The 55,542-nt window shown below is 63.3% G+C and carries 60 protein-coding genes and 2 pseudogenes; 23 read left to right on the forward strand and 39 right to left on the reverse strand.

Annotated features, from left to right (window positions below; genetic code table 11):
* Positions 1–37: 37 nt before the first annotated feature.
* The 3 genes from LB519_RS09675 to aroC form a co-directional block, all read right to left on the reverse strand.
* The gene (locus LB519_RS09675; protein WP_224619694.1) at positions 38–580 is read right to left on the reverse strand and encodes a GNAT family N-acetyltransferase; all 543 of its coding nucleotides are present in this window, start codon (positions 578–580) and stop codon (positions 38–40) included.
* Positions 581–613: 33 nt separating this feature from the next.
* Complete coding sequence (gene ribB, locus LB519_RS09680; protein WP_013532799.1) at positions 614–1,714, reverse strand: 3,4-dihydroxy-2-butanone-4-phosphate synthase; 1,101 nt, start codon at positions 1,712–1,714, stop codon at positions 614–616.
* Between the two features lie 111 nt (positions 1,715–1,825).
* Positions 1,826–2,935, reverse strand: a complete 1,110-nt coding sequence (gene aroC, locus LB519_RS09685; protein ID WP_013532800.1) for a chorismate synthase — start codon at positions 2,933–2,935, stop codon at positions 1,826–1,828.
* 179 nt (positions 2,936–3,114) lie between these two features.
* Between aroC and LB519_RS09690 the strand changes: the two genes are divergently transcribed.
* Complete coding sequence (locus tag LB519_RS09690) at positions 3,115–3,375, forward strand: DUF1344 domain-containing protein (RefSeq protein WP_013532801.1); 261 nt, start codon at positions 3,115–3,117, stop codon at positions 3,373–3,375.
* Positions 3,376–3,544: 169 nt separating this feature from the next.
* On the opposite strand, the gene LB519_RS09695 is transcribed toward LB519_RS09690, so the two are convergent.
* The 4 genes from LB519_RS09695 to LB519_RS09710 form a co-directional block, all read right to left on the reverse strand.
* Positions 3,545–4,132: a histidine phosphatase family protein gene (locus LB519_RS09695; protein ID WP_013532802.1), complete on the reverse strand. Its 588-nt coding sequence runs from the start codon at positions 4,130–4,132 to the stop codon at positions 3,545–3,547.
* Between the two features lie 43 nt (positions 4,133–4,175).
* Entirely contained in the window at positions 4,176–4,994 is an 819-nt protein-coding gene (gene fabI, locus LB519_RS09700) for an enoyl-ACP reductase FabI (RefSeq protein ID WP_013532803.1), read from the reverse strand.
* A 106-nt stretch (positions 4,995–5,100) separates the two neighbouring features.
* Positions 5,101–6,030, reverse strand: coding sequence for a DnaJ C-terminal domain-containing protein (locus LB519_RS09705; RefSeq protein WP_024503598.1), 930 nt, complete (start codon positions 6,028–6,030; stop codon positions 5,101–5,103).
* Positions 6,031–6,130: 100 nt separating this feature from the next.
* Positions 6,131–6,592: an RT0821/Lpp0805 family surface protein gene (locus LB519_RS09710; RefSeq protein ID WP_013532805.1), complete on the reverse strand. Its 462-nt coding sequence runs from the start codon at positions 6,590–6,592 to the stop codon at positions 6,131–6,133.
* A 72-nt stretch (positions 6,593–6,664) separates the two neighbouring features.
* Here LB519_RS09710 and pdxH point away from each other — a divergent pair, with 72 nt between their 5' ends.
* Positions 6,665–7,282: a pyridoxamine 5'-phosphate oxidase gene (pdxH, locus tag LB519_RS09715; RefSeq protein ID WP_013532806.1), complete on the forward strand. Its 618-nt coding sequence runs from the start codon at positions 6,665–6,667 to the stop codon at positions 7,280–7,282.
* Between the two features lie 9 nt (positions 7,283–7,291).
* On the opposite strand, the gene LB519_RS09720 is transcribed toward pdxH, so the two are convergent.
* The gene (locus LB519_RS09720; protein ID WP_224619696.1) at positions 7,292–8,044 is read right to left on the reverse strand and encodes a crotonase/enoyl-CoA hydratase family protein; all 753 of its coding nucleotides are present in this window, start codon (positions 8,042–8,044) and stop codon (positions 7,292–7,294) included.
* A gap of 19 nt (positions 8,045–8,063) precedes the next feature.
* The gene (locus tag LB519_RS09725) at positions 8,064–9,833 is read right to left on the reverse strand and encodes an acyl-CoA dehydrogenase (RefSeq protein WP_064995128.1); all 1,770 of its coding nucleotides are present in this window, start codon (positions 9,831–9,833) and stop codon (positions 8,064–8,066) included.
* Between the two features lie 248 nt (positions 9,834–10,081).
* Between LB519_RS09725 and LB519_RS09730 the strand changes: the two genes are divergently transcribed.
* Both LB519_RS09730 and LB519_RS09735 read left to right on the forward strand, forming a co-directional pair.
* Complete coding sequence (locus LB519_RS09730; protein ID WP_013532811.1) at positions 10,082–10,300, forward strand: hypothetical protein; 219 nt, start codon at positions 10,082–10,084, stop codon at positions 10,298–10,300.
* Between the two features lie 243 nt (positions 10,301–10,543).
* Positions 10,544–11,653 (forward strand): glycoside hydrolase family 25 protein, encoded by a 1,110-nt coding sequence (locus LB519_RS09735; protein WP_032809930.1) that lies wholly within the window; start codon positions 10,544–10,546, stop codon positions 11,651–11,653.
* Positions 11,654–11,666: 13 nt separating this feature from the next.
* Here LB519_RS09735 and purD read toward each other — a convergent pair whose 3' ends face one another.
* Positions 11,667–12,944: a phosphoribosylamine--glycine ligase gene (gene purD / locus LB519_RS09740; RefSeq protein ID WP_224619697.1), complete on the reverse strand. Its 1,278-nt coding sequence runs from the start codon at positions 12,942–12,944 to the stop codon at positions 11,667–11,669.
* 277 nt (positions 12,945–13,221) lie between these two features.
* On the reverse strand, positions 13,222–14,037 hold the full coding sequence (locus tag LB519_RS09745; RefSeq protein WP_224619700.1) for a phytanoyl-CoA dioxygenase family protein: 816 nt from the start codon (positions 14,035–14,037) through the stop codon (positions 13,222–13,224).
* An 89-nt stretch (positions 14,038–14,126) separates the two neighbouring features.
* Between LB519_RS09745 and LB519_RS09750 the strand changes: the two genes are divergently transcribed.
* On the forward strand, positions 14,127–15,038 hold the full coding sequence (locus LB519_RS09750; RefSeq protein ID WP_013532815.1) for a LysR family transcriptional regulator: 912 nt from the start codon (positions 14,127–14,129) through the stop codon (positions 15,036–15,038).
* Between the two features lie 68 nt (positions 15,039–15,106).
* Complete coding sequence (ubiA, locus tag LB519_RS09755) at positions 15,107–16,090, forward strand: 4-hydroxybenzoate octaprenyltransferase (protein ID WP_224620037.1); 984 nt, start codon at positions 15,107–15,109, stop codon at positions 16,088–16,090.
* 165 nt (positions 16,091–16,255) lie between these two features.
* On the opposite strand, the gene LB519_RS09760 is transcribed toward ubiA, so the two are convergent.
* From LB519_RS09760 to LB519_RS09770, 3 genes are all read right to left on the reverse strand, one after another.
* A complete protein-coding gene (locus LB519_RS09760) occupies positions 16,256–16,822 on the reverse strand; it encodes a DUF6101 family protein (protein ID WP_024502652.1) in 567 nt (188 codons plus the stop codon).
* Positions 16,823–17,008: 186 nt separating this feature from the next.
* Positions 17,009–18,439, reverse strand: a complete 1,431-nt coding sequence (locus LB519_RS09765; protein WP_224619701.1) for an FAD-binding oxidoreductase — start codon at positions 18,437–18,439, stop codon at positions 17,009–17,011.
* A gap of 8 nt (positions 18,440–18,447) precedes the next feature.
* The gene (locus tag LB519_RS09770; protein ID WP_063167659.1) at positions 18,448–19,422 is read right to left on the reverse strand and encodes an L-threonylcarbamoyladenylate synthase; all 975 of its coding nucleotides are present in this window, start codon (positions 19,420–19,422) and stop codon (positions 18,448–18,450) included.
* 192 nt (positions 19,423–19,614) lie between these two features.
* Between LB519_RS09770 and LB519_RS09775 the strand changes: the two genes are divergently transcribed.
* Entirely contained in the window at positions 19,615–20,100 is a 486-nt protein-coding gene (locus LB519_RS09775) for a hypothetical protein (protein ID WP_224619703.1), read from the forward strand.
* A gap of 135 nt (positions 20,101–20,235) precedes the next feature.
* Positions 20,236–20,625 (forward strand): hypothetical protein, encoded by a 390-nt coding sequence (locus tag LB519_RS09780; protein ID WP_024502648.1) that lies wholly within the window; start codon positions 20,236–20,238, stop codon positions 20,623–20,625.
* Between the two features lie 105 nt (positions 20,626–20,730).
* On the opposite strand, the gene LB519_RS09785 is transcribed toward LB519_RS09780, so the two are convergent.
* Both LB519_RS09785 and glyS read right to left on the reverse strand, forming a co-directional pair.
* A complete protein-coding gene (locus LB519_RS09785) occupies positions 20,731–20,976 on the reverse strand; it encodes an ATPase (RefSeq protein ID WP_224619705.1) in 246 nt (81 codons plus the stop codon).
* A 109-nt stretch (positions 20,977–21,085) separates the two neighbouring features.
* Positions 21,086–23,206, reverse strand: a complete 2,121-nt coding sequence (gene glyS / locus LB519_RS09790; RefSeq protein ID WP_224619707.1) for a glycine--tRNA ligase subunit beta — start codon at positions 23,204–23,206, stop codon at positions 21,086–21,088.
* Positions 23,207–23,294: 88 nt separating this feature from the next.
* Here glyS and LB519_RS09795 point away from each other — a divergent pair, with 88 nt between their 5' ends.
* Positions 23,295–23,609, forward strand: coding sequence for a hypothetical protein (locus tag LB519_RS09795; RefSeq protein WP_127224221.1), 315 nt, complete (start codon positions 23,295–23,297; stop codon positions 23,607–23,609).
* A 3-nt stretch (positions 23,610–23,612) separates the two neighbouring features.
* On the opposite strand, the gene LB519_RS09800 is transcribed toward LB519_RS09795, so the two are convergent.
* A complete protein-coding gene (locus LB519_RS09800) occupies positions 23,613–24,533 on the reverse strand; it encodes a glycine--tRNA ligase subunit alpha (RefSeq protein ID WP_224620039.1) in 921 nt (306 codons plus the stop codon).
* Positions 24,534–24,751: 218 nt separating this feature from the next.
* Here LB519_RS09800 and LB519_RS09805 point away from each other — a divergent pair, with 218 nt between their 5' ends.
* A complete protein-coding gene (locus LB519_RS09805; RefSeq protein ID WP_024502644.1) occupies positions 24,752–25,213 on the forward strand; it encodes a GNAT family N-acetyltransferase in 462 nt (153 codons plus the stop codon).
* Between the two features lie 82 nt (positions 25,214–25,295).
* On the opposite strand, the gene LB519_RS09810 is transcribed toward LB519_RS09805, so the two are convergent.
* The 5 genes from LB519_RS09810 to LB519_RS09830 all read right to left on the reverse strand — a co-directional run bounded on the left by LB519_RS09810 (position 25,296) and on the right by LB519_RS09830 (position 30,260).
* Complete coding sequence (locus LB519_RS09810; RefSeq protein WP_013532826.1) at positions 25,296–27,071, reverse strand: tetratricopeptide repeat protein; 1,776 nt, start codon at positions 27,069–27,071, stop codon at positions 25,296–25,298.
* Positions 27,072–27,328: 257 nt separating this feature from the next.
* Complete coding sequence (locus LB519_RS09815; RefSeq protein WP_063167655.1) at positions 27,329–27,772, reverse strand: DUF1284 domain-containing protein; 444 nt, start codon at positions 27,770–27,772, stop codon at positions 27,329–27,331.
* Positions 27,769–28,362 (reverse strand): biotin transporter BioY, encoded by a 594-nt coding sequence (locus LB519_RS09820; protein WP_063167654.1) that lies wholly within the window; start codon positions 28,360–28,362, stop codon positions 27,769–27,771. Before LB519_RS09820 ends, LB519_RS09815 begins: the two co-directional genes overlap by 4 nt.
* A 107-nt stretch (positions 28,363–28,469) precedes the next feature.
* Complete coding sequence (locus LB519_RS09825; RefSeq protein WP_224619709.1) at positions 28,470–29,138, reverse strand: GntR family transcriptional regulator; 669 nt, start codon at positions 29,136–29,138, stop codon at positions 28,470–28,472.
* Positions 29,139–29,243: 105 nt separating this feature from the next.
* Positions 29,244–30,260, reverse strand: a complete 1,017-nt coding sequence (locus LB519_RS09830) for a polyprenyl synthetase family protein (protein ID WP_013532830.1) — start codon at positions 30,258–30,260, stop codon at positions 29,244–29,246.
* Between the two features lie 200 nt (positions 30,261–30,460).
* Between LB519_RS09830 and LB519_RS09835 the strand changes: the two genes are divergently transcribed.
* The 6 genes from LB519_RS09835 (at position 30,461) to moaB (ending at position 34,158) form a co-directional block, all read left to right on the forward strand.
* Positions 30,461–30,685, forward strand: coding sequence for a DUF2007 domain-containing protein (locus LB519_RS09835; protein WP_063167652.1), 225 nt, complete (start codon positions 30,461–30,463; stop codon positions 30,683–30,685).
* Positions 30,685–31,485 (forward strand): tRNA1(Val) (adenine(37)-N6)-methyltransferase, encoded by an 801-nt coding sequence (locus tag LB519_RS09840; protein WP_224619711.1) that lies wholly within the window; start codon positions 30,685–30,687, stop codon positions 31,483–31,485. The genes LB519_RS09835 and LB519_RS09840 overlap by 1 nt, the downstream gene beginning before the upstream one ends.
* A gap of 79 nt (positions 31,486–31,564) precedes the next feature.
* Positions 31,565–32,428: a S49 family peptidase gene (locus LB519_RS09845; RefSeq protein ID WP_027164178.1), complete on the forward strand. Its 864-nt coding sequence runs from the start codon at positions 31,565–31,567 to the stop codon at positions 32,426–32,428.
* Positions 32,429–32,511: 83 nt separating this feature from the next.
* Positions 32,512–32,697, forward strand: coding sequence for a membrane protein (locus LB519_RS09850; RefSeq protein ID WP_027164179.1), 186 nt, complete (start codon positions 32,512–32,514; stop codon positions 32,695–32,697).
* A gap of 20 nt (positions 32,698–32,717) precedes the next feature.
* Positions 32,718–33,617 (forward strand): 4-(cytidine 5'-diphospho)-2-C-methyl-D-erythritol kinase, encoded by a 900-nt coding sequence (locus LB519_RS09855; RefSeq protein WP_224619713.1) that lies wholly within the window; start codon positions 32,718–32,720, stop codon positions 33,615–33,617.
* A complete protein-coding gene (gene moaB, locus LB519_RS09860; RefSeq protein ID WP_013532836.1) occupies positions 33,604–34,158 on the forward strand; it encodes a molybdenum cofactor biosynthesis protein B in 555 nt (184 codons plus the stop codon). The genes LB519_RS09855 and moaB overlap by 14 nt, the downstream gene beginning before the upstream one ends.
* A 20-nt stretch (positions 34,159–34,178) precedes the next feature.
* Here moaB and LB519_RS09865 read toward each other — a convergent pair.
* Together LB519_RS09865 and LB519_RS09870 are read right to left on the reverse strand one after the other, a co-directional pair.
* A pseudogene (locus tag LB519_RS09865) lies at positions 34,179–35,153 on the reverse strand (hypothetical protein).
* Between the two features lie 143 nt (positions 35,154–35,296).
* Entirely contained in the window at positions 35,297–35,821 is a 525-nt protein-coding gene (locus tag LB519_RS09870) for a glycosyltransferase (RefSeq protein WP_024502635.1), read from the reverse strand.
* 149 nt (positions 35,822–35,970) lie between these two features.
* Between LB519_RS09870 and LB519_RS09875 the strand changes: the two genes are divergently transcribed.
* Both LB519_RS09875 and LB519_RS09880 read left to right on the forward strand, forming a co-directional pair.
* Positions 35,971–37,125, forward strand: a complete 1,155-nt coding sequence (locus tag LB519_RS09875; RefSeq protein WP_023808673.1) for a PA0069 family radical SAM protein — start codon at positions 35,971–35,973, stop codon at positions 37,123–37,125.
* Positions 37,126–37,277: 152 nt separating this feature from the next.
* Positions 37,278–37,979 carry a ribonuclease HII gene (locus LB519_RS09880; RefSeq protein WP_013532840.1) on the forward strand — a complete coding sequence of 234 codons (702 nt, stop codon included), beginning with the start codon at positions 37,278–37,280 and terminating at the stop codon, positions 37,977–37,979.
* Between the two features lie 274 nt (positions 37,980–38,253).
* On the opposite strand, the gene LB519_RS09885 is transcribed toward LB519_RS09880, so the two are convergent.
* From LB519_RS09885 to LB519_RS09915, 7 genes are all read right to left on the reverse strand, one after another.
* Positions 38,254–38,745: a F0F1 ATP synthase subunit B gene (locus tag LB519_RS09885; protein ID WP_013532841.1), complete on the reverse strand. Its 492-nt coding sequence runs from the start codon at positions 38,743–38,745 to the stop codon at positions 38,254–38,256.
* 10 nt (positions 38,746–38,755) lie between these two features.
* On the reverse strand, positions 38,756–39,355 hold the full coding sequence (locus tag LB519_RS09890) for a F0F1 ATP synthase subunit B (protein WP_224619715.1): 600 nt from the start codon (positions 39,353–39,355) through the stop codon (positions 38,756–38,758).
* A 63-nt stretch (positions 39,356–39,418) separates the two neighbouring features.
* Complete coding sequence (locus LB519_RS09895) at positions 39,419–39,643, reverse strand: F0F1 ATP synthase subunit C (protein ID WP_006206606.1); 225 nt, start codon at positions 39,641–39,643, stop codon at positions 39,419–39,421.
* Positions 39,644–39,728: 85 nt separating this feature from the next.
* A complete protein-coding gene (locus LB519_RS09900; RefSeq protein WP_013532843.1) occupies positions 39,729–40,487 on the reverse strand; it encodes a F0F1 ATP synthase subunit A in 759 nt (252 codons plus the stop codon).
* A 59-nt stretch (positions 40,488–40,546) separates the two neighbouring features.
* Complete coding sequence (locus LB519_RS09905; RefSeq protein WP_224619717.1) at positions 40,547–40,954, reverse strand: AtpZ/AtpI family protein; 408 nt, start codon at positions 40,952–40,954, stop codon at positions 40,547–40,549.
* Between the two features lie 254 nt (positions 40,955–41,208).
* Entirely contained in the window at positions 41,209–42,393 is a 1,185-nt protein-coding gene (locus tag LB519_RS09910; protein ID WP_013532845.1) for a cell wall hydrolase, read from the reverse strand.
* 144 nt (positions 42,394–42,537) lie between these two features.
* Positions 42,538–43,827 (reverse strand): MFS transporter, encoded by a 1,290-nt coding sequence (locus LB519_RS09915; protein ID WP_224619719.1) that lies wholly within the window; start codon positions 43,825–43,827, stop codon positions 42,538–42,540.
* A 119-nt stretch (positions 43,828–43,946) separates the two neighbouring features.
* Here LB519_RS09915 and LB519_RS09920 point away from each other — a divergent pair, with 119 nt between their 5' ends.
* The gene (locus tag LB519_RS09920) at positions 43,947–44,855 is read left to right on the forward strand and encodes a LysR substrate-binding domain-containing protein (protein ID WP_013532847.1); all 909 of its coding nucleotides are present in this window, start codon (positions 43,947–43,949) and stop codon (positions 44,853–44,855) included.
* Positions 44,856–44,887: 32 nt separating this feature from the next.
* On the opposite strand, the gene der is transcribed toward LB519_RS09920, so the two are convergent.
* Entirely contained in the window at positions 44,888–46,321 is a 1,434-nt protein-coding gene (der, locus tag LB519_RS09925) for a ribosome biogenesis GTPase Der (protein ID WP_224619721.1), read from the reverse strand.
* Positions 46,318–46,983, reverse strand: a complete 666-nt coding sequence (locus tag LB519_RS09930; RefSeq protein WP_013532849.1) for a tetratricopeptide repeat protein — start codon at positions 46,981–46,983, stop codon at positions 46,318–46,320. The genes der and LB519_RS09930 overlap by 4 nt, the downstream gene beginning before the upstream one ends.
* 213 nt (positions 46,984–47,196) lie before the next feature.
* On the opposite strand from LB519_RS09930, the gene LB519_RS09935 reads away from it, so the two are divergent.
* Complete coding sequence (locus LB519_RS09935) at positions 47,197–48,204, forward strand: polysaccharide deacetylase family protein (protein ID WP_224619723.1); 1,008 nt, start codon at positions 47,197–47,199, stop codon at positions 48,202–48,204.
* A gap of 33 nt (positions 48,205–48,237) precedes the next feature.
* Here LB519_RS09935 and sbmA read toward each other — a convergent pair whose 3' ends face one another.
* The 3 genes from sbmA to LB519_RS09950 all read right to left on the reverse strand — a co-directional run bounded on the left by sbmA (position 48,238) and on the right by LB519_RS09950 (position 51,109).
* Positions 48,238–49,497: a peptide antibiotic transporter SbmA gene (gene sbmA, locus LB519_RS09940; protein ID WP_013532851.1), complete on the reverse strand. Its 1,260-nt coding sequence runs from the start codon at positions 49,495–49,497 to the stop codon at positions 48,238–48,240.
* 113 nt (positions 49,498–49,610) lie between these two features.
* Positions 49,611–50,771 (reverse strand): YbfB/YjiJ family MFS transporter, encoded by a 1,161-nt coding sequence (locus LB519_RS09945; RefSeq protein ID WP_224619725.1) that lies wholly within the window; start codon positions 50,769–50,771, stop codon positions 49,611–49,613.
* Positions 50,772–50,887: 116 nt separating this feature from the next.
* Positions 50,888–51,109 (reverse strand): hypothetical protein, encoded by a 222-nt coding sequence (locus LB519_RS09950; RefSeq protein ID WP_024502627.1) that lies wholly within the window; start codon positions 51,107–51,109, stop codon positions 50,888–50,890.
* A gap of 94 nt (positions 51,110–51,203) precedes the next feature.
* Between LB519_RS09950 and LB519_RS09955 the strand changes: the two genes are divergently transcribed.
* The 3 genes and pseudogenes from LB519_RS09955 (at position 51,204) to LB519_RS09965 (ending at position 53,813) form a co-directional block, all read left to right on the forward strand.
* Complete coding sequence (locus LB519_RS09955; protein WP_013532854.1) at positions 51,204–52,196, forward strand: LysR substrate-binding domain-containing protein; 993 nt, start codon at positions 51,204–51,206, stop codon at positions 52,194–52,196.
* Positions 52,193–53,449 (forward strand): aminopeptidase, encoded by a 1,257-nt coding sequence (locus LB519_RS09960; RefSeq protein WP_224619726.1) that lies wholly within the window; start codon positions 52,193–52,195, stop codon positions 53,447–53,449. The genes LB519_RS09955 and LB519_RS09960 overlap by 4 nt, the downstream gene beginning before the upstream one ends.
* A gap of 21 nt (positions 53,450–53,470) precedes the next feature.
* A pseudogene (locus tag LB519_RS09965) lies at positions 53,471–53,813 on the forward strand (DUF488 domain-containing protein).
* 60 nt (positions 53,814–53,873) lie between these two features.
* On the opposite strand, the gene LB519_RS09970 reads toward LB519_RS09965, so the two are convergent.
* The 3 genes from LB519_RS09970 to LB519_RS09980 all read right to left on the reverse strand — a co-directional run bounded on the left by LB519_RS09970 (position 53,874) and on the right by LB519_RS09980 (position 55,486).
* Positions 53,874–54,224 carry an ArsC family reductase gene (locus tag LB519_RS09970; RefSeq protein WP_013532857.1) on the reverse strand — a complete coding sequence of 117 codons (351 nt, stop codon included), beginning with the start codon at positions 54,222–54,224 and terminating at the stop codon, positions 53,874–53,876.
* 168 nt (positions 54,225–54,392) lie between these two features.
* Positions 54,393–54,746 (reverse strand): nuclear transport factor 2 family protein, encoded by a 354-nt coding sequence (locus LB519_RS09975; protein WP_013532858.1) that lies wholly within the window; start codon positions 54,744–54,746, stop codon positions 54,393–54,395.
* A gap of 134 nt (positions 54,747–54,880) precedes the next feature.
* Positions 54,881–55,486: a 2'-5' RNA ligase family protein gene (locus LB519_RS09980; RefSeq protein ID WP_027164192.1), complete on the reverse strand. Its 606-nt coding sequence runs from the start codon at positions 55,484–55,486 to the stop codon at positions 54,881–54,883.
* Positions 55,487–55,542 lie beyond the last annotated feature (56 nt).

Genomic DNA, 55,542 nt, shown 5'->3' on the forward strand with positions numbered 1-55,542 from the left:
CCCCCCCCCCCCCCCCCCCCCCCCCCCCCCCGCCGCTCTAGGCGGCCGGGCCTGAAATATTGACTCTTCTTGGGTGCGCCAATGCCAAAACTATCGTTGGCGCCCCGTGCAGCATCACCTCTTTTTCGAAGACGAAGCCACATTTCTCCAGCACCCGTCGCGAAGCCGGATTGGAGGGGCGGACGAGGCCGACAACCCGATCGGCACGCAAGGGGCCGAACGCGGTGCGCAGTGCTTCCGTCACCAATTCCGTGGCATAGCCATGTCCCCAGCTCGCCGGATGAAGATGATAGGACAGGTTCAGACCGTCGAAATCCGCCGATACCGTGACGCCGCCGAAGCCGACCAGCTTTTCATCCGCCTCGACCGCCCAGCGGCCAAAGCCGTGCTTGTCCCAATGACCGATGTCGCGCGTCAGCCGCGCGGCGCTCTGCTGGGCTGTATCCGGGACAGGGTCCGGACGATGCGCAACAAGCTCCCGGCGCGAAAAGAGGTCGATCAGGAAATCCAGATCAGCCTCTTCTGGGCGGCGCAGCAAAAGCCGCTCGCTGCGTTGGCTGGAAGGCAGAGACGCATTCATCCGTCTTCTCCGGCAACCGGATCGGCGGGAGGCTCAGAGGATCTCCGTCTTGGCGATGTGGATGCCAAAACCTTCGAGGCCGACATAGTGGCGTTCGCGCGAGGCGATCAGGTTGATCGAGGAGATGCCGAGATCCTTGAGTATCTGGGCGCCTAGCCCGATCTCGCGCCACTCGTTTTCGCGGCGGCGCGCCTCTTCGTGATCCTCGCGGTCGCCGCTTGCCGGCCGCTTGCGCTCCTGATGCGCAACGCCGACGGAGCCTTCTCTGAGATAGACGATGACACCGCGCCTGCGCTCGCCCATTGTCTTCATGATGGCGTCGAGCCGGTGGCTGGTGCCGAAGACATCGGTCACCACATCCTCGGAATGCAGACGCACCGGCACGTCCTCGCCGTCACGAATGTCGCCGAAGACGATGGCGACGTGATGCATGGAGTCCCACGGCAGCGTGTAGGTGAAGACCTGTGCCTTGCCGCCGAGCGTGTCGATTTCCGAGCAGGCGACGCGTTCGACCAGCGTTTCCTTGCGCTGCCGGTAGGCGATGAGGTCGGCGACCGAAACCTGCTTGAGGCCATGCTCCTCGGCGAAAGCCTGCACCTGCGGACCGCGCTTGACGGTGCCGTCATCATTGACCAGCTCGGAAATGACACCGACCGGCGGCAGGCCGGCGAGCTTGCACAGATCGACCGCTGCTTCGGTATGGCCTGAGCGCATCAGCACGCCGCCTTCGCGCGCAATCAGCGGAAAGATGTGGCCGGGCCGGACGAAATCCGAGCCACCGACATTGCCGTTGGCAAGATTGCGAACGGTCAAAGTGCGATCTTCGGCCGAGATGCCGGTCGTGGTGCCATGCTTGAAATCGACGCTGACGGTGAAAGCGGTGGTGTGGGCGGAATCGTTGTCGGCGACCATGGGGGCAAGGTTCAGCCGCTTGGCTTCTTCGCGCGGCATCGGCGTACAGACGATGCCGGAGGTGTGGCGTACGATGAACGCCATCTTTTCGGGCGTGCAGTGGACAGCGGCGACGATCAGGTCGCCCTCGTTCTCGCGCCCGTCATCATCCATGACGACGACGATCTCGCCGCGTTCGAAAGCACGCAGGGCTTCGACGATTTTCTTCTGGTCGTAAGGCATAAGTGCTCGCTTTGCTCGCAGGGGAATAAGGGAGTAGGGCAGTAAGGGAGTAGGGAAAAGCAAAAAGATTTGGCCGGCCGGGCTAAGAGCGCAACATATTCCCCTATTCCCCTATTCCCCTATTCCCCTCCCCGTCTGTCCCCGATGCCGCAGATAATGATCGGCGATCGCACAGGCAACCATTGCCTCGCCGATCGGCACGGCACGGATGCCGACGCATGGATCGTGGCGGCCCTTGGTCATGATCTCGACGTCCTTGCCGTCCTTATCGATCGACTTTCGCGGGGTCAGGATCGACGAGGTCGGCTTGACGGCGAAACGGGCGACGATTGCCTGGCCGGTCGAGATGCCGCCGAGGATGCCGCCGGCATTGTTGGACAGGAACACCGGCTTGCCGTCATTGCCGATGCGCATCTCGTCGGCATTCTGCTCGCCGGTGATGCGGGCGGCCTCGAAGCCGTTGCCGATCTCGACGCCCTTGACCGCGTTGATCGACATCAGGCCGGAGGCGATGTCCTGGTCGAGCTTGGCATAGATCGGCGCGCCGAGGCCCGGTGGAACGCCGTCGGCGACGATCTCGATCACCGCACCGACCGAGGAGCCCGCCTTGCGGATGCCGTCGAGATACTGCGTGAAGACAGGAACGGAAGCCGGATCGGGGGTGAAGAACGGATTTTCCGCATCGCCGATGAAATTCCAGTTCCAGTTGGCGCGATCGATGGATTTCTCGCCCATCGACACCAGCGCACCGCGCACCACCACGCCGGGCACCACCTTGCGCGCCAAGGCACCGGCCGCCACTCTGGCTGCCGTCTCGCGGGCCGAGGAGCGGCCGCCGCCACGATAATCGCGCACCCCGTATTTGACGTCATAGGTGTAGTCGGCATGGCCGGGCCGGTACTGGCGGGCGATCTCGCCATAATCCTTTGAACGCTGGTCGACATTCTCGATCAGCATCGACACCGGCGTGCCGGTGGTGATCATCGTCTCGCCGTCCTCGTCGAGGATGAAACCTGACAGCACCTTCACTTCATCTGGTTCGCGACGCTGCGTCACGAAACGTGACTGTCCCGGCCGGCGCTTGTCGAGTTCGGCCTGGATCTCGTCGCGCGTAAAGCGGATGCCGGGCGGACAGCCGTCGACCACGCAGCCGAGCGACGGGCCATGGCTTTCGCCCCAGGTGGTAACGCGGAAAAGGTGGCCGAACGTGTTGTGAGACATGAAATGACCCTGCCCGGCATCGGAGCCGGCTGAAGATTGCGTTCTATTGGCGTTTTTCACAGGGGTCAAACTGTGATCTGGCGGATTTAGTTTTGACACATTCGGTTGGTTTCTGCTCTGCTCCATCCGCTGTTGAACAGCCCGCCGCCATGCCGGTGCAATGATAAAGAGGAACGATTATGCGTACCCTGATTAGCGCCGTTGCCGCCACGCTGCTGCTTTCCACCGCCGCTTTCGCCGGCCAGACCGAAGGCCTGATCAAGAAGATCGACAAGGACACGGCGACGCTGACGCTGGATGACGGCAAGTCCTACAAGCTGAACGCAGAGACCGATCTCGACGCGCTGAAGCCGGGCATGGACATCGTCATCGCCTACGATGTGACCAATGGCGAAAACGTCATCACCGACATGGAACTGCCGGACAGCTCAGCCAACTAGAGCTTCCAACCTCAATTGAATGCAGCGTTTGCGGTTCAGCTTTCGCCGAGCCGCCTGCGAAATGGCCTAGAGCGTGTCGCGTCTGAACGGATTTCAGGCGACCCGCTTTAGGTCTTTGTTTTATGTATGTCGTTCTCCCAAAACCGGGGCCACTTTTGGGCGACATGCATTAAAGCCACTCCAGACTCTTGCCTTCGAGCTTGAGCAGGCGATCCTGCGGTATTTCCAGGTTCGCTGCCTCGTCCTCGGCCAATCCCAGAACGAAACGAAACAAGGTGCGCATGACGCCGCCATGGGTCACGCATATCGTCTGGCGTTCGATCGCGTCGAAGCATGGCCTCACCCGTTCGAGCAGCATCTGATAGCTCTCGGCGCCTTCGCCGGGCGGCTGGAAGTTCCACTTGTCCAGAGCACGCGTCCCGCTTGCTCCGGGATACCGCGTCTCCAGCTCGGGAAAGGTAAATCCCTGCCAATCGCCGAAATTGACTTCGACGAGGCGCGGATCGGTTCGATAGGCATCCGGATCCAGCTTCATCGCGGCGCGAATACGCTGCATCGTTTCGCGCGTCCGTTTCATCGGACTGGCGACGAAGTCGAATTCCCAGGGATCTGGAACCAACGCAGCTAGCCGAAGCCCGTTGCCGGTCGCCTGTTCGCGGCCAAGAGCATTGAGATCGGTGTCAGCCTGCCCCTGAAGCCGCATTTCGGCGTTCCACGCGGTCTGGCCGTGGCGCGCGATATAAACCAGCGGGTACATCAGGTCTTCCGGTGCGGATCGGGACGGACGACGGTTGGGGGTGCTAGTCCTTGACCGTCGAAATATCAGGCGCGTCGACCGCCTTCATGCCGACGACGTGGTAGCCCGAATCGACGTGGTGCACTTCACCCGTGACGCCGCGCGACAGATCGGACAGGAAATAGACGCCGGAATCGCCGACTTCCTCCTGCGTCACCGTCTGCTTCAGCGGCGAATTGTACTCGTTCCACTTCAGGATGTAGCGGAAATCGCCGATGCCGGAAGCGGCAAGGGTCTTGATCGGGCCGGCCGAAATGGCGTTGACGCGGATCTTCTTGGCGCCGAGATCGACCGCCAGGTAGCGCACGCTGGCCTCGAGCGCCGCCTTGGCGACACCCATGACGTTGTAGTGCGGCATCACCTTTTCGGCGCCGTAGTAGGTCAGCGTCAGCAGTGAGCCGCCATCGGTCATCAGCGCCTCGGCGCGCTTGGCGATGGTGGTGAAGGAATAGACCGAAATGTCCATTGTGCGCAGGAAATTGTCGCGTGAAGTCTCGACATAGCGGCCGGTCAGCTCATCCTTGTCGGAGAAGGCAATGGCGTGGACGAGGAAATCAAGCTTGCCCCAATGTTTGGCGACATTGGCGAAAACCTCATCCAGGCTCGCCGGATCGGTGACGTCGCAATGGCCGGCGACAAAGGCGCCTAGCTCCGCCGCCAGCGGCTCGACACGCTTCTTGAACGCCTCGCCCTGATAGGTCAGCGCTATCTCGGCGCCATGATCGACGCAGGCCTTGGCGATGCCATAAGCGATCGACCTATTGTTGGCGACGCCAAGAATGAGGCCGCGCTTGCCGGCCATTAGGCCCTGTCCACCCGCCATGTGAGCGCTCTCCGCAAGATTTCAGCTTTGTGGGTTGCCCTATCGCACAGGCACAGAGCCCCTTCAAGCGCTCAAAACGGACAGTTCAGGGGACAAAAGCCGCCGATCAGCCTTTTTGGCTGCGCAACAGCGCTTCGAGTGCGCTGTCGCCGCCTTCCGGCAGCATGATACGCACATGAGCGTAGAGATCGCCGTGACCGCCGGCCTTTTCCGGCAGGCCTCTGCCCTTCAGCCGCAGGACCTTGTCGGAGCTCGACCAGGCCGGAATGTTGACCGCGAGCCTGCCGGTCGGCGTCTCGACAGGCACCTTGGCGCCGAGCACGGCATCCGCCAGTGCCACCGGCAGATCGGCGTGCAGGTCGCGGCCTTCGATGCGGTAGCGTGGATGCCGGCGCAGATGGATCTTGACCAGCGCGTCGCCTGGCTGGCCCGGCCCCTGCTCGCCTTGGCCCTTGAGGCGGATGGTCTGGCCATCCTCGACATAGGCCGGCAGCTTGACCGCCACCTTGCGGCCGTCGGGGAACATCGCCGTCACCTTTTCAGCGGTCGCCGCTTCCTCGATGGTGACGTCGAGCGTCACGTTCAGATCGGCAGCGGTCGCCTGCTGGCGGCGATCGCCCATGCCGGGACCGCGAGCGCCAGAAAAAGTGTCGCCAAAAATCTGGCTGAAGATGTCGCTGTTGCCGTCGAACGGATCGCCACCGGGTCGACCGGAGCGGAATTCGAACCGCGAGCCGCCCGGACCTTGCTGCCGGCGAAAGCCGCCAAACGGATCGCCGCCACCGGCAGCGCCCTCAAAGCCCTGGAATCGCGGCTTGCCGTCGGCGTCGATCTCGCCGCGATCGAAAGCGGCGCGATTCTTTTCGTCACCGACGATCTCGTAGGCCTGGTTGGCTGCGGCAAAACGGTCCTTCGCCTTTGGATCATTCGGATTCTGGTCCGGATGATGCTTTTTGGCGAGTTTCCGGTACGCCGACTTTATGTCTTTGGCCGATGCGTTCCTGGCAACGCCCAGCACCTCATAGGGGTCGCGCATGCTTACTGCCCTGGAGAAGAGTTGAGTCTCTGGTTGCCTCTTATATGCGCTCCCATAGGAAGAAATTCCAGTGCTGGAGCCGCATATCAGACGCGGAAAATCAGAGCGCCTTGAAGTCCTGCATGCGCCAGCCGCCGGCGCTGGCCAGGCACAGTTCGCCTTCGAACATGGCAACGCCGTCAAAGCTTTCGCGCGAGGCCTTGAAGCGGCGGCAGGTCTGGCCGTTGTCCTTCAATTCCGCCAGATCGGTGATGGAACCGCGCGAGCCGGTACCGGCATTGGCCCATGGGACGGCCTGCCCGCCGAGTTGCTCGATGTCGGCCGAGGAGACTGCATTGCCGATCGTCGTCTGGTCGGAGTCGCGATCCAGACTGGCCGGCGCGGCCGAGGCCGATGTGCTGCTGGTCAGGATCGAGCGGTCGACTTCGGCTTTTTCCAGGCTGAAGCCGCCGGCGCCACAAGCGGCAAGCGGCAAGGCGACCGCCACGATCGCGGCTTTCGCGCTGGCCGAAGCGATAACGCTCCATTGCCTGCTGTCAAAAGCTTGCGCGATAAGCGACAATCGGCAGCCTCCCCCTTGCTTCGTTAAGAATCTTGGCTTTGTAAGAATCTTCGTGACAATTTGAGAAAAACTATGAGTGACACTGAGTTAACAAGCGGTGACTTTACCGAGGCTGCCGAGCCGTTTCGCCTGTTTGCCGCATGGCTGGACGACGCCACGAAAAGCGAGCCGAACGACCCCAACGGCGTGGCCCTGGCGACCGTCGATACCGACGGCATGCCGGATGTGCGCATGGTTTTGCTCAAGGGGTTCGATGAAAGCGGGTTTGTCTTCTACACGAATTTCGAGAGCGCCAAGGGCCAGGAGATTCTTGGCAGCATGAAGGCGGCGATGTGTTTCCATTGGAAATCACTGCGCCGCCAGGTACGCATTCGCGGACCGGTGGAGATCGTCAGCGACGCCGAAGCCGACGCCTACTATGCGACACGGCCGCGCGGCAGCCGCATCGGCGCATGGGCCTCGAAACAATCGCGGCCGCTGGAAAGCCGCTTTGCGCTGGAGAAGGCAGTGGCCGAATACACGGCACGCTACCCGATCGGCGAGATCCCGCGGCCAAAGCACTGGTCCGGCTTCCGAATCGTGCCCACGACAATCGAGTTCTGGCACGACAGGCCGTTCCGCCTGCACGACCGGCTCGTCTTCAGCCGCAACGCGAAAGGCGCCTGGGACAAGACGAGGCTTTATCCCTGAAGAAGAGGCTCAGGCCTTCTTTCTCGTCATGAACGCGGTGAGCGCGGCGCGCGCCTCATCGGACTTCAGGCGCTCGCGAAAATGCTCGCTTTCCTCGCCGATGCGGGCGACGAGGTCGTCGCGCGAGCCGCGCATCAGGTCGCGCGCGATCTTCAACGCCTGCGGCGGCTTGGCCGCGATCTGGCCGGCGGCCGCCAGCACCGAGGCCTCCAGTGCTGCTTCCTCGACCACCTCGTAGATCAGGCCGGCGGCCTTCGCCCGTTCAGCCGAAAAGCCTTCGCCGAGGCCAAGCAGCGCGAAGGCACCCTGCTGCCCGAGGATGCGCGGCGCCAGGAGGCTCGATCCTGCCTCAGACACCAGGCCAAGGTCGACGAAAGGTGTCCTGAACACGGTGCGTGGCGTGGCGAAGGTCAGGTCGCAATGCAGGTTGAGCGTCGTGCCGATGCCGACCGCGATGCCGTCGACGCCGGAGACCATGGGTTTCTCAACCTTGGCCAGCGCCATCAGGAAGTCCCAGACTTCGGTGCCGCCGTCACCGCCGGTGGCGATGACCATGAAGTCGGCAAGGTCGTTGCCTGAGGAGAAGGCGCCGGGCACGCCGAGAAAGACATGGACGCGGATCGCAGGATCGGCGTCGCCTTCGGCCAGGGTTTTTGACATTTTCGCATACATGGCGCGCGTCAGCGCGTTCTTCTTGTCCGGCCGGTTCATGCGGATGATCTGGATGGCGCCCTGGCGCTCGACGAGGATATGGTCTGTCACGGTTCTTTCCTTGTGAACGTCAGGCGGAAATCAGCGTTTTTCCGGCAGCGGCGAGGCTTTCGGCGCCATCGATGACGCGCGCCCGCAAAGCGCTGACCTCGCCGAGCAGGTTTTCGGCGAAGAAGCGGCAAAGGGGAATACGGCCTTGATCGGCAAGAGCGCCGCGCGCCAGATAGGCGCCGCCGGCGGCAAGCGAGATCAGCCTGAGATAGGGCGTCGCGCCCGCCAGCGCCTCGTCCGCCCGGCCTTCGGCCGCCAGTTTCTGCAGGAAGCGGGTCGCTTCGCCGAGATCGCCAAGTGCCGCGTCGAGAGCGTCGGCGGTGCGGCCGAAACCCTGCAGGTTCGAGGTCCGCACCGCTGCGGCCATATCAGCCAGTTCAGCGATATAACCATGCACATGGTCGCCGCCGCCGAGCGGCAGCTTGCGCATCACCAGATCGATCGCCTGAATGCCGTTGGTGCCCTCGTAGATCGGTGCGATGCGCGCGTCGCGATAAAAGGCGGCCGCTCCCGTCTCCTCGATGAAGCCCATGCCGCCATGAACCTGGAGGCCAAGTGAGGCAATCTCGACGCCGATATCGGTCGAGAACGCCTTTGCCAGCGGCGTCAGCAGATTGGCGCGGTCGCGCCAGTGGGCCGCCTCGTCACCGGCGGAGACACGGGCCATGTCGATGGCGTGGGCACAGGAATAGCTGATGGCGCGCGCGGTTTGGGTCAGCGCCTTCATGGTCAGCAGGTTACGCTGGACATCGGGGTGATGGACGATCGGCGCCATACCCGTGCCAGTGTAGCTCGCTGCCTTGCCCTGCCGGCGCTCATTGGCATAGGCGATCGCCTTCTGCGTCGCGGCTTCCGCGACCGCTACCCCCTGCATGCCGACACAAAGCCGCGCATTGTTCATCATCGTGAACATGCAGGCGAGGCCCTTGTTCTCCTCGCCGATCAACCAGCCGATAGCGCCGGGCTTGGTGCCCTGGAAACCATCGCCATAGATCATGGTGCAGGTCGGCGAGGCATGGATGCCGAGCTTATGTTCAAGTCCGGAACAAAAGACGTCGTTGCGGGCGCCGAGCGCGCCATCGTCGCCGACCAGGAATTTCGGCACAAGGAACAGCGATATGCCGCGCGTGCCGGAGGGCGCATCGGGCAGCCGCGCCAGCACCAGATGGATGATGTTGTCGGTGAAGTCGTGCTCGCCATAGGTGATGAAGATTTTCTGGCCGAAGATGCGGTAGCTGCCGTCACCCACCGGCTCCGCGCGGGCGCGCAAGGCGGCGAGGTCCGAACCGGCTTGCGGCTCGGTCAGGTTCATCGTGCCCATCCACTCGCCGGAGACGAGCTTTTCGAGATACTTTGCCTTGAGGTCTGTGGAGGCGTGTTTGTCGAGCGCTTCGACAGCGCCCATGGTCAGCGTCGGGCCGATGCCGAAGGCCATCGCGGCGGAGTTCCACATTTCGAGCGCGGCAACGCCAAGCATGGTCGGCAGCGCCTGGCCGCCATATTCCTCAGGCCCGGAGAGCGCATTCCAGCCGCCATCGATCCAGCGGCGATAGAGTTCCTTCCAGCCGGGCGGTGTGGTGACGGCAGCGTCCTTCAGCACGGCACCTTGCCGATCGCCGATCGTGTAGAGCGGTGCGACCTCTTCAGTGGCGAAGCGGCCGGCCTCGCCAAGAACGGCATCGACCAGGTCATCGCCGAGATCGCCGAACCTGCCGGCATCGAGCGCCGATTTCATGCCGGCGACGTGCTTGAGCGTGAAGGCGATATCCTCGACCGGTGCCCTATACATGCCGCCCACTCCTCCTGATTGCATCGGCCTGCCCAACCCTAGAACCGGTGCCGCTGCAAAACCACCCGCCGTATCAGCGGTCTCCCATCTTCTTTTTACGTAAACGTCAAATTTTGTCACGCGGATTTTGCAATCGCGGCGGCGCGTATCACGCGGATTTTGCAATCGCGGCGGCGCGTATTAAGTTCAACCCATGCCGGATCAAGTCGACCGGCGATGCAATCAGAACCAGCCAACCGGAACAGCCCATGCTTGCCAGACCCGACGCCTATCGCTGCATCGAATGCGGCCTGCCCTATCGAGCGGAGGGGTTCTGCTACCATGGCGGCAGACTGGACCACGGGGCCGCCTACTGGTCGGATCGCGGCATATTATGCTCGCCGCAATGCTCACTCGCCCACCACCGCAAACGCGCCGCCGAGGGCACGCTACGGCAAGAGCCGGCTCCGGACCCGTTTGAATTCTAGCAGATGCGTCGCCAGCTTTTCTGAAGTCAGCCCCGAAAGTACTTCCTTAACCATAGCCGTTCAGGATTTGTCTTTGATCAACGGGGATTCCCTGTTTTGAAAAGGACGGCGCGTCTCCTTCGCCGCTTGAAGAGTGTCGTGCCGACGCCCTTCAAGCCATTGTTTCCTCCGCATGTCGTTGCCCCAAAACCGCTGCACACTTTTGGGCGACATGCGCTGGCGCTTCTCGCCTTGGCGGCGACGATGGCGCTGTCCACGGCGGCAAAGGCTTCGGATTTTTCCGAACCCTGGAAGAACGCCGACCGCGCTTTGGTGGTCGATGCCTACGAATACAATTCCATCGGTTGGGCCCAACTCGCCACCGACAAGCGGGTCGTCGGCTTCATCAACAAGGCCTCCGACGGCATGCCGCCGCCCTATTTCTGCCTGGGCAACGACATTGAGGTGAAGCTTTGCAAGGCGCTGTGGAAACGCCATGCGGTGACGCGCGAACTGTTCCAGACGCGCCGGGTGGTGGCCAAGGCACTCGGCCTGAAATGGGGCGCCTATCACCTTGCCCGCCCGGGCAATCCGGTCGAACAGGCCAACAATTTCCTCGATTTCGCCGAGCCTGCGCCCGACGATCTCATGGCTCTCGACATTGAGGGCAATGATCCCTCGCAATGGATGTCGCTCGACGATGCCGAGGAGTTCGTCCGCCAGGTGCATCGGCGCATCGGCCGTTTCCCGGTGCTGTACACCAACGGCAAGACCGCCCAGTACATTGCCGACAACAGCTACCGATACCGGCTCCTGTCGCGGCTGCCGCTCTGGTATGCCCGCTATAAGTCCGACATCGACGTGCATTTTCCGATGGGCAACTGGCAAGGCTACGCACTGTGGCAGTTTTCGGCGCAAGCCAATTGCGGCCGTTTCCGCTGCCCTTACAGGGTTGCCGGCACGCCTAACGACATAGACGTGAATGTCGCGCCGACCGACGCCGCCACGCTGCGCGCGCAATGGCCGTTCGGCGGGCTTATCGACGTGCCGCCGGACTATCTCGCCTCCATACCGCTACCGGTTTCACGCGAGGCCGGCCTCGCCGGCAATGTCACCATCACCTATGCGTCTGTGGCCGCGCCGCCGACTTTCGAGGACATGGTCGCAGCGTTGGGCACACGCTGGTCCCGTTTCCGCGACGGCTTCCGCATGCCGGTCGTGAAGACGGTGCCCCGGAGACCGAGTTTCGGCATTGTACAATATGTCGCCTGGAAGCGGACCGAGCGGCGTTCGCCCGCACAACTCGACGCTGCCTTTGCCGCTGCCGATCCGCTCAGCACCGCTTCCACCGAACTCGATCGCGGCCAGCGGTAAGCCAACGCGGACTTCAGTTTCCCTGTTCGCGCGCCACCGCCTGCCAGCCGATATCGCGGCGGCAGAAACCGTCCGGCCAGTCGATGCGGTCGAGCGCGGCATAGGCTCGTTTCTGCGCCTCGCCGACCGTGGCGCCTGATGCCGTCACGTTGAGGACGCGGCCGCCATTGGCAACCAGCGCGCCGCCATTGATGGCGGTGCCGGCATGGAACACCTGGACGCCGTCGCTTGCCGCGTCTTCGACGCCGCGGATGACCGAGCCCTTTTCCGGCGTGCCGGGATAGCCTCTCGCCGCCATCACCACGGTCAATGCCGCCTCGTCGCGCCAGCGCACCGAAGTATGTGCCAGTTGGCCGTCGGTTGCCGCGTTGAGCAGGACCAGCAGATCATCCTTCAGCCGCATCATCAGCACCTGGCATTCCGGATCGCCGAAGCGGGTGTTGTATTCGATCAGCTTCGGCCCCTTGTCGGTGATCATCAGCCCGGCAAACAGCACGCCGGAGAAAGGCGCGCCCAGTTCGGCCATGCCGCGCATGCTCGGCTCGATGATCTCACGCATGGTGCGCTCGACCAGTTCCGGCGTCATCACCGGTGCCGGCGAATAGGCCCCCATGCCGCCAGTGTTCGGACCGGTGTCGCCGTCGCCGACGCGCTTGTGATCCTGCGCGGTGCCGAAGGGCAGTGCGGTGGTACCGTCGCAGAGGCAGAAGAAGCTCGCCTCCTCGCCGGTCATGAATTCCTCGACCACAACTTCCGCGCCGGCGGCGCCGAAGGAACCATCGAAGCAGGCATCGAGTGCTGCCTGTGCTTCACTGAGCGTCATGGCGACGGTGACGCCCTTGCCGGCAGCGAGCCCGTCGGCCTTGATGACGATCGGCGCCCCGGTCTTTTCGACATAGGCTTTGGCCGAGGCCAGGTCACTGAAACGGCCATAGGCGGCGGTCGGGATGTTGTAGCGGGCGCAGAGGTCCTTGGTGAAACCTTTCGAGCCTTCCAGCTGTGCCGCTGCCTTGGAGGGACCGAAGACGCGGATATTTTCGGCGCGCAGATCGTCGGCAATGCCGGCGACCAGCGGGCCTTCCGGACCGACCACGACGAGGTCGATTTTTTTCTCCCGGCAGAATGCGGTGACCGCGGCGTGATCGGCGATGTCGAGCTTGACCAGTTCGGCCTCGCCGCCAATGCCCGGATTGCCGGGGGCGGCATAAAGCTTCGTCAGCAGCGGCGACGCGGCGATCTTCCAGGCGAGCGCATGTTCGCGGCCGCCGGAGCCCAGAAGAAGAACGTTCATGGCCACCTCTTGATGCCGAATTCTGCTCTGGCGGCCATCTGATGGCGTTTTCTGCGCTTCCCGTTCTACTGCGTGCAGTAGAACTGAGCTCACGGACCAAATGTCCGCTCCGCTACGGTTCTCGAAACCACCACCATATGACTCGCCAGAGCGAATTTCGAAACAGTCTCTTGGAGACCCGCTATTGCTCTCCGGGCGACGGGTCAAGGCATCAGGGTGTTTAGATCGCAATTGCGCACGGGAACGTTATCCCCGCCGCCAATTTTCTGGCGATTCGCTAGGCGGAGAAAACCACCGGAAACCAGTCCTCGCGCAATCTCTGCCCCGGCTGCATGCCATGGCCGTGATAGGGCGGCGAGGTACGGCCCGGCCGCTCGACATAGCGCGCATCGTCACCGACCCAGCGCAGCGACAGCGCCCGGCGCCGCGCCGCGGTCATATTGCCACGCGCGCCATGCGCGGTCCTGAAGTCGAACAGGATGGCGTCGCCCGGCTCCATTTCCCATTCGAGCACCTTCATCGACGGATCCTTGTCGGGATCGGGCACCGGCAGATAGTCGCCCTCGCCGGCATAGAAATTGCTATCGTCGAGCCAGCGCACCGGCAGGATCATCTTGTCCCATTTGTGCGAGCCGGCGATCAGCCGCAGCGTCGCCTCTTTCACCGGGTCGATGGGTATCCAGAAGCTCACCGTCTGCTGGCCATCGACGAAATAGTAGGGGATGTCCTGATGCCAGGGCGTCGGCTTCTGCGTGCCGGGTTCCTTCACCAGCACATGATCATGGAAGAACTGCGCGGTGCGCGACTGCATCACCGCCGCCGCCAGTTCGGCGGCGGGTGAGTCCCGTACCAGGCTGACGAATTCGGGGATGCGCTCCCAGTTGCAGTAGTCATCGAAGAAACTACCGCGACCGTTGGCTATGTCGGATGCGGTGGCGCTGCGGTTCTGCATGTTGCGTTCGATGCCGGCGGCAATCGTGTCGACCCAGCCCTTGAAGGCGCCGCGAATGCAAACAGCGCCGTCACGCTGATAGTCGGCAATCATGGACGCGCCGATCCTGGTGGCGTCGAGGGTGGCAGTCCGGGAAGCCATGGCGTTCTCCTCTTGGAATAAAGCCACTATCGCAACAGCTATTCATTCGGTAAAATAATAACTTTCGATCTGACATATAGAGTGCCTCTATGAGTGTGACTCTCACGCAACTACGCTATCTGGTTGCCGTGGCGCGTCACGGCAGCGTTACCGGCGCGGCAAAGATGCTGAACGTCTCTCAGCCGTCGATCTCGGTGGCCATCGACGCGGTCGAAAAGAATTTCGGCCAGAAACTGTTCGTCCGCCAGCGGGGAAGCGGCGTGTCGCCGACATCGTTCGGCCGCGCCGTCGTGGCCAAGGCAAGGCAGGTTCTCACCGAAACGGAGGAACTCATCGGCCTGGGTTCAAGCAAATCGGCTGTCAGCGGCGAGTTGGTGTTGGGATGCTTCGAGGATCTGGCGCCTTTCTTCGCGCCGGCTTTGATCCGCGCCTTCTCCGAACGCTATCCGGCCGTCAAGATCGTCGTTCGCGACGAGACGTTCGAGACGCTGGGTCGACGGCTGGGTGACGCGGCCATCGATCTCGGCCTGACTTATGATCTCAGCCTGCCGACGCATTTCGCCCGCATCCTGCTGCGTGAACTTCGCCCGCACGCGCTGTTGCCGGCAGGCCATGCCCTGGCGGATCGCCCGTCGGTCAGCCTTGCCGATCTGGCCGCCTATCCGCTGATCACCACCGACCAGCCGCACAGCTGGCAGCATATGCTCGACCTGTTCCGCAGCCGCGGCCTTTCGCCTGTGGCCGACATGACGACAAGCTCGTTCGAACTGCAACGGAGCATGGTCGCCAACGGCTTCGGCGTTGCGGTCAGCTACACCCGCCCGCATGGCGACCGCAGCTATGACGGGCTGCCGCTCATCTGCAAGCCGCTGTCCGATCCGCTGCCCATGCAGCGGATCCTGCTCACCTATGACACGCATCAGCGTGTGTCGAATGCAGCGCTGGCCTTCGTGGAGGTGGCCAAGGACTGGTTCGCCACCCGCGACATCTTTGCCTCGTGAAAGGCTGACGGGCGCCGCGTCTCCGCTTGCCGCTTGACGGTTTCCGCCGCTGCTGCCACTCCATGGGCATGGAAACCATCCAGTCGAAAGCGGCCCAGGGCCGTGTCGCCGATGCGCCGAACGGCCATTGGGTCTACCGCGTGCTGCCGCGCTCGATATGGCCCTATGCGCAGCTTGCGCGGTGGGACAGGCCGATAGGCTGGCAACTGCTGCTGTGGCCGTGCTGGTGGTCGGCGGCCTTGGCGGCAAGCGCCTATCCGCGTCCGGGCGACCCGCTGCTCTCACTGCTGCCGGCGCCTTTGTATCTTGTGCTGTTCCTGGTCGGGGCCATCGCCATGCGCGGCGCCGGCTGCACCTACAACGACCTCGTCGACGAGGACATCGACAACCAGGTGGAGCGCACGCGCTCGCGACCGCTGCCGTCAGGCAAGGCGACGCGCCGGCGGGCATGGCTGTTTCTCGTCCTGCAGGCCCTGGTCGGCCTCGTGGTGCTCATCCAGTTCAACAGCTTTGCCGTCCTGCTCGGCATCTGCTCACTGGCGGTCATCTCCATATATCCGTTCATGAAGCGGATAACCAACTGGCCGCAACTGGTGCTCGGCCTTGCGTTTTCCTGGGGCGCGCTGATGGGATGGGCGGTCGAGTTCGGCGATCTCGATGGGCCTGCTGTCATGCTCTATATCGGCTCGATCCAGTGGGTGATCGGCTACGACACGATCTACGCGCACCAGGACAAGGAAGATGACGCCATTGTCGGCGTGCGCTCGACGGCACGCCTGTTCGGCGACAACACCAAGGCCTGGCTGGCCGGACTTTATGGCGGCGCGCTGATCTGCTTCGCCATCGCCTTGGCGTCGGCGCAGGCGCCGGTGGTGGCGCTGGCCGGGCTGATCGCCGCCGGCGCCCATATGGCGCGGCAGATCGCCGTGTTGGACATCGACAATCCGGACCAATGCCTGCGCCTGTTCAGGTCGAACAACCAGGTCGGCTGGCTGATCTTCCTCGGCCTGATCGGCGGCGCTGTGTGGGTGGCTCTGAAGCCGCTGGTTTAGCGTGCTTTTTCCCTTCTCCCCTTGGGAGAAGGTGGATTGGCGCGCAGCGCCAAGACGGTTGAGGGGTGCTGGACGGAGTGCCGGCGTTGCCAAGCTGGAACACCCCTCATCCGACCGAGCTTCGCTCGGCCACCTTCTCCCACAGGGGGAGAAGGAAGATCCATCCTAATCCCTCGAAATAATCTCCTGGCCGTCGATGACCAGCCTGAGACCGAGGTCGCCAGCTCTGCGGCGAGCGAGGAAACGCGGGCGGCGCGTGTTCGAAATCCGCCCCTTGCGCCGATCCTGCGGCGGCAGCGTCTTGATGGCGGCGCCGAGCGATTCTTCCAGGGTGCGGGCAACGCCGTCCGATTCGATGAGCAGCATCGGCAGGCGGTAAGCGTCGGCCCAGGCGCGCCAGTCGGCTGCGACATCGTCGAGATCGTCGGCCACCAGCAGCGGCACCGACAGCATCGGGTCGTTGTGCAGGAGTTCCAGGGTCACCGTGACATTGCCGTCCGGATCCTCCATGGCGCGGGCGGCAACGCCGCGGAACGCATTGGAAGGCAGAACGATGATCGCGGGCAGGCCGCTCATCTCGAGCAAGCGGCGGATCACGGCGCCGCGCTGGTCGATGGTGAAGGTTACATCGCCGTAGTCGTCGCGAGTCGCGTAGCTCACCACTTGCGGCAGGCGGAATGGGTCGAGACGCATGTTGCGTCCCGCCCAGACTGGCTTCAGTCCGGTGTTCATAGAGTGGCCTTCCTGTCTGTCTCCTGAGAGCCGGTGTCCGGTTCTCTCCGGGCCGGTTTTTCCAGCCTCGTTTGTATGGAGACAGTAGCGCGGGCTCCTTACCGCCCCGCTTAAGAAAGTCGGTTAAATTTTGCTGATCTCAGGGATGGTTATCGGAATCCCACCAGCCACAAGATGTCGAAAGGATCAGATAACCTTACCCGGATTCATGATGCCGGCCGGGTCGAAAGCGGCCTTCACCCTTCGCATCAGATCGATCGCCATCGGCGGCGCGGTGGCGATCAGTTCGTCGCGCTTCAACTGGCCGATGCCATGCTCGGCCGAGATCGAACCGTGCAGGCTGCGCACCACATCGTGCACCGCCTTGTTCATGGGGTGATAGAGAGCGAGGAACGCCTCATCGTCGCCGTCGACGGGCCGGGAAATGTTGTAGTGGAGATTGCCGTCGCCCATATGGCCGAAGCAGACCACGCGCGCGCCGGCGCTCACCGACGCCACCGCGCCGGCGGCTTCTTCGATGAAACGCGGGATCGAGGCGATAGGCACCGAAATGTCGTGCTTGATCGAGGCCCCCTCCGGTTTCTGCGCCTCGGGCAGCAGCTCGCGGAAATTCCAGAAGGCATCGCCCTGCGCGAGACTCGCGGCAATGACGGCGTCGCCGACGAATTCCTGTTCGAGGCCAGCCGAGAGCACATCCTCGATCAACGCTCGCGAATCTTCCGACGAACGGCCTGATGAAATCTGCATCAGCACGTACCACGGCCAGTCCTCGATCAGCGGCCGCACCACACCCTGGGCATGCGCCAGGGTGAAATCATATGGCCGCCTGCCGATCAGTTCGAAAGCGGTGAGTGCTGCCCCGGCACGGTCCATGGCCAGGCCGAACAGCGAAAGTGCCGCCTCGGGCGACGACAGGCCGACGAAGGCGACTTCGCGCCCCTTCGGCTTCGGGAACAGCTTCAGCACGGCGGCGGTGATGACGCCGAGCGTGCCTTCGGCGCCGACGAACAGGTTTTTTAGATCGTAGCCGGTGTTGTCCTTCTTCAGCTTGCGCAGGTCGTCGAACACCTCGCCGGTCGGCAGCACCACCTCGACACCGAGGCAAAGTTCACGCGCATTGCCGTAGGCAAGCACGCCGGTGCCGCCGGCATTGGAGGAAAGATTGCCCCCGATCTGGCAGGAGCCTTGCGCGGCCAGCGACAGCGGGAACAGCCGGTCGGCGGCGTCGGCTGCCTCCTGCAGCGTCTGCAGGATGACACCGGCCTCGACCGTCACCGTGTTGGACAGGACATCGATCTCGCGGATGCGGTTCAGCCGCGACAGCGACAGGACGATTTCGCGCCCGGACCTGTCCGGCACCTGCGCGCCGACCAGCCCGGTGTTGCCGCTTTGCGGCACGATCGGCGTTCCCGTCTCGGTCGCCAGCCGCATGATCCGGCTGACCTCGTCGACGCTGCCCGGCCGCAGCACCAGCGACGTCGCGCCGTGCCAGAGCCCACGTCGCTCAATGAGGTAGGGCGCGATGTCCTGCTGATCACGCAGCGCATATCTGTCGCCGACGATCGCAGCGAAGCGATCGATGAGGGCGGGATCGAGTGTCTCTGTGATTTCGATCATGGGGGAAACTATGTTGCGGGTTGCGTGATGTCACGAGGGGCGGCTGCACGCGACAGCCGATCGTTGATCGCTTCGCCGAGCCCGTCGCAGGGAATAGGCTCGACGGCGATGGTGCGCGCGCCGCTGCGGTCGAGTGCCTGCATACAGGCGAACAGATTGCTCGCCGCTTCGCGCAGGTCACCGGTTTCGGACAAATTGAGGAAGGCTTCGGCGCGGTGCCAGCCTTGTGCCCTCTGGCCGCCGAAGCCGAGCAAAGCCTCGCCCTCGCCGACCGTGCCGGCATTGAGCCGCATCGCGGCACCTGGCGCATAGTGCGAGGCAAGCATGCCCGGCGCCTCGATACTGGCGGTGCCGCCGCGCAACAATTCCATGCCGATGGCGGCCTCGATCTCCTCGGCAGCGATGCCGCCGGGCCTCAGCAGCCGCATTCTTTCCCCCTCGGCCTTGAGAATCGTCGATTCCAGCCCGACCGGGGTTGCGCCGCCATCGACCACCAGCTTTATCCGCGCACCGAGATCGGCTGCCACCGCTTGCGCGGTCGTTGCGCTGATCCTGCCGGATGAATTGGCGCTGGGCGCGGCAAGCGGGCGGCCGAGCCTGGCGATCAGATCGCCGCCAAAGCCCCTCGGCATGCGCAAGGCGATTGTATCGAGCCCGGCGGTGACGAGCGGATGGATGCCGTTGCCGGGCCGTTGCGGCAGCACCAGCGTCAGCGGACCGGGCCAGAACGCGCGCGCGAGTTTCTTCGACAGCGGATCGAACAGCGCGAGGCGCTCGGCCATCGCCATGTCGGCGACATGGGCGATCAGCGGGTTGAAGCGCGGCCGCCCCTTGGCTTCGAAGATGCGCGCGACGCCGATGCCGTTGGTCGCGTCGCCAGCCAGCCCGTAGACGGTTTCCGTCGGGATGGCGACGACATCGCCCTCCCTGAGCAGCGCCAGCGCCCGCTCCAGCGCCTCGCCCGAGCCAAGTATTTCAGCCACTCTCGTCACCTCACAGATGCGGGGTGCGTAGTACGATGGCGGCCATTGGGCAAGTCGGCTGTTGGGTAACCGTTTGTTGGCGAGCAGGAGCATTGGCGATTTATCAATCCCTAAAATGCTATGGTTCCACGAAAGCCGGCATCAATTCCGGCCTGCTATCGAACAGCTTCTGGGCAAAGGGGAGCGACATCAGTGTCTGCGCGTATCCTGCTGGGTATCATTCTTGCTGTTGCGGCCGGCGAAGCCCAGGCGTCATCCCTGGTTTTTCCAGGCACGCCATCCTCCACACCATCGATCGTCAGGATCGGCGCTCCCAACCAGCCTGGAACCGTCCATGCGGTCAACACCAGCGATGCGCGGTCGGTGATGGCAGTAGGGGAAGCGCCGCCCGACGTCACCGATGAAAAGGTAGCGGCGATCCCGGACAAGCCCGCGACCGGACACGGCTTCCAGCCAGGCCCGATGGTCATCCGTGGCGGCGTTACCGGTCCCGATTTCCCGGCACCCGCGCCAACCGCTGCACCAGCGACCGGTGCCGCGCCGGCCGCTGGCACCGCGCCGGCAACGGCCACCGCTTCCGCTGCCCCCTCAGGGAACGCCGAGAACAAACCCGCCCCGCCGAGCGCTCCGGCCCCGGCAGCAGGGCAGCGCATGCCTCCCAACGGCTACACCAAGTAGCCTCGGCTCAAAGACAGCCGACATCGATGGCGTGACTTGACGGCGATCTGGCGCCCGGCGCACCATTGCCAGGCAGTCCCCGTTCCAGGCATTTCTGGCAGACGGGATTTCATCACTAGGGGTAAAGGGGGGGCCATGAGAAAATCTGGAATCGTAACCGGAGCAGGCCTATTGCTGGCGTCACTGCTTGGCGTCGTCGCGGCTCATGCCGACGACATGCTGGGATCCTATGTCGCGCGCATTTCCGATCGCGACCATCAGGCGAGTGACGGCTATGCGCTGGACAATGCCGCGCAGATGGTGCGGCAGGACCGCGCCAACTGGCACAAATTCCACCGCCGTGACAGCGACGACGAGGCTGATGGCTGGTTCAGGACCAACGACCAGCGCGCCGACCTGCAACGCATGCTGGAGCGTGGCGGCGCGATGAGTTCCTCGACCAAGCGCGCCATCGTCAATGGCGAACCGCTGATCCAGGTCGATGTCTACGAAAACAGCGTGCGCGTCAGCATTCTCGAGAACTGACGGGCCGTCGCCGGGGCGGCTGACAGTCGGCTTCGGGGACGGCTGATAGCAAAAGGCGGCGCCTCGGCGCCGCCTTGCCATCGACGGAATCGGCGGCTGAAAAGATCAGGCCGCTTCTTCCTTGTCGTCGTCGTCTTCGGCCTCGCCTTCTTCATCTTCGTCGTCATCCGAGAGCGTGGCAGCTTCGGTGGACTCTTCGCCTTCTTCATCGTCGCCGTCTTCGTCGTCATCAGGCAGGTCAGCGGCTTCGATCGCTGCGGCGGCGGCATGATCGAGAATAGTTTCGGAAGCGGATTCAAGCGCCTCGGCGGGAGTTTCTTCTGTCACTTCGATTTCGTGATCGGAATTCATGGAAGCCTCCGTGGGGTTGGGGAACATGTCCCTTTTGCCACGGAGAGATCATCGCCATATGACTGTAAGCCGGCTCGAACGGCCGGTAGCAGAGAATATTTTCTTCGCCTTAACCTGCGATCCTGGAGAAATCCGCGACCTGACCCGTGGCCGCGCGGATGCGGGCGAGCAGCGCCAGGCGGTTGGCACGCACCGCCTGATCCTCATCGTTTACAAGAACATGCTCAAAGAATGAATCAACCGGCTCGCGCAACACGCTAAGCGCCAGCAGGGCGCCGGAAAAATCATCGTTTTGAATCGCTTCGCCGGCTTGCTTCTCAGCCTGGTTCACCGCCGCAAACAGCGATTTCTCGGTATCCGCGCGAAACAGCGCCGGCTCAACGGTTTCGGCGACCGCCGTTTTCTTTTTCTCCTCGGCAGCCAGAATGTTGGCCGCGCGCTTGGTGCCGGCGAGCAGGTTCTTGCCGTCCTCGGTGTCGAGGAAGGAGCCGAGCGCCTCGACGCGGCGGACGATCTGCAAGAGGTCGTCGGACTGCGGCGTGATGACGGCATCGATGAGATCGTGCCGGGCGCCCTGATCGCGGAGGTAGACTTTCAGGCGGTCGTGGAAGAAGGACAGAAGGTCAGACGCTTTCCCGACGATGGCTGCCAGCGCCAGTCGAATATCATTCTCGACCAATATTCTAACCACACCCAGCGCCGCTCTACGCAGCGCATAGGGATCCTTCGACCCAGTCGGCTTTTCGTCGATTGCCCAGAAACCGACCAGCGTATCGAGCTTATCGGCAAGCGCCACTGTGATCGAAACCGGATCGCTCGATACGCGATCGGACGGGCCTTGCGGCTTGTAGTGTTCCTCCGCTGCAGCGGCGACCGATGCATGCTCGCCCTGAAGCAGCGCATATTTGCGGCCCATGGCGCCTTGCAGTTCCGGGAACTCGCCGACGACTTCGGTGGTGAGATCTGCCTTGGCCAAGACGGCAGCGCGGCGCGCGAGTGCGGGATCGGCGCCGACGGTCGGAGCCAGTTCTTCCGCCAATCGCTTGATCCGCTCCACCCGTTCGCCCTGCGTGCCGAGCTTGGCGTGGAAAGTCACGCCGAGATGGTCGAGGCGGGCCATGCGCTGGTCGAGAGGCTTCTTGAGATCAAGCCCGAATTTTTCCGCCGATGCCTCGAGCTCAGCCAGGTCAGGCAAATCGCCCTGGTCGGTCGTCCAGAAATAAAGCGCGTCGGACAGACGGGCGCGCACCACCTTGCCGTTGCCGTGGGCGATCTCCTTGCCGCCATCCCTGGCTTCGATGTTGGCGGTTAGAATGAAGCGATTGGAAAGCGCGTCGTCGACACCCTGCGGCCGCGTCACAAAGCACTTCTGGTTGGCGCGGATGGTCAGTCGGATCACTTCGGCTGGAATGGCAAGGAATGCCTCCTCGAACTCGCCCATCAGCACGACCGGCCATTCGACCAGTCCGGACACCTCCTCCAGCAGCCCTTCGTCCTCGACCAGATCGAGCCCGTTGGCGAAGGCGAGATTGCGGGCGTCGGCAAGGATGATCTCCTTGCGGCGGTCGGCATCGAGCACGACCTTGGCCGCTTCCAGTTTGGAAACATAGTCGTCGAAGCGGCGCACCATGATCGCATCAGGCGCATGGAAGCGGTGGCCATAGGTGATGTTGCCGGAGCGGATGCCGTCGATCTCGAAATCGACCACGACCGGCTCCTCTGTCTCCGGGCCGAACGTGCACAGGATCGATTGCAGCGGGCGCACCCAGCGCAATGAACCTGGCTTGGCCGAGGCCGGCCCCCAGCGCATCGATTTCGGCCACGGGAAATTGCGGATGATATCAGGCACCAGGTCCGCGATGATCTGTTCGGCCGCCCTGCCCAGCTTCGAAATGTGGGCGACATAAAAATCGCCCTTCTTCGGATCGGAATGGACATGCGCCTCGGCGATCGAGGAAAGTCCGGCCTTGCGCAGGAAGCCCTGGACCGCCTGTTCGGGCGCCGATGTCGAAGGCCCCTTGATCTCTTCGTTTATATCCTTCGAGCGCGCGGTGAGACCCCTGATGTCGAGGGTCAGCCGCCGCGGCGTCCAGTACTCGCGCGCCGCCTCATAGGTCAGCCCCGCCTCGACCAGGCCGTCAGTCAGCATCTTCCTGAGATCGCCAGCCGCCTTGCGCTGCATGCGGGCGGGAATCTCTTCCGAGCGGAGTTCTAGAAGCAGGTCAGGCATGGATGGGGCTCACGCGGCAAAATGGTCCGGGCGGGGGCATAGCAACTCGGCTGGCCGCTGTCACCCTTTCCGCACGGGGATCGCCGATTTGCGCCCGTTTCCAGAAATTTTGGCCATCCTGTCGGGACGAGACCGCGCCACCCGTCCTTGGATCAAAGATTTCCATGAACCGAACGCAGCGCTGAAGCGACCCACGCTCAGGCAGGGAACATTTGGCTCAACGACCATGAAAACGGCATCCAGACTTCTGCAGATCCTCGCACTCGGCGCCTGCTTCACCGCGCAGGCTCACGGTGCCTTCTCGATGCCGGGCGTTCGACAGGCATTGCGCACAATCGACGGTGCCAGCAGCCAGAACATACTGCCGATCAAAGCTTCCTTCGAGATGATGAAGCGGGCCTGAGACTCAGGCCGCCAGGCCACCCGCCTGCGTCTTCAAAAACGCCTCACCGCAGGCCTTCGCCAGATTGCGCACCCGCAGGATGTAGCTCTGCCGTTCGGTGACCGAAATCACGCCGCGCGCGTCAAGCAGGTTGAAGACATGGCTGGCCTTGATGCACTGATCATAGGCCGGGAAAACCATGTGGTGCATCGGCAGATTGTCGTTCGATGCCGGCGCGCCGGCATCGAGCAGCGCCTTGCATTCGGTCTCGGCGTCCTCGAAGTGGCGCAGAAGCATCGCCGTGTTGGCGTGTTCGAAATTGTGGCGCGAATATTCCTGCTCGGCCTGCAGGAAGACATCGCCATAGGTGACCTTGTCGGCGCCTTCCCGGCCGTTGAAATTGAGGTCGTAGACATTGTCGACGCCCTGCACATACATGGCCAGCCGCTCCAGCCCGTAGGTGAGTTCGCCGGCCACCGGTGCGCATTCGATACCGCAGACCTGCTGGAAATAGGTGAACTGCGAGACTTCCATGCCGTCGCACCAGCATTCCCAGCCGAGACCCCAGGCGCCCAGCGTCGGGCTTTCCCAATCATCCTCGACGAAGCGGATGTCGTGCAGCAGCGGATCGACGCCGATCGCCGCCAGCGAGCCGAGATAGAGTTCCTGCAAGTTGGGCGGGTTCGGCTTCAGGATCACCTGGTACTGGTAATAATGCTGCAGCCGGTTCGGGTTCTCGCCATAACGCCCGTCCTTGGGGCGGCGCGAGGGCTGGACATAGGCAGCGTTCCAGCGTTTCGGGCCGAGCGCGCGCAGCGTCGTTGCCGGATGAAAGGTGCCGGCGCCGACTTCCATGTCGTAGGGTTGCAGGATGACGCAGCCATAGGCCGCCCAATAGTTGTGCAAGGTCAGGATCAGCCCCTGGAACGAGCGGCTGGGATGCATATGGGCGGGGATTTCAATTGTCACGGGTGGCCTCGACAGCACAGGCTAGCTTGCCGGCACGTCCTAGAGACACGGCGGCGAAGCGTCAAGCAAAGCACGACGATGCGGTTGCGCCGACATTATGGACAATGTTGAAAGCTTTGCAGGGGCTGGCCCATTGCCCATCTCTCGGGCCTGCGCTCTGTTCGCCTGTGCAGCAACGACAGCAGGTTTCAGCCATGCCCAGCCCGATCGTCATCCGCCCCGTTGCGCGACAGGATTTCGAGCAATGGCTGCCGCTGTGGGACGGCTACAATGCATTTTATGGCCGCTCGGGCGAAACGGCCCTGCCGGGTGAGATTACCCAGATGACATGGTCGCGTTTCTTCGATGCCTATGAGCCGGTCCACGCGCTGGTGGCCGAAAGCGAGGGACGGCTTCTCGGCCTCGTGCATTATCTCTTCCATCGCAGCACCACGGCGATCGCGCCGAATTGCTATCTGCAGGACCTTTTCACCACGCAGGCATCGCGTGGCAAAGGCATCGGACGGGCGCTGATCGAGGGCGTCTACGAGCGTGCCCAGGCGGCCGGCTCAGGCCGGGTATACTGGCTGACGCATGAGACCAATCACACGGCGATGAAGCTTTACGACAAGGTCGCCGAACACTCCGGCTTTGTCGTCTATCGCAAGCTCTTCTGAGGCAGCCAACCGAATACGCGGTTCAAACGAAAACGGGACTTCTGAAAAGAGCCCCGTTTGCGTTGAATTCAAATGGCTGACTTCATCCCTTCGGGGCGGGCACCGGCTCCGGCTTGACCTTCGGGGTCTCCTGCGCCGTGTTGGATTCGATCGGCGGCAGGCCCTTCATCAGCTTCTGCTGCAAGTTGGCCAGCACATCGGGATCCGGCTTCAGGTCGCGAGCCTGGTTCCACTGGAAGGTGGCTTCCAGCTTGCGGCCGACGCGCCAGTAGGCGTCGCCGAGGTGATCGTTGAGAACCGGATCTTCCGGCTTAAGCGACACGGCGCGTTCCATTTCGCGCACCGCGTCATCGAACCTGCCGAGGCGGAAATAGGCCCAACCCAGCGAATCGACGATGTAACCGTCGCTCGGCCTGAGGTCGACGGCCTTTTGAATCATCGCCAGCCCTTCCTTGAGATTCATGTTCATGTCGACCCAGGAATAGCCGAGATAATTCAGCACCTGCGGCTGGTCGGGGAACAGTTCCAGCGCCTTGCGGAAGTTCGGCTCGGCCTTGGGCCATTCCTTCAGGCGCTCATAGGCGATGCCGCGCTGGTAGAAGATGTTCCAGTTGGCTGCGGTCGGCGTCTTCAGCGCCTCGACAGCCTTGTCGTAGAGTGTGGCGGCCGAACGGAAATCCTCCTTCGAGGAATAGACGCCACCGAGCGCCAGATAGGCGCGCATGTCATTGGGATGGGCGTCGACGAAAGCCTTCAGATGAGTGATCGCTTCTTCGTGACGGTCGAGATCGGCAAGGTTGAGGCCGAGCTGCAGGTCCGAAAGCTCCTTCAGCGGCGAACCGGCGGGGATCCGGCGATAGAGCGCGATGGCGCCTTCGCCGTCCTTCAATTGCTCGGACACGGCAGCGAGTTGCACAAGGGCAGCGTCGCTATCAGGCTTCAAAGCAAGCGCATATTGCAGATAGAGGCGCACGAAGGGCTCGCCGCCGCCACGGTTGAGCGCGGTGGCGAGGTCGAGCAGGATTTCGGAGGCGCCATCGGATGGGCCGGCCACCAGGGGCGCAATCTTGTCGCCTTTTGCAATTCGGTCGCGCAAGGCGACGATTTCCAGCTTGCCAGGCGAAAACGCCTCGGCCTGATCGAGCACCGACAGCGCCTTGGTCTTGTCGCCCTTGCGGGCCAGGAACGAGGCGTAGGCCTGGGCGTTGCGCATCCAGGTTTCGGGAGCGGCACCACCGGCGGCGGTATCCTGCATGGTCGCGGCGTAGATCGCCTCGGCCTTTTCGGGCATGCCGGATGCATCAGCGATCAGGGCGCGGTGGAACGACTTGAACAGGCCGAACCAATCCGGCCCCTGCAGCTTGTCGATGGACGCCATCGCATCGGCAGGCTCGCCGGCGCCTTGCTGCGCCCAGCCGGACATCACCCCGGAGATCAGCCGGTCGAGATCGGATTCCAGCGACAGCTTGAGCCAGTACTGCGCCTTGGTGAAATCCTTCTTGTGGAAGGAATCGACGGCGAGCGCCAGCCGAGAGAAACGCTCGACGTCAGGCACTTCCTTGAGCTTGTCGGCATAGACCAGGGATTCGTCGAAGCGCCCTTGCGCGATCAGCGACAGCATCAGGCTCTGCTGCAGGCCGGTGTCGCTCGGGTCGAAGGCCAATGCTTGCTTGTAGTAGGCGATGGCGCTGTCGAGGTCGTTATCGCCTTCGGCGATCCGGGCTGCCAGATAGGCGCCCGAAAACGACGTGATCTTGACCGGTTCGGTGGTTTGCTTGGCATAGGCCGGCAAAGCCGAGATCGCCATGCCTGTCACAATTGCCAGCCTTGTCAGCCAGCGCGCACGTCCTTGCCGCATCGTATCCCTTTCAGCCAGGCGCCATCTCCGCGTCAGCGGGATCGGCGTAGACTCGATCTTTCCAGGCAAAGCATGGCCTTTTTGGGGTCGCGCTTCAATCCGCCTCGAATTCACAATCCGGGCACCCGATTAACAAATCATGGCGACAGGCACCAATTTTCCGCTCTTGGGATTTCGGCCATGGCCCTACGCGGCGCCGAATATATCACAGATTCGACGCTGAGGCTCCGCTTCGACCGCCAAGGCTCGGGCCAATATCAGCCCTTGCCTGGCGAGGCAGACCGTTGCACCAGCGTGTCGCTGTAGCCGCCGGCCGCTATCGTGCTGCACAGTTCGTTCCATTCGCAGCCGCCGCAGGCCTTGCGTACAAGGCCAGCCGAAAACGCCTGCCGCATCCGGCCCAGCATCGCCGTGTCGAGATCAACACAGGTGCCGACCTGGATTGGCCGTGCCAACAATTCTTCCACGTCCTGCGCGGCGAGCCGGTCCCGCTCGACGACGCTCTCGTTGAGGCAGTGCGGTTCCGGCTCGTCGAGCAACGGGGCGCAGACATCGTCTGGGCCGGAAACGAGGAGGACGTCCTCGCCCCGGCTCAGGCGCTCCGCTACGCGATCATAATTGGCGGTGAAGGCGGGGCTGTATCCCTTGCCCACATAGGTGAGCAGGCAAAGGAGGTGATGGGCGCGCAGCCTGATCGTCACGGATTGACCAGCTTGGCCTTGCCGCCGCGAAGCGCCATGAGCGTCGCGGCACCCAGCGCCGACTTGAGCAAGCCGCCGACGATGAACGGCAGGAAGCCGAAGGTAACGGCCTGTTCGGCTCCAATCATGACGGCAAGCCATGCTGTGCCCAGCACAAGGCAGGCAAGGTTGCCAAGCAGCATGGCGACGAAGGCAAGCATCACCCTTTTGCCGTTCCAGCCGCGTTCGGCCAGCCAGCCGACCAGTGCGCCGACAAGCGGGAAGGCGAAGAGATAGCCAGCCGTCGGCCCGACGAAATGCGCCGCACCCGCTGCCCCTCCGGACAGAACGGGAAAGCCGACCGCACCCTCGACCAGCCAGGCGGCGATGGTGAGCGCGCCAAGCCGCCAGCCATAGAGCGCGCCGACCAATGTCACGGCGAAGGTCTGCATCGTCACCGGGACCGGCACCATCGGCACTTCGACGTAGGATGACAGCGCCAGGAACAGGGTGCCGAGCACAACGGCTCCAATCTGCCAGGCAAGAGAACGATCCTGGAGCCGGAGCGGGCTGAACGACGGCTTGCTGGACGAGAATGCGACGTCTGTCATTGGGATTCCTTCGATCGATTTCAAATTATAGATAATTTCTGTTTTCGATCTATTATCGAATCCACACTTCCCTGGAGATTGCAAGCCCTGGCTTTGGCGGAGGCCGTCTAACCTACGATGGCGAAGGCTTCGCGCGTCGTTCCGGAAGCCGTCCTGACCGGCTTGCGGCCAATCCATTGGACGTGCCGCCCCAGTGTGACGGCCGCCGATTCGGTGTTTCCCTGCCGCAAGGCGGCGAGGATCGCGCGATGGTCCTGATCGGTGCGTGTCTCCCACTCCGAGCGCCATGCCGCGAACAGGAAACGGGCGCTTGCCGCGTGCAGATCGTCGATGGTGGCGAGCAGGCGCGGCATGCCACATGGCGACAGGATCAAGCGGTGGAAGGCGCGGTTGGCCTCTTCCCACGACCGGACATCGCGGGACTTGTCGCCAGCCTTGGACGCCTCCTCGGCGAGATCGAGAATGGCCGATGTCAGATGCGGCGCCGCGTGGCGCAGCGCCAGCACTTCAAGGGCGGCGCGCATTTCGGCGACTTCCTTGACCTCGCCCAGGTCGAAAGACGCGACACGCACGCCGCGGCGCGGTTCGCCGATGGCCAGCCCTTGCGCCTCGAGGCGGCGGAAGGCCTCGCGCACCGGAACATGGCTGGTTTGGAATTCCTCGGCGATGTGATCCTGCCGAAGCCTGGCCCCCGGCTCGATCGCACCGGAAATGATGCGGTCCGCCAGAACCTTGCTGATGCGCACCGCGATGGTGTCGTCTGTGCCCTTTGCCATGTTTTATAGATAATTTGCGGCAGGGCGGCTTGTCGAGACGGCGGGACCGAATTCCTAAACTTCCTCTTAGCGCAGGCCAGAGATAGCGTCGCGAAAGTCCAGCCTTTAGTTGACCCGGCTGATGCAGAAATCGATGACGTCGATCAGCGCCGATTTCTGCGGCGTCGCTTCGAGCGGCGCCAGCGCGTCGCGGGCAATCTCGCCGAAATGGCGCGCGCGTCCGATCGTGTCGGCAATGGCGCCGTGGCGGGTCATCAGGCCGGTCGCCTTTTCCAGGCCGGCGTCATCGGCGACATTGTCCTCGATGGCGCGCTTCCAGAAGGTGCGCTCGGCCTTGGTGCCGCGCCGATAGGCGAGAATGACCGGAAGCGTCACCTTGCCCTCGCGGAAATCGTCGCCGACGTTCTTGCCGAGATCCTTGCTGGTGCCGCCATAGTCCAGCGCGTCGTCGATCAGCTGGAAGGCCAGGCCGAGATTCATGCCATAGGAGCGCAGCGCCGCACGATCGTTGCGCGTCGCCTGGGCGATGACCGGGCCGACCTCGGCAGCAGCCGAAAAAAGTGCGGCGGTCTTGGCCTTGATGACGGCGAAATGCTCGTCCTCGGTGGTTTCGAGGTTCTTGGCGGCGGCAAGCTGCATGACCTCGCCCTCGGCGATGATCGAGGCTGCACTCGACAGGATGTCGAGCGCCTCGAGCGAGCCGACATCGACCATCATGCGGAAAGCCTGGCCGAGCAGGAAGTCGCCGACCAGCACGCTTGCCTGGTTGCCCCAGATCATGCGGGCGGTCTTCTTGCCGCGGCGCATGCCGCTCTCGTCGACGACATCGTCGTGCAGAAGCGTCGCGGTGTGCATGAATTCGACGGAGGTGGCGAGCTTGACGTGGCCCTCGCCGGCATAGCCGAACATCTGGGCTGCGGCCAGCGTCAGCATCGGCCGCAGCCGTTTGCCGCCGGACGAGATCAGATGGTTGGCGACCTCCGGGATCATCTCGACGTCGGAGCCGGCCTTGGACAGGATCAATTCATTGACGCGCCCCATATCGGCGGCAGTCAGATCGATCAGATCCTTGATGGAGGCGGGCTCCCGCTTCCCGTTTTCGATGTTGAGAACGACACCCACGACAATCACTCCCGTCTTGGTATAGAGCGTGCGACGGCACCCTTAGTCCCTGTATGGACTCTAGGGCGGCGGACATGGGCACGGCAAGTGGCGAATTGGCGCGGCGGCGGCGACAGAATGTCAACGACCCCAAGGGAACGGCTCTGCCCCGGAATCCCCTGCCCGTTTACATCAATAGCGCAAACTGCGAGTTTCATACGATGATAGAACTAGTCCGCACCAACGATGCCGTGATCATTTCCTTTGTCGAATCGCTGATGCGCGACGCCGGCATTGCCTGCTTTGTCGCCGACCAGAATATGAGCATTCTCGAAGGGTCGATCGGTCTTTTGCAGAAGCGCGTCATGGTCGACGCCGACCAGGCCGACGCGGCACGGCGCATCCTCAGGGATGCCGGCATCGCCAACGAAATCCGCGGAAAATAATGTCCGCCGCGCCCGCCGCCCTTGTCCCGGACACGCCGGCCCATACGGTCGACGCTTTCCATCGCGGCCGGTTCTGGCTGGTGCAGCCCAAGCAAGGCGGTCATCGCGCCGGCATGGATGCGATGATGCTGGCGGCCTCCGTGCCGTCCTCTCTTGCCGGTCGTCTCGCCGATTTCGGTGCCGGTGCCGGGGCCGCCGGCCTGGCGGTGCTGTCGCGCTGCCCGGCCGCTGAGGCGGTGCTTGTCGAACGCGCGCCGGAAATGGCGGCCTTCGCGGCAGCCACCCTTGCCCATCCCGGCAATGCCTATCTGAGCGATCGCGCCTCCGTGCTGGTCGCCGATGTCACCGTATCGGGCCGGGCGCGGGCGGCCGCCGGCCTCGCCGACAATGATTTCGACTTCGTCATCATGAACCCGCCCTTCAACGCTCCCCGGGACCGCGCCTCCCCCGATCGCCTCAGAAAAGAGGCCCATGTCATGGAGGACGGGGTGTTCGAGAGCTGGATCCGCAGTGCGGCGGCGGTGGTCAGGCCGCGCGGCGGGCTTGCCGTGATCGCCCGCCCCGAACAGCTCGGCGCCATTCTCGATGCGATCGCAGGGCGCTTCGGCGATGCCGAAATGCTCGCCGTCCACCCTCGCCCAGACGCCGCGGCAATCCGCATCGTTGTGCGGGCAGCGCTCGGGGCACGGGGAAAGCTTGCCATCCGCCCGCCCCTGATGCTGCACGCGCAATCAGGCAACGGCCCTGACGAGCGCAGCGAAATGATTACCAACGGCCTCGCCTCGCTGTTTGGAGATTGAGCTATTCTGCCTGGCCACATTGCCGTTGGCCGGGAAATCCCTACATGCCTGCAACCTATCGACCGGAGACCGCGCCCTCGTGAAACGCCTTATCAACCGCCTGCTGCCGAAATCCTGGCGCTCCACCGTCGTCACAATTCCGGTCATCCGGCTGCACGGCACCATCATGGCAGGCGGTGGCCAGTTCCGGCCGAGCCTGTCGCTGGCCTCCACCGCTGGCCTCATTGAGAAGGCGTTTTCCTACGACGCCCCGGCAGTCGCCATCTCGATCAATTCGCCCGGCGGCTCGCCGGTGCAGTCGCGGCTGATCTTCAAGCGCATCCGTGACCTGGCCACGGAAAAGAACAGAAAGGTACTGGTCTTCGTCGAAGACGTGGCGGCGTCGGGTGGCTACATGATCGCGGTTGCCGGTGATGAGATCTTCGCCGACCCATCCTCCATCGTCGGGTCGATCGGCGTGGTCTCGGCTTCGTTCGGCTTCCCGGAACTGATGAAGAAGATCGGCATCGAGCGACGCGTCCACACCGCCGGCCAGAACAAGGCGGTGCTCGACCCGTTCAAGCCCGAGAAAAAGGAAGATGTCGAGCGGCTGAAGGCGCTGCAGCTCGAGGTGCACGGCACGTTCATCGACCTCGTCAAGGAGCGGCGCGGCGCGAAACTGAAAGACGACCCGGACCTGTTCACCGGCCTGTTCTGGACCGGCATCAAGGGCCTTGAACTCGGCCTGGTCGATGCGCTCGGCGACATGCGCACGGTGCTCAAGACCCGTTTCGGGGCGAAAACCCAGCTCAGGCTGATCACGACACCGCGCGGTTTCCTCAGCCGCTTCGGCCTGTTTGGCTCAAGCAAGGGCTTTTCAGCGCCCGAGATCGCAGGCGCTGCCGCCAGCGGCCTGATCGATGCGGCGGAAGAGCGCGCATTGTGGTCTCGCTTCGAGCTTTGAAAACCCGGCAAAAGCGTCTAGCATGAGAGCTTAACCGACCCGACCGGCCACCTTCGCCGGCCCAGCGTGGGAGGAGTTTTGGTATGCCGCAGATCATTTTCTTCACCGTCGTTGGCGTCGCCGCCTATTTCGGCTACCGCACCTTCATCCGCGAAGCCGAACGCGTGACCGCCAAGGTGCGGCGTACCGAAAAGCAGACGGCCAACGGCGCGATGGGCACTTTGGTCAAGGATCCGAAGACCGGCGAGTACCGGCTGGCCAAGGACTGAGCACCATTTCGCAGACCATTGTGGACACCGACATCGGGTCGCGTAGCTGGCACGCGCACGCCAAGATCAATCTTGCGCTGCATGTCACCGGCAGGCGCCCTGACGGCTATCATCGGATCGAAAGCCTGGCGGTGTTCACGCGGTTTGGCGACAGGGTCGAAATTGCGCCTGCCGATAGCGATGAATTTACCGTGTCCGGCCGCTACGCCCCGGCTGTTCCTCTCGACGCCAGCAATCTGGTGCCTAGGGCGCGCGATGCCCTGCGACAGGCGGTCGGGCACGAGAGAACACCGCCGGTCGCTATCCGGCTGGAAAAGAACCTGCCGGTCGCCTCCGGCGTCGGCGGCGGTTCGAGCGACGCGGCGACCGTGCTGCGCGGGCTGGTGGAGACATGGGGCCTGGATATAGACGGCGCAGAGCTGGCGCGGATCGGCATTTCGCTCGGCGCCGATGTGCCGATGTGCCTGGCGGCAAAGCCGCTGGTCGCGCGCGGCATCGGAGATGAACTGTCGATGGTGCCGGATTTTTCGGCGCTTGGCCTGGTGCTGGTCAATCCGGGCACCCCGGTCTCGACGGCGGACGTCTTTGCGGCGCTTTCCCGGCGCGACAACGAGGCCTTGCCGCCGCTGCCGCGCAGCATCGATTTTCATAGCCTGCGCAACTGGCTGGAGATCACCCGCAACGATCTCGAGCCCGCCGCGCTGGCGATGCAGCCGGCTATCGGCGGGGCGCTTTCCTGGCTGAACAAGGCCGGATCGGGTTTTTCACGGATGTCCGGGTCCGGCGCCACCTGCTTCGGCCTGTTCGAAACCGGCAATGTCGCCAAGCGCGCCGCCGCCGAAATCCGCGGACGCCAGCCCGACTGGTTCGTCGCGGCGACGCGCAGCATCGCATCGGAGGGATCGGATGGCCAGAATTGACGAGAGCCGCTCCTTCATTCCAGTGCGCATCGCGGTGCTGACCGTTTCAGATACGCGCAGCCTCGCCGACGACAAATCCGGCCAGACGCTGGCCGACCGCATCACCGAGGCCGGCCATATGCTGGCGGCCCGCGATATCGTCACCGACGATCGGGAAAAAATCCGCGACACGGTTCTGGCGTGGTCGCGGGACAAGAATATCGATGTCGTCATCACCACCGGCGGCACCGGTTTCACCGGCCGTGACGTGACGCCGGACGCACTGGAGCCGATCTTCGAAAAGCGCATGGATGGCTTTTCGGAAGTGTTCCACCGGATCTCCTACGACAAGATCGGCACCTCGACGATCCAGAGCCGGGCGACCGGCGGCATCGTCAACGCCACCTTCGTCTTCGTGCTGCCGGGTTCGCCAGGCGCCTGCAAGGACGCGTGGGACGGCATCCTGAAGGCACAGCTCGACTACCGGCATATGCCGTGCAACTTCGTCGAGATCATGCCGCGCCTGGACGAGCATTTGCGGCGCGGCAAATCAGCTCCGTAAAGCCGAGGCAAGCGTCGCTCTCAGCGGATGACCGGCTCGCCATGAAACCGCCGGCGCGACGGCGGCGAGACGCCGAAGCCGACTTCCATCATCAGTCGCGGCGTGCGTGCCGGCACGGTGCCCATATGGAAGCCAAAAGGGTCCTCGACGAAACCGAGACCGGCCTCGCCGGTCAGCGTCACCGGGCTCTGCTCGCCATAGACATCCAGGACCTGTTGCGCGGGGTGGCCAACCAGAAGCGTGAGCTGGTGCTTGAGGCTGCGGCGCTTGTGGCTGCCCCTGACATAGACATGCGGACCGGTGTCGGCGTCGACCGGCTTGAGGTAGAAGAAGAATTTCAGCATGCGCCAATCATCGAGATCGAAATGATACTTGCCGAGCGAGGCGAGGTTCTAGTCGGCATCCGAAGCGGCACCGGTTGGAAAACTCCACCAGACGCGCGTCGTGATCAGTTTTGCCTGGCCGCCGAGATAGTGCGCGGCAATATCCAGAAGCAGCGGATCGCGCTGGATGGCAAGCGCCGCCGGGCAGTCGAGGATGCGCTCGAAAAAATGCCCGCTGAGCAGCGAGCGGCCAAGGCGTTTCTCGGCCTCGGCATGTTCCCCCGGCATGAATTCGAGACGGCGGTCGAAATTGCCGTAGCAAGGCGTGCGCCCGGCGAAGTCGGCGATCTCTTCATGGATATCAGGCGGCAGGACCAAGCCTGAGAACAGCCCGTCGGAGCGCAACGCATCGACGACCGCTCCCCGTTCGACACCGGCAAACATCGTATCCCCGGCATTGGCGACCGGGCGGGCGCGTTTTGCGCCCAGCCAATGCATGCGGCGTCCAGGCATTGTGCGCGCCAGCACGAACATCGGCAGCCAGGCGGGGTTTTCGCGCAGGTCCTTGAGATAGGTCGGAATGCGCACCGCGATGCGTCGCAACAGACTGCCGTCGCGCGCAATAGCCTCGAGACTGGCCGCGCCGGATGTGTCGGGGGTTGAAAGCTTCATTGGGTCCTCGGCTATGAGAGCACCACCGATGCCGCATCGGTGCTCGCCACTCGGCATGTCCCAAACCCAATTCCCGCTTGAACGGAAGCTAACCCCGCGTCAGATTTTGTGCAATGCACAATGGCCTGAGCAGCTGCAAAAAATCATGTCGAGGAGCGGCGTTCCTGCTTGGCGGGCGCCATCCAGATCTCGGCGTCGAGCCGCTTCATTGCGAGGCCGCGGGCGATGGCCTCAGCACTGCCGGCACTCTTGGCCGCGGCCGCCGCCTGACGCTTGCTGATCAGCAATCCGTCGGCCAGGGCGCGGTTTCCCGAAAAGACCCGTGCCAGGAATGGCGTGCGGCTGGCCCGCGTGCGCGAAAACCGTGCGGCCATGGTCTGCCTGGCCGTATGCGCGACAACCTCATCGATCCAGCCCTCCACCAACCGCGCGCCCGGTTCCAGGAGCAGCAACCAATCCCCCTTGGCCTGGCGGATGCCGGCAGCGACACCGCCGGTCACGTACTGACAGCCGGCATGCTCGGCCACACGATGCGTCTGGTCGGTGGAGCCTGTGTCGCAGACGATGACTTCACGCACCACGCCTTCGACCGCGCCGCCAATCAGCGAGGCGAGCGTGCGGGCGAGGCCCTCCTCGTCATTGCGGGTTTCGATGAGAACACTGAGCATCCTTAGCCGAATAGCGGAAAGCGCCGGACAGCGCCAGTTTTGCATCGCACCATAGAAAGTTCTTGCTTTGTTCTCATCGATGAAATAGGAATAATTTCATGAACAGAGCGATTCGACACAACACGGACAGTCCCTGGGAGCGGGCGAAAATGGAACAGATCGTGCGCGCCGACATTGCAGCTTTCGGAGCAGGAAGAGCCGAGATGGCCAATGCGATGGTCGAGCAGAGCGGCATGCGTGTCCGCCCGGACCGCAACCGCGGCAGGTCGGCCGGCATCAACCCGTCCGGCCGATTCGAGCCAGTCAGCCGGCACGTGTTCGACGATGGCTGGAATTCGCTGGAAGAACTGCCCCCCTTCAAGACCGAAGTGCAGGTCGAGAAGCCGCGCACCATCATCACCCGCAACGAATCGCCCGACATTTCCTTCGACCGTTCCATCAACCCTTATCGCGGCTGCGAGCATGGCTGCGTCTATTGCTTTGCCCGCCCGACGCACGCGTTCATGGGCCTGTCGCCGGGTCTGGATTTCGAATCGAAGCTGTTCGCCAAACCTGATGCGGCGCGCTTGCTCGACAAGGAGCTTTCGAAGGACAGCTATCAGCCGCGCACCATCGCCATCGGCACCAACACCGACCCCTACCAGCCGATCGAGAAGCAATACCGGATCATGCGCGAAATCCTCGAAGTGCTGGAAGCGCGCGGCCATCCGGTCGGCATCGTGACAAAGTCCGCCCTGGTGACGCGCGATATCGATATCCTGTCGCGCATGGCCGAACGAGGGCTCGCCAAGGTGGCGCTGTCGGTGACGACGCTCGACCGCATGCTGGCGCGCACCATGGAGCCGCGCGCGTCGACGCCGACCAAGCGGCTGGAAGCGATCCGGCAGCTTTCGGATGCCGGCATTCCGGCGTCGGTCATGGTGGCTCCGATCATTCCGGGCCTGACCGATCCGGAGATGGAACGCATCCTCGATTCGGCACGTGCGGCCGGCGCGCGCGAGGCGGGTTATGTGATCCTGCGGCTGCCGCTGGAGGTCAGCCCGATCTTCAAGGACTGGCTGCTGCGCCATTATCCCGACCGTTACCGCCATGTGATGTCGCTTGTCCGCTCCATGCGTGACGGCAAGGACTACGATTCGGAATGGGGCAAGCGCATGAAGGGCGCCGGTCCCTATGCCTGGCAGATCGGCCGGCGCTTCGAGATCACAGCCAAGCGGCTTGGTCTCAATGCCGAACGGCGCACGCTGCGGACCGATCAGTTCGTTGCCGCCGGGAAAGACCAGGTGCAACTGACGCTGCTTTGAAGAGACAATTCGTCGCGATGGTTTGATCCGTCGCGCACCAAGAATCCCGTCCGGCCTGCCCCGGCCTGCAGACGGTGCCCTCCCGGTCCGGCGCCCCACCCGACCCGGAGGGACTTGCGGAGAATCGGAGCCGATGCGAACCTCGCCGCAACATGGCTCGCGCGCGTTCTGATTCTCCGCCTCTCTTTGAGATCATCGAGAAGCCCGACTTCTCCTTCGAGACGAAGGCGATGGCGGAGGGCCTGTGGCCGGTCGCCGGGATGGACGAGGCAGGCCGCGGCCCCCTGGCCGGGCCGGTGGTCGCCGCAGCGGTGGTGCTCGATCCCGCCAACATTCCCGACGGCCTCGACGATTCCAAACGCCTCAGCCATTTACAGCGTGAGGCCCTGTTCCTGCGCATTCTCGGCTCCGCACAGGCGGTCTCGATGGCCTCCATCAGCGCCGAGGGCATCGACGGCAGCAACATCCTCAAGGCAAGCCTGGAAGCCATGCGGCGCGCGCTGGTAGGGCTGTCGATCCGGCCGAAGCTTGCGCTTGCCGATGGACGCGACGTGCCGCCGGGACTGCCTTGTGAAGGGCGCGCGCTGATCAAGGGCGACCAGCGTTCGCAGTCGATCGCCGCCGCCTCGATCGTCGCCAAGGTGATGCGCGACCGCATGATGTGCGGCTGCGGCAACCATCACGACCGCTACGGGTTCGAAGTCCATATGGGCTACGCCACGGTTCGCCATCGCACTGCGATCGAAGCGCATGGCCCGGTGGCGCGGCTGCACCGCGTGTCGTTTGCGCCATTCCGGCTGGGTGGGGCCGAGGTGGACGTGGTGGAAGAAGAGAGCTTCGCCGGGCTGGATTGAGCGACGACGACGACAAGCCAATCTCCCCCTTGTGGGGGAGATGTCCGGTAGGAGAGAGGGGGGCGCTGTCCCGCCGGCCTCTCAATCGATTGCAGTTATGCCCTCAGGCTTGTCCCGATAGACCTTAGGACAACAAAGGTTAGCGTTCCTTCACGCCCCCCTCTGCCCTGCCGGGCATCTCCCCCACGAGGGGGGAGATTGGCAGCTTCAGCGCCGCAACAAAAAAGCCGCCGGGTTGCCCGGGCGGCTTTCGATGACTGGCTAGACGAACCGCCTAATTCAGCTTCGACTTCACGTCCGCGAGCGAAGCCTTGAACAGATCTGCACCGGCCTTGGCGTCGATCTTGCCGGCAAGCAGCGCGCGTGCTGCCTCGACGGCGATGTCGACGGCGCTGGCGCGCACTTCGCTGATGGCATCACGCTCGGCCTGACCGATCTTCTGTTCGGCAAGCGCGGTGCGCCTGACGACATAGTCCTCGGTCTTCTTATGCGCGTCGGCGGCAAGCATGTCGGCTTCGCGCTTGGCGGCAGCGACGATGTCGGCGGCCTCCTGCTCGGCTTCCTTGCGCTTGCGCTGGTACTGGCCGAGCAGCTGCTGGGCCTCCTCGCGCAGCCGGCGCGCTTCGTCCAGTTCATTGCTGATCCTGGCGGCACGGGCGTCGAGCGCCTTGGCGATCATGCCAGGCACCTTGATGTAGACGGCAACGCCGAGGAAGATGATCAGGGCTATCGTGGCCCAGAGCGTCGCGAGAGATGTGTAATCCATGATGCGCTCCTCACCGGGCCACGGATTTGACCGCGGCCGCGATCTCGGCCTTGCTGGCCTTGCCGCCAACCAGAGCCTCGACGATCGCCGAAGCGGTGTCCTCGGCGATGCTGCCGACTTCCTTCATGGCATTGGCCTTGATGGAAGAAATGCGGGCTTCGGCTTCGCCAAGCTTCGCGTCGAGCGCGGCCTCGACCTTCTTGCGAGCGGTGTCGGCCTCGGCCTTGGCAGCGTCGTTGGCCTGCTGGCCGATCGCGTTGGCCTTGGTCTTGGCTTCCGCCAGTTCCTGCTCGTAGGCAGCAACGGCGGCGTCGGCCTCGCCCTTCAACTTGGCCGCCTGGTCGAGGTCCTGCGTGATGCGATCGTTGCGGACATCGATGATGCCGCCGACGCGCGGCATCACCACCCGCTTCAGGAAGAGATAGAACAGCCCGAAGGTGATCGCCAGCCACAGAAGCTGCGACGGGAACGTCGCCGGATCGAATGGCGGAAACGTGCCATGCGCTTCAGCAGGCACGCTGGTGCCGGAATGCGTGTCGCCTTCCGTCGCAGCGTGGCTGGTATCGGCTGATGGCGCGGACTCTTGCGCAAAGGCAGATGTCACGAACATGGACTATCCCCGAAATTCAGGCCCGCCGCTTGCGCGGCCGGCCTGTCCAATCTTCCCGAGTGCTCAGCCGAACAGGGCCAGAAGCGCGATGAGAAGCGAGAAGATGCCCAGAGCTTCGGTCACGGCAAAGCCGAAGATCAGACGGCCGAACTGGCCATCGGCGGCCGACGGGTTGCGCAGTGCGCCCGCCAGGTAGCTGCCGAAGATGTTGCCGAGGCCAATGCCCGCGCCACCCATGCCCAGGCAAGCGATGCCGGCGCCGATGTACTTTGCTGCTTCTGCGTCCATTTGTTCAACTCCTTTGGATCTAAAATTCCGTTGCGATTCCATCCGGCGCCAATGTTGGAAATCTTTGGGCCGGAAACTTTTGGACCTAGTGCCCTGGATGCAGGGCGTCGTTGAGATACATGCAGGTCAACACGGCAAAGACGTAGGCCTGCAGGAAGGCGACCAGCAGTTCCAGTGCCGTCAGCGCCACCGCCATCGCCAGAGGCAGGATCGAGCCGGCGACGCCAACCGCGCCGAGCGCGCTCAGGCTGACGACGAAGCCGGAGAACACCTTCAGCGTGATGTGGCCGGCGAGCATGTTGGCGAACAGACGAACCGAGAGGCTGACTGGGCGCGACACGAAGGAGATTACTTCGATCAGCACCACGAGAGGCAGCAGGAAGACCGGCACGCCGTGCGGCACGAACAGTTTCAGGAAGCCAAGACCATGCTTCATGAAGCCGTAGACGACCACGGTTGCGATCACCAGCACGGCAAGGCCGAAGGTGACGATGATGTGGCTGGTGACGGTGAAGAAATAGGGGAACAGGCCAAGCAGATTGGCGACGAGCACGAACATGAACAGCGAGAACACGAGAGGGAAGAACTTCATGCCCTGCGTGCCGGCGGCGTCGCGCAACATGTTGCCGACAAACTCGTACGCCATCTCGGAGACCGACTGAAGCCGCCCGGGAACCAGGCTGCGGCTCGACGTCGTGAGAAACAGGAATCCAGCCGCGACGATCACGGTTGCGACCATGAACAGCGCCGAATTGGTGAAAGACAGGTCATAGCCGCCGATGTCGATCGGAATCAGCTTGTTGATATGGAACTGGTGGATCGGATCGACCTTGTCAGCTGCCACGTTCAAACCCCGTCAATGCCGCGTACGGCCTCGTTACCATTACCGCACATGGTGCGCGGTCATTTCTTGTCGTCTTGGCCACGGCGCGATTTATCGCCCTGTCCAAATTCTGCCACGACGCCGGCGGAACGCATCACATTGAGCACTCCGGCGCCAAAACCAAGCAGCAGAAACACGATCAGACCCCATGGCGATGTCCCCGCCAGACGGTCGATGACCCAGCCGATGCCGGCACCCACCACCACCCCGGCGATAAACTCGCTGGAGAGTTTGAGCGCCTGACCATAACCGGCCACACTGCCCGCTTTCGCGTCGTCTTTCCCCTCGAGCCGGCCCGGCCGCCTTGTCGCAAGCGAAGCTTCAAGGTCACGGCGGCGGCGCTCAAGATCGTCGTCGCGGATGTCGGCTTCATGCTGATTGCCGCGGCCGGTTTCTCCGGTTCCGTCTGGCCCATTCTTGTCGGCCATCGCAACCCCCCTGCCCGGTCAGACCGTCACCGTCCGTCCGCTTCTAAAGTCGCCGGCAACATAGTTAGAGGGTTTGCGCCCGTCAAGCCACGGGCGGAAGTTCATTGCCATGTATTTTAGGCAATAAAATCAATGAATTACGAAGGTGCGACATCGTGCCCGCCAGGATGACGAGGATGCATGGCGCGAATCCCCCGCGCAATGGCTCTTTGATCGGCTGCGCGCCACATTAAGGATCAGCGGCTGCTCCGCACTCAGCTCCAGCCGCCGCCATAGGTCCGATAGAAGATATGCAGGCCGATCTTGGTCATCTTCTGCATCGTGCGCGCCCAGCCGGGATGGACATATTGGGCATAGTAGTGGGTCGACGATCCGACTTCCGGAATGAAGATCTTGCCGGCGGTGACGGCCATGGCGATCTCCTGGGCGGTCTTGTAGGCGGCTGGGCTATCGATGCGCTTCTTCCTGCCGTCGCAGGCGAAGGAGAACTGGCAACGGTTGAACCAGCTGTCGTTCTGGTAGACGACGCCGCAGATCGAATTCGGATAGGTCGGATTGCGGACGCGGTTGAGGATGACCTGGGCGACAGCGGCCTGGCCGCGCACGGATTCGCTCCTCGCCTCGAAATAGATTCCGTTGGCAAGGCATGCCTGCTCCTTCTTGGAGAAGACACTCGCCGGCAGCGGGTTCTGGATCCACGAATGATCGCCCTTGGCCATCGGCGGAATGAAGCGGCCCTCATTGGGCTGCTCGTCCTGAAGCAGGGCCTCGAAGGGCGATGCCTTGGCATAGTCCGGCTCGGATTGCGCATAGGCGGTGGCCAGCACATCCGGATGGTCGTTGTTGACCAGCGCCGCCAGCATGGCCGGCATGCCGGGATCCGGCTTCTTGTCCTCGCGCACATGGAATGCGGCGGCGATCTGGATTTCCTTGCCTTTGATCTGCGGCTTGGCGAAAGCCATTTTCAGGCCGCTGTCCATGCTGGGCCGGAGCAAGGAGGAGGTGCGCTCGAAGATCGAGCCGGCGTTGAAGTTCTTCGGCGGTGCGACGGGAGACATCTGGACGATGCGCCCTTTCTTCTCGGCACGCACGACGCGGTCCTCATCGGGTGTGGCGCTGACCTTGCCGCCCTTGCCACGAAACGACACGTTGCCGACACCGGCCAGATGGACGCCCGATCCGGAAATGGAGCCGGTGACATCGGAATCGACAAAGGGCATCTCGGCCGCATGGGTCGAGCCGGCAACGGATTTCTCGACATAGGAATTCCAGCGCGTGCTCGATGCTTCGAGGCCGGAAACGAGGCTCGTCATGTCCTGATAGGCGGCGACGGTCGGAAAGCCGATCCAGATGCCGAAACCGATGACGAGCGGACCCAGAAAGCCACGTTTTCTCTCACCGGCGGCGGCAACCAGCCGCTTCAACACACGTCGATGCACGGAACTCTCTCCAGGAACGCTACAGACCCCACTGGAGAGCAAAATGATGCATTAACCTTGATGGGACGTTAACGGATTCGATCGGGTTTTCCCGGTCGGCCCGAGGTCGTGGTTGCGAAGTCGGGCGATTTTGCGGCCGACTATTCAGGCCGGACGCAGGAAGATCGGCCGGGCGATCAGCGCGCAGATGGCGGCCGCCAGCCAGACGCCGGACCAGGACCAGAGGTGCAATAGCCCCGGAATGGCCACCGGCACCAGGAAGAAGCCGACGAAAACAAAGGTGTTGGCAAGGCTGAGCGCGGTTCCGACATGGCCGGCGCCGGCAAGGGTGGCAAGCTCGGTGTAGGCGACGCCGTGCCAGGCGGAGACAGAGATGCCTGCGACAATAAGCACGACCGGAAGAACCGCCGACCAGATGAGCTGGCCGCCCGGAATGGTTGGGCCGAACAGGACCAGCAGCCAAAGCATGGCGAAGGCAAGGGCGCTGAACGCGCTGCACAGGCGAAGAAATTGGCGGCGGTTGCCGTGACGGTCGGTGAAGCGGCCGCTCCAGATGCGCATGACCATGGCGCCGATCTGCACCGCGGCGAGGCTGGCACTGATTGCCGCCGTTCCCAACCCAACGAAGTCGTGCAGGAATACGGAGGCGAAGGTGAGCACGGCCACCTGCGGAAAGCAGAGCAGGCCGATGGCGGTCGCGATACGCCAGACGTCGCGATTGCGCAGCGGCGCCGGTCCGGCCACAGCCGAAGCGGGATGGCCCTCGCCCGCCGTCGGCGGCTCGTGCAGCCAGCGCCAGGCGAACAGGGCAGACAGAGCGGATGCACCCGCCAGGACCCCGAACACCGCGGCAAAGCCGAAAGCCAGCGCAAGCGAGGGCAGCACGAGCGCGCCAAGGCCGCCGCCAAGCGGCACCGCCGTCTGCCTGATGCTCATGGCGAAGCCGCGCTCGTTTTCCCGGAACCAGCCCATGATGGCGCGGCCGCTCGAACCGTTGACGCTGCCGCCGAGCAATCCGGTGATGAATAGGCTCGCGGAGAGCAGCGTGACATCGGGAGTACCGGTCCTTGTCGGCACGACCAGCATCGCCATGACCAGGAGCCACGCCGCCGTCGCGCCGAGCCCGATCAACAGCACGCGGCGGTCGCCCCAGCGATCGGTGAGCAAGCCCCAGGGCAGTTCGCTGAGCGCGACCCCAAGCCCGAGAAGGCCGAGCGCCAGACCGAGTTCGGCATTGCCTAGGTGATAGCCCTGGCGAAGAACGACCGCCGTCGCCGGGATGCCGGAGAACGTAGCCGAGAAGGCGGCATTGGCGGCAACGCCGATGCCCAGGACTTTCCAGCGATGGCCCGGCGTGAACACCCTCCCGGTGGAACCGGTATCTTCCAGAAGTTCCGACGGCTGCCGGTCGGTGCAATTGACAATGGCGGACATGACTTCATTTCCCGTGCTGGCCAGCGGTTCGGCCTTGACGATCCGTCCCTACCGCCATAATTTCGTCCTGAAAATCAGGAAGTTTTTAACTTACAATCCTGAAAATCGGGACTTCCAACATGCGACGCGTGACATTCGACCTCGACGTCCTGCGCAGTTTCGTCACCGGCATGGAGCTGGGTAGCTTTGCCAAGGCCGCTGACCGGCTTGGCCGGTCGACGTCGGCGGTCAGCGCGCAATTGAAGAAACTGGAAGAACAGGCGGCGACGCCGATCTTCCGCAAATCAGGACGCGGCCTCGCTTTGACCGAGGCCGGCGAGACCATGCTCGGCTATGCGCGCAGGCTGATCGAATTGAATGACGAGGCGGCATCCGCCATCCACGGTGTCGAGCTGGAAGGCTGGGTACGGCTCGGCTTGCAGGAAGATTTCGGCGAGGCGGTGCTGCCGGACGTGCTCGGCCGATTTGCCCGGGCGCACCCCAAGGTGAAGATCGAAGCCAGGATCGCACGCAGCCACGACCTTGCCGAAAGGGTCCTGTCAGGCAGCCTCGATATCGCGCTCGCCTGGCACTGCGGCGAAACGCTGCCCTACAGCCAGCATGTCGCCGATGTGCCGATGCGCTGGATCGGGCCGGCAAAGCGTATCGAGACCAGCCTGCGCAACAGTGAGCCGCTGCCGCTGGTGGCGCTCGAAGCGCCATGCCTTCTGCGCACGGTGGCAACCGAAACGCTCGACCGCGCCGGCCTGTCGTGGCGGATGGCCTTTTCCAGCCCGAGCCTTGGCGGCATCTGGGCAGCCGTGGCGGCGGGGCTGGGGCTGACAATCCGCACCGACATCGGCCTGCCTGCCAGCGTCAGCGCGATGACGCCGGAGATCGCCGGGCTGCCTGCATTGCCCAAAATGGCGTTGGTGCTGCACCAGAAGGATGCTGAACTGGATCCGGTGGCAGCGCGGCTGGCCGACATATTGCTGCAGGCGGCGTTGCAGGCGCTGCCACGGGACGAGCGGTTGAAGGAGGTCGCTTAGACAGCCGGAACAGGTATCCAGCGCCCGACCGCTTATTTACGCTTGTTCGACCTGCCGGCGAACGGATTGTCCGACGTGCGCAGCGCGATGCGGATCGGCACGCCGGGCATATCGAAGGCTTCGCGCAGGCTGTTGGAGAGATAGCGGACATAGGATTGCGGCATCGCATCGGGCCGCGAGCACTGGACAACGAAACCCGGCGGCCGGGTCTTGGCCTGGGTGACGTATTTGACCTTCAGCCGGCGCCCTGCCACGGCAGGCGGCGGATGGTGTGCCAGGATGCCTTCCAGCCAGCGGTTGAGCTTGCCAGTCGAGACGCGGCTGTTCCATACCTTGTGGGTCCTGATGACGGCATCCATCAGCTTGTCGAGGCCGCGCCCGGTCTCGCCGGAGACAGGTACGGCCTGCAGGCCGCGCGCCTGGGGAAGAAGCCGTTCCGTCTTCTCGCGCAGTTCGGCCAGAAGCTCCTGGGGATGGTCGATCAGGTCCCATTTGTTGAAGGCGATCACCGGCGCCCGGCCTTCCCTGATGATCAGGTCGGCGATCTGCAGATCCTGCTTCTCGAAGGGAATGGTGGCGTCGAGCACGATGATGACGATCTCGGCGAAGCGGATGGCGCGCAGGCCGTCCTGCACCGACATCACTTCGAGCTTTTCGTGAATCCTGGCCTTGCGGCGCATGCCGGCCGTATCGAACAGCTTCAGGCGGCGGCCATGCCAATCCCAATCGACCGAGATCGAATCACGGGTGATGCCGGCTTCCGGTCCGGTGAGCAGCCGTTCTTCGCCGATCAGCGCGTTGATCAGCGTCGACTTGCCGGCATTGGGACGGCCGACGACGGCGATGCGCATCGGCTTGGTGTCGTCATAGGTGTGCTCGGCATCCGGATCGGCGATATCCTCGCCGATCAGCACCTCGCCGGCAGCGATCTCTTCGTCTTTGCTATCTTCGTCTTCGCCGAAGGCGCGCGCTTCGCCGAGCGCGCCGATCACGGCGTCGCGCAAATCGGGCATGCCCTGGCCATGCTCGGCCGAAACCGGGATCGGCTCGCCAAGGCCGAGCTCCCAGGCTTCCAGCATACCGCCCTGGGCGCCCTTCGCCTCGGCCTTGTTGGCGACCAGCACGACCGGCTTGCCGGACTTGCGCACGATCTCGGCGAAGGTCCTGTCATCAGGCAAAAGGCCGGACTTGGCGTCGATGGTGAAGAAGATCAGGTCGGCCTCGCGGATAGCGATCTCGGTCTGCGCACGCATGCGGCCGGGCAAGGTCGAGGCACCAGCGTCCTCGAAGCCGGCGGTGTCGATGACATCGAAATGCAGGTCGTAGAGCTTGGCGGCGTGGACGCGACGATCGCGGGTGACGCCCGGCGTGTCGTCGACAAGCGCCAGCTTTCTTCCCACCAGCCGATTGAAGAGAGTCGATTTGCCGACGTTAGGTCTGCCGATGATGGCGACTTTGAAGGTCACGACGCACTGCCCGACCCGCGGATCAGCTCGGACATCAATGTTGCGCGCTCGCGGGTGTTGCGCGGGGCGCCGTCATCGGCGGCGATCTGGTCGAACAGTTTCAGCGCGTCCTGCGTCTTGCCTTCCTTCCAGGCGGAAAGGCCGAGCGCCTCGCGCGCCGTGTGGCGCAGCGTGTTGGTGTCGGATGTCAGCGCTTCGACACGGCTGGACACGTCGGCGAACGAGCCATGGTCGACGAGCAGCAGCGCTGCCCGCAGCCGCGCCATGTCGCGAATGCTCTGGGGAATGGCCGTGTCGGCGGCGACTTCGTCGAAATCCTTGACGGCGGCGGGAACGTCGCCCTTGTTCGCCTTGACGGTCGCGCCGCGCATGCGTGCGAGCAGCGGATAGGCGCCGTAGCCATCCTTCTCCAACTGATCGAGCGCGGTCAGCGCCTCATCGTTCTTGCCGTCATTGGCAAGCTTCAGCGCCTGCGAGAACGCATCGCCCGAGCGGTTGGCGCGCGTCTCGTCCCAATAGCGATAGCCGACGAAGGCTGCGGTGCCGAGCACCACGAGGATCGCAACGACAATCAGGGCTGGGCCAAAACGGTCCCACAGCGCCTGCGCCTGTTCGCGACGGATCTCGTCGTTGACTTCACGGATAAAACTGTCGTCGGACATCAAATCAAACCATTCCTGCCCGGTCGGGCCTTTGTCAGCCCGCGTTTTAGCGAAATTTTGCCGGCATGGAAGGGGTTCGACCGGAAAATCGCTATTGTCCGGGGCAAACGGATGTTTGCCCCGGACGAGCAGCCGAAGAGGCCCATCGCACCCGCGCCACATTTAGGCGATAGCCGGCTTGCAGACGTTCCCCGAGTTAAGATCAGATTTCCTATGCTTCGTCCGTTCCGCGTTGTTGCGTTTTCACTTGCCGCGCTCGTCACTGCCGGCGTGGCTCTGGCCGACCCGCCCGCGCCACCGGTGCCGGCAAAGCCCAAGCAGGTCGTCATCATCTCGTTCGACAGCGCCCGCGACATTTCGCAGTGGAAGCGCAGTCGAGCACTGGCTGAGCGCACCGGGGCACATTTCACCTATTTTCTGTCCTGCGTCTTCCTGCTGTCGACGGAAACACGCAAGGAATACACCGCACCCGGCAGAAGCGCCGGGAAATCCAATATCGGCTTTGCCGCCTCGAAACAGGAAGTCACCGACCGGCTCGAGCAGATCGGGCTTGCCGCGCATGAGGGCCACGACATCGCCAGCCATGGCTGCGGCCATTTCGACGGCAAGGACTGGAGCAAGGCCGACTGGCTGAAAGAGTTCGGTTCGTTCGAGCACATTCTCGAGAACGCCTATGCCATCAACGGCATTGCGCCCGAGCCTGAGGGCTGGCGCGATTTCGCACGGCATGCGGTTGTCGGTTTTCGCGCGCCGTATCTGTCGACGGGCAAGGCGCTCTATGAAGCGCTGCCGGCCGCCGGCTATCAATTCGACGCCAGCGGCGTCTCGCAGGGCCCCGCCCGACCGACGGCCAGCAACGGCGTCATGCACTTTTCGCTGCCGCAGATTCCAGAAGGACCGAAGTCACGGCCGGTGATCGCCATGGACTACAATCTCTATGTCAGGCATTCCGGCGGCTTCGAACGGCCAAGCCAAGCGGGCGAGTTCGCCAACCGGACCTATGATGCCTTCCGCGCCGCCTTCGACAAGCAGTATGCCGGCAAGCGCATTCCGCTGGAGCTCGGCTTCCACTTCGCGCTGATGAATGACGGCGCCTACTGGAACGCGCTGGAGCGTTTTGCCGGCAATGTCTGTGTCAAGGCCGATGTCGAATGCATCAGTTTTCGCGATTATGTTTCGCGGCAGGATGCTTCCCAGAAGCAAGCTTCGGTCGGCGGCTGAGCCGCCAACCCGGTTCGTTTCCAACCTCGATCTTTAGGCCGGATCCTCAGCGCCCTGCCTTGCCAGATAGCGCTGGTCGATATCGGGCAGCGGCTCGCCTTGCAGCGTCGCCTCGAAGGCGCGCAGGCGCTTGTGGACCGATTGCAGCTCGACGATGGTCGACCAGGAGGTGAGCAGAAACTGCAGCGAACCGGTCACCTTGCCGAATGCGTTCGAAATCTGGTTCAGCGCGCCGAACGTGATCTTGTGCGCCACCAGCGAGGGACCGAGGATCAGCAGCGAGAAAATGTTGTCGGCCTGCAGGTACGTGTAACGGACGACGTTGAAATAGATGTAGTGGAAATAGAGCCTGAAATAATTGTGGCGAACATTCTCGAACAGCTCGGCCGTGGTGGCCGGCTGGGCCCGGTCCGCGTGATCCTCGCCGTAGACGAGTTCCTTGCGGTAGGCTGCCTCAACGCGCTGGTTGCGGAACTGCAGCCCTGGAAGTTTCAGACCTGCAACCATGACCGAGATCGTCCCGAACAGACACCAGGCAAGGGCTGCGACAACCAATGGCTGTGGAATCGCGCCGATAATCGGCAACTCGGTGATATGGGCCTGCAACTGGATCATGACCGGCAGGAATGCGATCAAGGTCATGATCGACTGGACGAAGCTGGAGCCGAGATCTTCCATGATCTGCGAGAACCGCATCGTGTCTTCCTGGATGCGCTGCGAGGCACCCTCGATATGGCGTAGCCTGCCCCAATTCTCGACGAAGTAGTTGTTCATCGCCGTGCGCCAACGGAAGATCCAGTGACTGACGATGAAGGCGTTGACCACCTGCACATTCATGCCGACCAGGGCGAGCCACGAAAAATCAGCCAATCCGATATAAAATTCGCTGTTGGTCGACTTTCCAGTCCCCGACATCAGCCCCTGCACATAGTCGAAGAAAGGCCCATACCAGGCGTTGACGGCGACGCTGACCTGCACATTGAAATAGATGAAGAACAGGATGACCGCGGTCATCAGGATCGACCAGCGTTGCCATGGATGCGGCGAATACCAGCTCCAGAATGCGTAGAAGACGAGCACGCAGAACGCGAAATAGAGATAGAACCAGAGGAACGGCTTCGATACGAGGATGGCGATGCCGATGATGGGCGGCGCGCCGGCCGCGGCGGGCGGCAATCCGAAAACCGTACCTAATTGTTCACCACCGAAGAACCAGAACAGGATCGCCGCAAGGCTCCAGACGGCGGCCGAAGTGAAGAACAGCTTCGGCTGCGGGAAAAAGGATACGAACACTGTGGCGAATTCCTCGATCTAGGCGCAAATCAGCTGACGACAGCGGGCATAAAGTCACACATTAGTGGGAAAGAAAATGCCCGTGCCCGATGCCCGGCACAGCAAGCCCACAATCATGGCGATTTTGGCGCAGCCGACCATGTGATGGCGCCGGAGACGACCAGCACGATCGCGGCTGTGATCGAGGCGAGGAAGAAATCGCCGGACATCTGCGCCAGAAACCCGGCGGCGACCGGCCCGATGATCTGGCCAAGGCCGAACGCAGCCGTCATCAGGGCGAATATCCGCCGCGGCGCGCTTGGCGCCTGCTGCCGGGCGGCCTGCAGGCCAAATGCTGTGATGGCGATGAAGGTGCCGCCGAGCAGCACTCCGGCAAGCAGCGGCCCGGTGGCTCCGCCGATGGCGACGCTGGCGGTGACGCCGGCAACTTCGATGAAGCACGCCAGCGCATAGGCGGCATAGAGGCCGGTCCGGGCCGCGATCTTCTGCCAGAGCCAGACTGAGGGAAAGCCCGCAAGACCGGCGACCATCCACACAATGGCCTCGAAGACGCGGCTGCCGCCGCCTTGCCGGACGATGGCGACCAGGAATGTCGCCGTCACCACATAGCCAAAGCCGAACAGGCCGTAGGCGACGATGACCTTGACCAACGACCGGTCCATCCGCAGTGCCGGCTCGCGGGTGACTTCGCCGTTGCCGAGCGGACCCTCATTGGCCAACAGCGCAACGAGGACGAAACCACAGGCCGAAATCGCCGCCGACCACAGCCAGCCTGCAGCCCAGCCCGAATGCTCGGCGACCAGCACCGCCATCATCGCCGCCGATGCCGCTATGCCGAGCCCGACGCCGCCGAAATGCCAGGCCTGCAGGTCGTTGCGACCGGCAGCCGCGATGTGGCTGAAAACGATGCTGGCCATGAACACCATGACGAAGGCGCTGGCCAGACCGGCCAGAAAGCGGATGGCGAGAAAGGCCGCCATCGCTTCGGTCAGCCCCATCAGCGCGGCAAGGACCGTACTGGCGCCAAGCCCCGCCAGCATCAGCAGGCGCTCGCGCCCATGCGCCCAGCCGCCCGCCGCTGCCAACGCGCCGACGAGATAACCGAGATAATTGGCCGACGCGATCCAACCGGCATCGGCAGGCGACAGATGCAATTCCTGCATCATGCCGGGCAGGATCGGCGTGTAGACGAAACGGCCGATGCCCATGGCAACCGCCATGGCAATCATGCCGGCGAAGGCGAAACGCAGCGCTGTCGAGGTGGCTGATGTCATTGCACTGCACAATAAGTGCAGGGGTCGCTGAAACAATCGCCATCTGTTGGGCCAGCGCGTGCGCGGGACGTGGTGCTCGCCTCGACTTTCCTCAAGCCGGAACGCTTGGCGCCTGCTCAGCAGCGGCCGCCGGCGTGCAACGGGGCCGTCTCGTGCACTGTCCGCCGTGCCGTCAGCCTGAACGGCACATCGCCCAGTTCGCGTTCCGACATGGTGTTCAGCACCGGATGCGAAAGCGGATCGGTCAGCCATCGCTGCGTTTCGCCGTCCGGGTGCGGCTCATACGGCGTACTCGCAGCGAAAAAGACCTTCAGCGACGACGACAAGATCCTCAGCATTTCCGGCTCCACAGGTCTGTCTCTTCCGACAAAATCCGCCGTTTCGACATGCCTTTCAATTGAGATTTCAGCCGGATCAGTTTAGAAAAATTCAATGGCCATGCTCAACCGCGTCCACCTCAACGGCCTGCGCGCCGTCGAAACCGTTGCCCGTCTCGGATCGCTGGCGGCGGCCGCCGGTGAGCTCAACGTTTCCGTCAGCGCCGTCAGCCAGCAGATAAGCCGTACCGAAAAACAGCTCGGCCAGGCGCTGTTCGAGCGAACGGCGAGCGGTCTGGTGCTGACCGAATTCGGCGCCGTCTTCGCGGCCCGCCTTGGTGCTGGATTTCGTGAGCTTTCCCAGGCCGTGGCGCTGGCCGACGAGGCTACGCAATGCACATTGGTGGTTTCGGTGGCGCCGGCCTTTGCCTCGAAGTGGCTGTTGCCCAGACTATCTCGCCACTTCGACCGGCATCCCAACGTGCTGCTGCGCATCGACGCTTCGGTGCGGCTGGCCAATCTCGATCACTCAGACATCGACATCGCCATCCGGCTTGGCGACGGCAAATGGCCGGGCGGGCGCACGGAACTGCTCTTGGCGCAGGAAGTCTTCCCGGTCTGCGCGCCGGCGATTGCCCAAAAACTGAAGTCGATCGAGGACCTTGCCCAGACCTGCGCGATCACCGACGAGCGGGCAATGATCAACTGGGAAAGCTGGTTCGAGACGGCCGGTGTCCCACCTGTCAGCTTCCTCAAGGGTGCGCGTTTCACCGACCCGATGCTGTGCCTGGAATCGGCGATTGCCGGCCATGGCGTGATGCTGGGCTGGCAATTGCTCGCCGCGGATGCGCTGGCCGACGGGCGGCTGGTGGCGCCTTTCGGTATCCGCGCCCAGAGCGGGCTCGGCTATTGGCTGGTGACCTCGTCCGTCAAGGCGGAAAGCCGCAAGGTCCGGGATTTCAAGGTCTGGATCAGGGAAGAGATCGAAGCAACCATGGCGCGGTTCGGGTCCGCAAACCCAAAACCCGCCGGCGCGATCGCGGTGGAAAGCGCCGCGCCGCCGCTCTATGGTAGGTCGGACATCAAACTACGACAGGCAGGATCATGACCACACATTCGCGCGGCGTTTCCGCATCGATCGACCCGGTGAAGCTCGACAGGCTGGCGGAAGTCGCCATCAAGGTCGGGCTGCAATTGCAGCCAGGCCAGGATCTGGTGCTGACGTCATCGATCGCGGCACTGCCGCTAACCAGGCGGATCGTCGAGCATGCCTACAAGGCCGGCGCCGGCCTGGTGACGCCGATCTTCAACGATGACGAGATGACGCTGGCGCGCTACCGCTTCGGCGCCGATGCGAGCTTCGACCGCGCCGCCGGCTGGCTCTATGAAGGCATGGCGAAAGCCTTTTCCAACAATGCGGCCAGGCTTGCGGTGCGCGGCGAGGATCCGTCGCTGCTCTCCGCACAGGATCCGGCGAAAGTGGCGCGCGCCAACAAGGCCAATTCGATGGCTTATCAGCCGGCGCTGGAAAAGATCACCGGCTTCGACATCAACTGGAACATCGTCGCCTATCCGGACCTCGCCTGGGCCAAACAGGTCTTCCCCGGCGATGCCGACGATGTTGCGGTCGTGAAGCTCGCCGATGCCATCTTCGCCGCGTCGCGGGTCGATGTGGAGGACCCGATCGGCAACTGGAAGGCGCACAATACAGCGCTTCGCAGCCGCACCGAATGGCTCAACGGCCATAATTTCCATGCGCTGCACTTCACCGGACCGGGCACCGACCTGACGGTTGGACTGGCGGACGGCCATGAATGGATGGGCGGCGCCTCGACCGCCAAGAACGGCATCACCTGCAACCCCAACATCCCGACCGAAGAGGTCTTCACCACGCCGCATGCAAGGCGGGTCGAGGGTCATGTCTCCTCGACCAAGCCGCTGTCCTACCAGGGCACGCTGATCGACGACATTTCGGTGCGTTTCGAAGAAGGCCGGATCGTCGAGGCCGAGGCATCGAAGGGCGAGGACGTGCTGAAGAAGGTGCTCGACACCGACGAGGGCGCGCGCCGTCTCGGCGAGGTGGCGCTGGTGCCGCATTCCTCACCGATCTCGGCCAGCGGCCTGTTGTTCTTCAACACGCTGTTCGACGAGAACGCCGCCTGCCACATCGCGCTCGGCCAATGCTATTCGAAGTGCTTCGTCGACGGCGCCTCGCTCAGCCAGGACGAGATCGCGGCGCGCGGCGGCAACAAGAGCTTCATCCACATCGACTGGATGATCGGCTCGGACAAGATCGACATCGATGGCGTCCACAAGGACGGCGCCCGCGTGCCTGTCATGCGCAAGGGCGAGTGGGCCTGAGGGCTCCAGCCGAGAGGTGTGATGGCCTTCAACATCGCGGTCAAGCGTATCTACGAGCCGCCCGCTGCCGAGGACGGGCAGCGGGTTCTGGTCGACCGCATCTGGCCGCGCGGCGTCTTCCTTGCTGACGCTGTGGTTGAAGGACATCGCGCCGAGCGACGAGCTGCGAAAGTGGTTCGGACACGAGCCGGCGCGCTGGGCGGAATTTCAGGAGCGGTATCGCGCTGAGCTGGATGGGAATGGCGAAGCGGTGACGCAGTTGCGAGGCCTGCTGGGTAACGGCAAGGTGACGCTGCTCTACGGCGCGCATGACGAGGCGCACAACAATGCGGTGGCGCTGGCGGGGTATCTGCGCGCGGGTTGAGGGCACTCGGAACCTTCGAAAGCCGGCGGGCCACGGAACACCGTGGAACGAGAGGCAGCTCTACTTCCCCACCGCCGCCTCATAGACATCAGCCTTGAACCCGACCATAACCCGGTCGCCTACTTCCAGCACCGGCCGCTTGATCATGGTCGGCTTGGCCAGCATCAGCGCCTTGGCGCTCTTCTCGTCGAGACCCTGCTTTTCCTTGTCCGGCAGCTCGCGGAACGTCGTGCTCGCCTTGTTGAGCAGCTTTTCCCAGCCGACCTTGCCCGCCCAACCATCCAGCCGCTTCGCGTCCAGTCCCTCGGCCCTGAAATCGTGAAACCGGTAGGCTACGTCATGGCCTTCCAGCCAGACGCGCGCCTTCCTGACCGTGTCGCAAGTGGTGATGCCGTACATGGTGATCGTCAAAAGCGTGCTTCCTTGGCTGACTGTCGAATCCGTTCCACAGACTAAACCGCCCTTCCCGATTTGCCAGAGCCGTTGCCATATCTCCGTCTCGCATGGCGGCCAGGACAATGTCCCGGCCGTCTAATTTCCTGGTCCTGCAGCGACGTGAGGCGGAACCCGGGGCCGGCCCTAGTAATAGAAGCGCTCTTCGGTGATCTTGCCGTTTTTGACCGTGTAGAGGCCGACTTCATCCATGGTGACACGCTCGCCGGTAGCCTTGGGCGTTATGTCGAACTTGAAGCGCACCGCGAACTGGTCGCCATTGACATAGGGGCCTTCGACAGAGCCGCCATGGACTTCATTGTTCTCCTGCCACCACTGGCCCTTCTGCCTGAGAGCCTCCTTGCCACGGGAGATGGCCATCGGCCCCTCCATGGCTTCGTAGCTCACGATATCGTCGGAATTGTACTTCTCGGCGGCAGCTTCGTTCTCGCCCTGCTTGAGCAGCTCGGTAAAATCCTTGGCAATTTCCGCGATGGTCATTTGCGTTCCTCCTGTTCAGACGCATTTAGGTAGGGAACAGCCTGCTGGCCTGCCATCGTCGGACCGCGCCGTGCTGACAAGCCATGTCAGGATGATGGATATCGCTCGGAATATGTGACGACGATGTGAGCACATCACATCGCGCTCAGCGGCCAACATTCCGGGAAAACGTACTTCTTCAGTCCGCGCAAGCTGTGCACAAGGACGAACTCTCGTGCAACAAAGCTGATTGGGCCCATAGGCTGTTTGGGGACAAGTTTTCGGTCATATGCAAGCGTCAGATGCGGAACGAAACCATCTGACGCCTTGAGGCCTTCGCGCAGCATTTCGACGCCGAGCTTCCTGCTCAACTCACAAACCGGTCCGTCATCGGCGAGAAGCACGAAAGGGTGTTTGGCTGGCTTGCCCCTAGTCGCCGGTCGGCCGGGAAAGCTACTGGCATAGCGAAAGGTAACCTCGAACGGGGCCATCGCAATGCGCCGTCCCGATCGGGCGGCCGCAAAAAGAATTTTGGACCGTAGCCTTTTGTAATCACCGACATGCTGCAGGCTGACGTGAAAACGCTCCGGTAGCAGTTGGTCGCCGGTTACCCCGCATTGGCCGCATAGCCGATTTTGACAATCGGCAAAGCGCGAATGGTCCTTAGAATGCAAAAACAAACCGAAGAACACGCGCTCGGGCCGTTTAGGCCGCCATGGCGGCTCTGGAAGTCCATAGTCGAATTCGCCTTGCAGATACATACGCACACGCCCGGCAAAGAACGCTCCTGTTTTGCTCCATTCCGGAACAAAACAGG

This window comes from Mesorhizobium sp. AD1-1, from assembly GCF_020164655.1.
Taxonomy (GTDB): domain Bacteria; phylum Pseudomonadota; class Alphaproteobacteria; order Rhizobiales; family Rhizobiaceae; genus Mesorhizobium; species Mesorhizobium ciceri.

Coding starts and splice junctions, on each gene's coding strand:
- LB519_RS09675 (WP_224619694.1), bottom strand. CDS start 580: ATGAATGCGTCTCTGCCTTCCAGCCAACGCAGCGAGCGGCTTTTGCTG.
- ribB (WP_013532799.1), bottom strand. CDS start 1,714: ATGCCTTACGACCAGAAGAAAATCGTCGAAGCCCTGCGTGCTTTCGAA.
- aroC (WP_013532800.1), bottom strand. CDS start 2,935: ATGTCTCACAACACGTTCGGCCACCTTTTCCGCGTTACCACCTGGGGC.
- LB519_RS09690 (WP_013532801.1), top strand. CDS start 3,115: ATGCGTACCCTGATTAGCGCCGTTGCCGCCACGCTGCTGCTTTCCACC.
- LB519_RS09695 (WP_013532802.1), bottom strand. CDS start 4,132: ATGTACCCGCTGGTTTATATCGCGCGCCACGGCCAGACCGCGTGGAAC.
- fabI (WP_013532803.1), bottom strand. CDS start 4,994: ATGGCGGGTGGACAGGGCCTAATGGCCGGCAAGCGCGGCCTCATTCTT.
- LB519_RS09705 (WP_024503598.1), bottom strand. CDS start 6,030: ATGCGCGACCCCTATGAGGTGCTGGGCGTTGCCAGGAACGCATCGGCC.
- pdxH (WP_013532806.1), top strand. CDS start 6,665: ATGAGTGACACTGAGTTAACAAGCGGTGACTTTACCGAGGCTGCCGAG.
- LB519_RS09725 (WP_064995128.1), bottom strand. CDS start 9,833: ATGTATAGGGCACCGGTCGAGGATATCGCCTTCACGCTCAAGCACGTC.
- LB519_RS09730 (WP_013532811.1), top strand. CDS start 10,082: ATGCTTGCCAGACCCGACGCCTATCGCTGCATCGAATGCGGCCTGCCC.
- LB519_RS09735 (WP_032809930.1), top strand. CDS start 10,544: ATGGCGCTGTCCACGGCGGCAAAGGCTTCGGATTTTTCCGAACCCTGG.
- purD (WP_224619697.1), bottom strand. CDS start 12,944: ATGAACGTTCTTCTTCTGGGCTCCGGCGGCCGCGAACATGCGCTCGCC.
- LB519_RS09745 (WP_224619700.1), bottom strand. CDS start 14,037: ATGGCTTCCCGGACTGCCACCCTCGACGCCACCAGGATCGGCGCGTCC.
- LB519_RS09750 (WP_013532815.1), top strand. CDS start 14,127: ATGAGTGTGACTCTCACGCAACTACGCTATCTGGTTGCCGTGGCGCGT.
- ubiA (WP_224620037.1), top strand. CDS start 15,107: ATGGAAACCATCCAGTCGAAAGCGGCCCAGGGCCGTGTCGCCGATGCG.
- LB519_RS09760 (WP_024502652.1), bottom strand. CDS start 16,822: ATGAACACCGGACTGAAGCCAGTCTGGGCGGGACGCAACATGCGTCTC.
- LB519_RS09765 (WP_224619701.1), bottom strand. CDS start 18,439: ATGATCGAAATCACAGAGACACTCGATCCCGCCCTCATCGATCGCTTC.
- LB519_RS09780 (WP_024502648.1), top strand. CDS start 20,236: ATGAGAAAATCTGGAATCGTAACCGGAGCAGGCCTATTGCTGGCGTCA.
- LB519_RS09785 (WP_224619705.1), bottom strand. CDS start 20,976: ATGAATTCCGATCACGAAATCGAAGTGACAGAAGAAACTCCCGCCGAG.
- glyS (WP_224619707.1), bottom strand. CDS start 23,206: ATGCCTGACCTGCTTCTAGAACTCCGCTCGGAAGAGATTCCCGCCCGC.
- LB519_RS09800 (WP_224620039.1), bottom strand. CDS start 24,533: ATGCATCCCAGCCGCTCGTTCCAGGGGCTGATCCTGACCTTGCACAAC.
- LB519_RS09805 (WP_024502644.1), top strand. CDS start 24,752: ATGCCCAGCCCGATCGTCATCCGCCCCGTTGCGCGACAGGATTTCGAG.
- LB519_RS09810 (WP_013532826.1), bottom strand. CDS start 27,071: ATGCGGCAAGGACGTGCGCGCTGGCTGACAAGGCTGGCAATTGTGACA.
- LB519_RS09820 (WP_063167654.1), bottom strand. CDS start 28,362: ATGACAGACGTCGCATTCTCGTCCAGCAAGCCGTCGTTCAGCCCGCTC.
- LB519_RS09825 (WP_224619709.1), bottom strand. CDS start 29,138: ATGGCAAAGGGCACAGACGACACCATCGCGGTGCGCATCAGCAAGGTT.
- LB519_RS09835 (WP_063167652.1), top strand. CDS start 30,461: ATGATAGAACTAGTCCGCACCAACGATGCCGTGATCATTTCCTTTGTC.
- LB519_RS09840 (WP_224619711.1), top strand. CDS start 30,685: ATGTCCGCCGCGCCCGCCGCCCTTGTCCCGGACACGCCGGCCCATACG.
- LB519_RS09850 (WP_027164179.1), top strand. CDS start 32,512: ATGCCGCAGATCATTTTCTTCACCGTCGTTGGCGTCGCCGCCTATTTC.
- moaB (WP_013532836.1), top strand. CDS start 33,604: ATGGCCAGAATTGACGAGAGCCGCTCCTTCATTCCAGTGCGCATCGCG.
- LB519_RS09870 (WP_024502635.1), bottom strand. CDS start 35,821: ATGCTCAGTGTTCTCATCGAAACCCGCAATGACGAGGAGGGCCTCGCC.
- LB519_RS09875 (WP_023808673.1), top strand. CDS start 35,971: ATGGAACAGATCGTGCGCGCCGACATTGCAGCTTTCGGAGCAGGAAGA.
- LB519_RS09880 (WP_013532840.1), top strand. CDS start 37,278: ATGGCTCGCGCGCGTTCTGATTCTCCGCCTCTCTTTGAGATCATCGAG.
- LB519_RS09885 (WP_013532841.1), bottom strand. CDS start 38,745: ATGGATTACACATCTCTCGCGACGCTCTGGGCCACGATAGCCCTGATC.
- LB519_RS09890 (WP_224619715.1), bottom strand. CDS start 39,355: ATGTTCGTGACATCTGCCTTTGCGCAAGAGTCCGCGCCATCAGCCGAT.
- LB519_RS09895 (WP_006206606.1), bottom strand. CDS start 39,643: ATGGACGCAGAAGCAGCAAAGTACATCGGCGCCGGCATCGCTTGCCTG.
- LB519_RS09905 (WP_224619717.1), bottom strand. CDS start 40,954: ATGGCCGACAAGAATGGGCCAGACGGAACCGGAGAAACCGGCCGCGGC.
- LB519_RS09915 (WP_224619719.1), bottom strand. CDS start 43,827: ATGTCCGCCATTGTCAATTGCACCGACCGGCAGCCGTCGGAACTTCTG.
- LB519_RS09920 (WP_013532847.1), top strand. CDS start 43,947: ATGCGACGCGTGACATTCGACCTCGACGTCCTGCGCAGTTTCGTCACC.
- LB519_RS09930 (WP_013532849.1), bottom strand. CDS start 46,983: ATGTCCGACGACAGTTTTATCCGTGAAGTCAACGACGAGATCCGTCGC.
- LB519_RS09935 (WP_224619723.1), top strand. CDS start 47,197: ATGCTTCGTCCGTTCCGCGTTGTTGCGTTTTCACTTGCCGCGCTCGTC.
- LB519_RS09945 (WP_224619725.1), bottom strand. CDS start 50,771: ATGACATCAGCCACCTCGACAGCGCTGCGTTTCGCCTTCGCCGGCATG.
- LB519_RS09950 (WP_024502627.1), bottom strand. CDS start 51,109: ATGCTGAGGATCTTGTCGTCGTCGCTGAAGGTCTTTTTCGCTGCGAGT.
- LB519_RS09955 (WP_013532854.1), top strand. CDS start 51,204: ATGGCCATGCTCAACCGCGTCCACCTCAACGGCCTGCGCGCCGTCGAA.
- LB519_RS09960 (WP_224619726.1), top strand. CDS start 52,193: ATGACCACACATTCGCGCGGCGTTTCCGCATCGATCGACCCGGTGAAG.
- LB519_RS09975 (WP_013532858.1), bottom strand. CDS start 54,746: ATGACCATCGCGGAAATTGCCAAGGATTTTACCGAGCTGCTCAAGCAG.
- LB519_RS09980 (WP_027164192.1), bottom strand. CDS start 55,486: ATGTATCTGCAAGGCGAATTCGACTATGGACTTCCAGAGCCGCCATGG.